We start from the raw sequence: 40,515 nt of genomic DNA, 5'->3' as shown, positions 1-40,515 counted from the left end.
CGTTCAGTTTTCAAAGAACTTGTCCGCCGCTTCAGAAGCGACTTCATCATATTAACATCTTCATTTTTCGATGTCAACTAAGTTTTAAAATTTCTTTTTTGTCGTTTTCTGCGTTTCCGCATCAGCGACGTTTATTAATATACCATCACACTTTTTAAATAACAAGTGTTTTTTTTTATAAAAATACAAAAAAATTATCTACCCTACTTTCTTCTATAGAAATAACTATTATCCTCTCTACTAAAAATAGTTATTCTGATTGTATACTACTACACTTCATTCAACAAAATTGAATTTCACAATACCTTCCCAAATTTTCATTCTCTTCTATATTAAGGTTTATAATAATTATCCTTCTATAAAATAACTATACAAATTAGCCGTAAGAAAAAATCCCATCTACATTAAACAGCCACTCGCGCGCATTATCCCCTTCCTTCTCATTCGAAAATTCCCCCCTACAAATTAACAACATTCCAATCCTAATATAAATTTAAGGGCATTGTTAGAATTTTTTTACATTTAATTAATGAAAAATATCCATTTTTTGTTATATAGTAAGAAAGGACGCACTCAACTATAAATAAACCAATGGAGGAATTATTTTATGGATAGGTTAACAAAGTTTTCATTAAAAAACCGAGCTGCCATTATCATCATGATTTTTCTCATTTCCATACTCGGTGTTTATTCCGGCTCTAAATTACCTATGGAATTTTTACCGAGTATCGACAATCCAGCAATTACCGTCACAACCTTATCTCAAGGACTCGACGCTGAAACGATGACAAAGGATGTAACTGATCCTCTCGAAAAACAATTTCGCAATTTAGAACACGTCGACACCATTACTTCTTCTACATACGAGGGATTATCACGTATCGACATTGCGTATACATCAAAAGCAAACATGAAAGATGCAGCACGCGAAGTCGAAAAAGCCGTCAATACAATTAAATTACCTAAAGATGTAACCAAGCCCGTAGTTAGTCAATTAAACACTTCTATGATTCCACTCGCTCAAATTACTATCCAGAAACAAAACGGTTTTTCAAAAGCAGATGAAAAACAAATTGAAAAAGAAATCGTACCACAACTTGAAAACATTGATGGTGTTGCCAACGTTATGTTTTTCGGAAAATCCACCTCTGAATTATCTATCGTACTTGATCCGAACCAATTAAAAAACAAAAACGTAACATCACAGCAGGTACTAACTGTTTTACAAGGAAAAGAAACTTCTACTCCAGCTGGGGCAATTACTGTTAATCAGGAAGAATACAACCTCCGCGTCATTGGGGACATAAAAAGTGTAAATGACATTAAAAACATCACTGTGGCACCCCAAGTGAAATTGCAAGACATTGCTCAAATTGAAATCAAACAACACTACGATACAATCTCACATATAAACGGAGAAGAAGGCACAGGATTAATCATCATGAAAGAACCGAGTAAAAATGCAGTTGCCATTGGAAAAGAGATTGATAAAAAAGTTAAAGAGATAGATAAGGAATATAAAGATCAATTTTCCATTAAACTTTTGGCTTCAACCCATGAACAAGTTGAAAATGCTGTTACTAGCATGGGAAAAGAAGTAATACTTGGAGCAATCGCTGCAACTCTAATTATCTTAATCTTTTTACGTAACTTCCGAACAACACTCATCGCTGTTGTCAGTATTCCATTATCCATTTTATTAACACTCTTTTTACTACATCAATCTAACATTACACTTAACATTTTAACCCTCGGTGGTTTAGCTGTTGCGGTTGGACGTCTCGTCGATGATAGCATCGTTGTCATCGAGAATATTTTCCGCCGTTTACAAAAAGATTCTTTCTCTAAAGATATCATTCTCGATGCAACGAAAGAAGTCGCAGTCGCAATTACTTCTTCTACTTTAACAACGGTCGCTGTTTTTTTACCTATCGGCCTCGTATCAGGAGCAATCGGAAAATTAATGTTACCTATGGTATTAGCAGTTGTATATTCTATATTATCATCCTTAATCGTTGCACTAACAGTTGTTCCACTTATGGCTTTTTTACTACTCAAAAAAACAAAGCATCGAAAGCCAAGTTCTTCATCACGATATGTCGCTACATTAAAGTGGGCTCTTTCTCATAAATTCATTATTCTACTTACTGCATTTTTATTATTTGTAGGATCAATTGCAGCTTATATATTACTACCGAAAGCAAACATAAAATCTGAAGACGACACAATGTTATCTATTAACATGACATTTCCAGCCGATTATAATGCTGAATCTCAAAAACAAAAAGCATTTGATTTTGAAAAGAAATTACTTTCTAATTCAGATATAACAGACGTTATTTTACGAATGGGATCTAGCGCAGAAGATGCACAATGGGGGCAAACAACTAAAAATAACCTCGCTAGTATATTCGTAGTCTTTAAAAAAGGTTCTGATATTGATCAATATATTAAAGAGTTAAAAAAGGAACATAAAACTTTTGAGCCTGCTGAACTTGATTATATAAAAACAAGTTATTCAAGCTCTGGCGGCGGCAATAACTTACAATTTAACGTAACAGCTACTAACGAAGCGGATTTAAAAGAGGCGGCTACTATCGTTGAAACAAAACTAAAAAGCATGGATGATCTTTCTAAAGTAAAAACAAATTTAGAAGACTCTAAGAAAGAATGGCAAATTCATATTGATCAAACAAAGGCTGAACAACTAGGTTTAACACCAGAAATAGCTGCGCAACAAGTAGCATTCCTTATGAAGAAATCACCTATTGGCGAAATTACAATTAATAATGAAAAAGCTACTATTATGATAGAACACAAAAAAGAAAACATTAATAAACGAGAAGATATTTTAAATACAAACATACTATCACCTATTAATGGACCAATACCTTTAAAAGACATCGCAACTATTTCAGAAAAACAAACACAAACAGAAATTTTCCATAAAGACGGAAAAGAAACAATCCAAATTACAGCCGAAGCTTCAAATGAAGATTTGAGTAAAGTAAACACAGCAGTAAATAAAGCGCTGACTGACTTAGATTTACCTGGTGGTGCAAAAGTAAATATCGCAGGAGCTACTGAATCTATGCAAGAGAATTTTACAGATTTATTCAAAATTATGGGGATTGCAATCGGGATTGTATATTTAATTATGGTTATCACCTTCGGGCAAGCACGTGCTCCTTTTGCAATCCTATTCTCCTTACCGTTAGCTGCTGTCGGTGGTATTTTAGGATTAATGATTTCACGAACACCTGTTGATGTAAATTCCTTGATCGGCGCATTAATGTTAATCGGGATTGTTGTTACAAACGCTATTGTATTAATAGAAAGAGTCCAACAAAATCGGGAACACGGAATGGAAACTAGAGAAGCCTTACTTGAAGCAGGTTCTACTAGACTACGCCCAATTATTATGACAGCTATTACAACAATCGTTGCTATGCTCCCACTCCTATTTGGCCAATCCCAAGCAGGAAGTATGGTATCAAAAAGTTTAGCCGTCGTTGTCATCGGCGGTTTGGCAGTCTCAACTGCTCTTACATTAGTAGTCGTTCCAGTTATGTATGAACTATTAGATAAAATCAGGAGAAAAAGACGCTCCCGTAGGAAAATAAGCACTTCTACAGAAACACCTGATATTTAAAAACAAAAGGCGTTATCTTCACAAATGAAGATAACGCCTCCTCTCTATTTAGTCATATAATCCATCATTTTTTCCACATATTGCTCTATAGGTTTACTAGAATCCACAATAAGGTATTCATTATTTGAAGGTCTTTTACTACCATTTAACCACTTTTTAAAACCTACTTCCGACTCCACTTTTTCAATTTGACTGATCATACGCTTACGTGTTTGGAGTCTCCTATTAATCTCTTCCATATCATTAAGATAACACTCAATATATTTATATTTCACACCATGTTTATTTGATAGTTCAATCCCTTTTTCAACCATCCCCTCATATAAACACGGACTATCCAATATAACACTATGCCCTTGTTCTAAATAAGAATCAATCAATACCCATTCGGCATCATACGCAAGCCCACCAACAATCGTTGATTCAATTCTTTTTACTTTTAATGATTTTAACAACGCGGATTTCAAAACATCATGATCTATAATTACAGCACCTGTTAATTTCGCTATATACTTAGAAACTGTCGATTTTCCTGACCCAGGAAAACCTGACATTTGCAGAAAAAACAAATTAAAACTCCTCTCTAAATTACATCTGTTCTTCTTTATAATTAATCAAAAATTCAACAATCATTACATCCATTCCTTCTATATTAAAATACAAAAGAACCCCCTACTTATAAATAGAGAGTTCTTCTTTATAATTTATGCCGCTTTTACCTTTTTCGTTGTTTTACTTTTTCTTTTCGTTCCTGTAAAGCGCTTGTGTAATATAGATGCTATCAAGCGTGAAATAACATTGAATAGTAATACCATAATAATTAATACAGCTGCAGATTTTGTCGCAATCAACTTCGCATCTGGAATAACTCCTTCAGAATTTAATTTCCAAATGTGAACCGCTAATGTTTCAGCTGGTCTAAACGGATTTAAAGGATGCGCAGGACTTGAGAAATCCGCTGCTGAATTTAAAATCGGGGATGTTAAACCCGCTGTGTAAATTAATGCTGCCGCTTCCCCAAATATACGACCCGCCGCTAAAATAATCCCTGTAATAATTTGTGGTAATGACGATGGGATAATAATACGAGCGATTGTTTGCCACTTCGTTGCACCTAATCCAAGACTTGCCTCTTTTACATTATGAGGAACTTCTGAAATCGCATTTTCACAAACACGCGTTAAACCTGGTAAATTTAAAATAGTTAAAGCAAGAGCACCACCCATTACTGTGTATCCCCAACCTGTCATTGTAACGAACACTAACAAACCAAATAAACCAACAACAATAGAAGGTAAAGACGCCATCGTCTCTATACATAGACGAACAAAATTTAAAAAACGTCCTTGTTTTGCGTACTCTGCTAAATATATTCCAGCACCTAATCCAAGAGGAATAGATATAATAAGCGTTATAACAAGCATGTAGAAGGAATTGAATAACTGCGGACCAATCCCACCACCAGCTCTTGTATTGCTTGGTTCTCCAAACAAGAAATTAGGATCCCAAAATCCCCATCCCTTTTGTAAAATCTCAAATACTAAGAACACTAGCAAAGCTACAACTAAAGCCGCAACCGCATAAAAGATACCTGTCCAAACTTTATTTACCGTTCTTGCATTCATTATTATCGCTCACCTCTTTGCCCAATCGCTCGAATTACTAAAATAAACAGGAATGAAATAACAAGTAAAATCATCGCTAAAGTCCATAGCGCATTGTTCCAAGCAGTTCCGTTCAATGTATTCGTCATGTCCATTGTTAAAATACCAGTTAACGTCGCTGTCGGACTATATATTCCTTCTGGTAATTTAATCGTATTCCCGATTACCATTTGAACCGCTAACGCTTCACCGAAAGCACGCGCTAAGCCTAAAACAACACCTGTTAAAATCCCTTTTTTCGCAGCAGGAACAATCACTCGGCTAATCGCTTGCCATTTCGTTGATCCTAGACCATAAGAAGCTTCTAAATAATCAAATGGAACAGAACGTATTGCATCAGAAGCGATACTAGCAATAGTAGGTAAAATCATAATACTTAATACAACAATACCTGCAATTAAACTAAAGCCTACTCCCCCAAACGAATCACGTAATAGCGGTACTAAAATCGTAACCCCTAATAATCCGTATACAACCGAAGGAATACCAACTAACAATTCTAGAACAGGCTTCAATACTTTATTTCCAAACTTTGGCGAAATTAAATTCATGAATATAGCAAGAGCTATAGCAATTGGTGCACTAATAATAACCGCACCTAACGAAACCACCGTTGAACCTACAATGAAAATTAAAGCCCCGAAGGATCCTTGCTCAGCATTTGGATTCCATTTTGTCGATGTTAACATCTCAGTAAATGAGATACCACTTTGTGTAAAAGATTGAATACCTTTCCCACAAATAAACGCAATAATAGCTAATGTAATTAAAACAATAAAAATACCACAAAACGTAACAAGTGATCTTCCTATATATTCACTTTTCACGTAATTAATTTGTTTTTTCCCCTTCATCACAGGACAGACCCCACTTCACAGATTGAAATGAACAGGACTGGCCTTGCAGCCAGCCCCATAAAATTTTATTACTTATTTAATTTAGACATTGGAATGTAGCCCATATCTTCTACTTGTTTTTCAAAATCTTTACCTTTTACATAATCGATGTAAGCTTTCGTCGCTTCCTTCGCTTCACCTTTTGTTACCATATATTCGTAAGACCAGAATGGATATTTACCAGACGCGATGTTTTCAACTTTCGGTTCAGCACCATCAATTTTCACTGTTTGTAGTGCGCCTTTTTTCTCGCCCACCATGTAAGACATTGCTAAATAGCTCACCGAACCAGGAGTAGAGTTAATCGCTTGCTCTACTGCACCGTTAGAATCTTGTGTTGTACCAGTTCCATCATTAATTTTCGCGTCTTTCATAATCGTTTTTTCAAATGTAGCACGTGTACCAGATGAAGCTGGACGATTAATTACATTGATTTTTTCATCTTTTCCGCCAACTTCTTTCCAATTTGTTACTTTTCCAGTGAAGATATCTTGTACTTGTTGCATTGTTAAGTTATCAACTTTTACATCTTTATTTACGACAAGAGCGAATGCAATACCCGCTACCTTGTTATCTACTAATTCTTTCGCCTTTTCAGCATCTTTTATTTTATCTCCGGATGGAACATCTGAATTACCAATTTGTACTGCACCAGATGCTACTTGGTTAATCCCAGTTCCACTACCGCCACCTTGAACTTGAATAGAAACTTTTGAATTTTTCTCCATGAATTTCTTTCCAGCTTCCTCCGCAAGAGGTAGAAGAGCTGTAGAACCAGCCGCTGCAATCGTACCTGATAATTCTTGTTTTGTATTATCGCTTCCTTTAGCAGTTTCTTTACTAGTTGTATCTTCTGCTTTCCCACAACCAACTAATGCTCCTGCTACCACTAAAGCTGCTAAAGAAAATTTAATACCTTTTTTCATAACCATGTCTTGTACCCCCATTTGGATTATCACTTTTCGAATTCATTTTCTTTCGAACACAAATTCATTGTAGGACAACAATATTATGTGAGTGTTAAGCAATTTTTAATTTTAAGTAAATGACGATAATAATCTTTAAAAGCTAGAAATCCCAACATTTATAGTTAAATAATCCAACAAAAACCACACTAACTACGCCGCAATGTAAATATATTCTTAACAATGTAAATTCAATGTAAATGTTTTTCTCTCTTTTTCCCTTTTCGTTAAAGTTACATTTACAATTCCGCTGTATTTTGTAATTTTTACACACCTAATTTATGCACATTAAAAATAATTTCAGTAATATTTTTTAGTACAACTAAATAAATTGGAACAATTCTAAAAATAAATGAATATTTTTAAAGTACTAATTGACAACATAATCCAATGTAGTCTACTATATTACTAACAAAAAGTTTACCTTAGGAAACTTTTTAAACTCAAACTAAAAATATAGAGATGAGGTAACTTTTATGGTATCGGCTAATATAAAACCACTTTCCGAATTTAAAATAGGAGAGTTTGTACAAATTGAGAAGATACAATTAGAAGGAACTATGAAACGACGCTTATTAGATTTGGGATTTATCCCGGGGGCGACGATTAAAGTATTGCAACGCAGTCCACTTGGAGATCCGGTCGCTTATCAAGTGAGCAACACAACTATTGCACTGCGTAAAGAAGAAAGCTCCCTTATTTTCGGGGTATTAATAGGAGATGATTTCAGATGAGCAAACATCGTATCGCTTTAGCTGGTAACCCGAATACAGGGAAAAGTACATTATTTAATACTTTAACAGGCTTAAAACAACATACTGGAAACTGGACGGGAAAAACTGTTTTAAAAGCTGAAGGAGAATATGAACATAACGGAAGTAATTATACATTAATAGATTTACCGGGAACTTACTCACTATACTCAAATTCCGCAGACGAAGAAGTAGCGAGGGATTATATTATATTTGAAAAACCAGAAGTAACTGTAGTTGTTATAGACGCAACTGCTATGGAAAGAAATTTAAATTTAGCACTCCAGGTGATGGAGATGACAAATAATGTAGTCATTTGCATTAACTTAATTGATGAAGCCCAGAAAAAAGGCATCCTTATTGATGAAAAGAAATTAGCAAAATCACTTGGTGTGCCTGTCGTTAAAATTTCAGCACGTAACCGAGTAGGTATTGGTCATTTGCTAAATGTTATTGCAAAAGTAGCAAATAAAAAACTAATTCCAGCACCAATTAAAATTACTTACAGCGAAAAAATCGAAAATATGATTCAGGAATTAGAACCACAAATTTATAAAGTGTTCGGTGATACGTATCCAGCACGTTGGATTGCGTTACGTATATTAGATGGAGATAAAAATTTCTTAACTACACTTCAAAAACACCATAATGAACCACTTGTAAGGGAGGTCGTAATTAATGGAATCTCACTCAGCCAGTAAAGCTCTTCCATTAGACTATATTATTCAACATGCACAAACACTTTCAAAAGAAGATATACGAGATGATATAGTCGGAGATATTTACCGAACATCTGCAAGCATATGTAAAGAATCCGTCCAATATACAAATACTGATAAATTATATCGTTCCGAAAAACTAGATAAAATTTTCACATCTCCAATCTGGGGATTCCCAATTATGCTCGGTATTTTATCTATTATTTTTTATCTTACAATTGCAGGCGCTAACGTACCATCTGATATGATTGCCGAATTCTTCGGATGGGCCGAAGGATATTTAACATCTTGGTTCCAAGCTGCGCATGCACCTGAATGGTTACATGGCATTTTAATACTTGGTTTGTTCCGTGGTATCGGTGCTGTTATTAGCGTTATGTTACCACCTATGGCAATCTTTTTCCCTATGTTCGCGCTATTAGAAAACTACGGATACTTACCACGTGTCGCGTTTAATATGGACCGCTTATTCAAACGATCTGGCGCACACGGGAAACAATCTTTAACAATGGCAATGGGATTTGGTTGTAATGCAGCAGCCATTATGTCAACACGTATCATTGAATCACCACGTGAACGTATGCTAGCAATTTTAACGAACAACTTCGTTCCTTGTAACGGTCGCTGGCCTATGTTAATTTTAATGGCTTCACTATTTATGGCTGCTGGTTATACAGGCAGTATGCAAACATTGGTTACTGCTGGCGTTGTAGTCGGAATGGTTGTAATTGGTGTTATTATGACATTAACTGTTTCTTGGGTACTATCAAAAACAGCCTTAAAAGGGGTTCCAACTCACTACACACTTGAGTTACCTCCGTACCGCAAGCCAAAAGTTTGGAATACAATTGTTCGCGCAACACTCGATAAATCAATCTATGTTTTAAAACGAGCTATAGTTGTTGCTGCCCCTGCGGCTGCATTAACTTGGTTACTTGCTAACATTTTTATTGGTGACACAAGCTTACTTATGTATTTTGTAAACTTCCTAGATCCATTTGCTAAAATGTTAGGACTTGACGGCTTTATTCTAGCTGCATTCATTCTTGGACTACCCGCTAATGAAATTGTAATCCCAATTTTATTAATGTCTTACTTATCAACTGGGGCCTTAACTGAAATAGATGATTTTAATCAAATTAAAAATCTATTCCTAGAAAATGGTTGGACTTGGTTAACAGCGTTAAACACAATGTTGTTCTCACTTCTTCATTTCCCGTGCGGAACAACACTGGTTAACATATACAAAGAAACAAAAAGTGCAAAATGGACATTCTTATCGTTTGCAATCCCTACCGTTATCGCCATTGTTGTTACATTCCTCTCTACACAATTGGTACATTGGTTAGGGCTTGTATAAAGCAAAGCATACATAGAAGGTATCCCCCTTCACATATGCTTTGCACGAAAGAAACCTGAAATTATTCAGGTTTCTTTTTTTGCACATCAGTATTCCACGGCTGTGCTCCATACGTTGTGAGTTTTTTATGAATAAAATATATAGTTCCTGGAAGAACTGCCATTAATATCGTGCAACTAATTCCTAATCCAGTAAACAACTTTCATCACCTTATTTCACTCTTTTCGGTAAAGCTGAACCTGAATGTTCAATTGTTGGATGAACGTGAACAGTAATTTCAGCATTACTAAAGTAATTTTCGCCTTGATCCCAATCCTTACTTATTTTTGTCCATTCTTTATAATTATGTCTCTTATACACTTCCCCTAACTCTAATACATCTACCTTATATTTTTTTTGAACAAGCTTAATTGATTTTTGAATACGCTCCTCCATTTCTTCCGATATATCCTTCTCTAAACGTTTTTCATTCAAAACCTTTTTATGATCACTAAAGTGCAACTCAGCTATTGTACCTTCCAGAAATAAATGAATATTAAATTTCGGTTTTGTAGCATTCGTTGTGGATACTTTAATTTTCCGACGTAACTTATGAATTTCATATGTAATAAGTTGATTCTTTTTACGGATGGTAAAAAAACCTCCAATTTTTTTACCTATTATATAATTCATCCCTACTGTTTCTTCCCCACTCAAATTGCCTACACACTTATTATCCTTTCCACGAAACAATGCTGCACCGTTCATTTGTACTCCTTGTTTTGTTAGTTCCAGAATAGGTAATACAAAACTTCGGTTAGAGATCATCTTTTCCTGCACCTCACCAATTCTTGCAGCCTCAATCATTTGGGCATTTTTCGGAGGGTGTTCAGCTAACATATCAATATACTGCGCCGGTAAATTTTCAGGCTTGGCACTTTGTTTTAAAATAGCTTCGGCATTTTTATTAGAAACGAACAAACGAATATTTCTTCTCATCTCATGATCGCGAATATATACATCTAACGTATTTTGTAAAATGTATGGATGTGAAAGTAATTCTTCAGAGAAAATAATCACCTGTATATGAGGGAAAAATAATGTACGACTAATTTTTTTGGCAATTATTCTTATTTGTTCAAATACACTATCTGCTTTTGCACTAACATTAATATAATTTTCGCTATCCCCACCCCCTTGTCCACCCTGTTGAGACAATTTACTGGGGAGTACCATCTGATAGGTCCCTTTCATAATTGGATTCGCTTTCTTCTCCTTCACAATATCGTAAGCCGCCCCTACTACAAATCCTCTTTCTTCTATCTCTTCTAACTCAGAACACCCACTCATAAATCCAGTTAAAGCCATAACCATTATAATTTTAAGAAGGTGTTTCATTTCCACCATTCCTTCTTTTTATTTTATATACAATTAAAACGAGCAAAGGCGCTAACACAACAAACCCCATATCTATCCAAGCTAAATAAGTCCCATAACTTGATAAAGCATTCAAACTACTAGGTATCATATTCACCATAAAAATAATAGGGGCACTTACGAAAATAAAAATATGTTTCTTCACTTTCGGAAACATAGCACAAAACAATAAAGATGCGACATCATAATACATTGCTGTAGTGTTATAAATAGTAATAATCCAAGTCGTAAAAAAAATCGCATCAAACCTTTCTAAAAATCCTCCACCAATTTCAATTTCTTTCCCTAATTCAATTGTTGGATATGTCAATCCACGTGTTGTCATATAAGTAAAAACACTAATACAAGTTACATAAATTAAAATGTATGACAGCACGTTTACCATCACCGCTTTCGCGACTGCCATTGGCGCTTTTTTCGCTGCCTTATCATTCAGCAAAACCGCATAAAATAACGCTACTTCAAATCCAATAAACGTAAAAATAGAATTTTTAACTCCAACAGCATATTGACTTACTTTCGTTTGAAAAGCTGGTAGTAAATTATTTATTTCCATTAAATTTATATTCAATAAAGAAAGAAGTACTATCGCAATTAAAACAATAGGTAAGAATAAAACATTTAACCTTAATAAGGCTGCTCTTGATCCTGCTATTCCATAAATAACAACTAATAAGAAGAAGAAAGACAGTAGTTGTATTGGTGTATCACTAAATAAATACGTTTGAGAAATAACTGAAATCATTCGCGATTCATATGCTGTCAAAGCAGCAAACGTTAATACTAAAATACTACTAATTGTGTATGCAACAGGCTTCGTCAAATGCGCACTCGTATATTGAACAAAATTTTGTTTCGGAAATAAAATAGCCACTCTCGTCACAAACCAACCTAAAACTGCGCAGATCAATCCACCCAAAAGCAAGATAATCCAACCGTCCGAAAATAAAGTTTGGTTAGCGATATCTCTTGGCATAGACAATGCCCCTATACCAATAATGGTCGATGATACCGCAAACCCAATTTCCCGAGATCCAATCTCTTCATCGCCATACTCAAATGGTTTCACTTATTTTCGCTCCTTTGGACGTATTGTAGAATCTTTTGTTTGTAAGTACTCTGGTCTATCTTTCAACATCGATTTTGGCATGCGAATAAATTCTTCTTTCCAATCTTTATAAAATGCAGGAGCAATTGGAGTTGTATACGGTATACCAACACTTGTTAAATTTGTAATATGAATAGCAAGTGCGATCAGAGCTAGAATGATCCCATACAACCCAAAAGCCGTTGCAGCTAATACAAAGACGAAAAGTAAAATTCGGAATGTAATCGTAATACTATATACAGGAAGCGAAAACGTAGCAATCGCAGTAACTGCAATAATAATAACTAAAAACGGATTTACAATCCCTGCATTTACCGCAGCTTCTCCAATTACAAGACCTCCTACAATCCCTATCGTTTGTCCCATCGGTTTCGGCAATCGGATTCCAGCTTCTCGTATTAATTCCATAGTCAAGGCCATCATTAACGTTTCAATATATGCAGGAAACGGAACACCTTCCCTCGCACCTGCAATTGAATAAGCCAGTTTAGAAGGAATAAGTCCTTGATGATAAGATACAAGTGCTACATACATAGCTGGTAACAAAACCGCAATTATGCCTGAACCCATACGTAAAAATCTTAATAACGTTCCAATCACCCAGCGCTCGTAATGATCTTCTACAGATTGAAAAATATCAACAAACACAAGTGGTGCAATAAGAGCAAACGGGGATCCGTCTACTAAAATGGCCGCCTTCCCTTTCGCTAATGAGGCTATAATATTATCAGGCCTCTCTGTATTCAAAAACTGTGGAAATGGGGATAAATTATTATCCTGAATTAATTGTTCAATCGTACCTGTTTCCAAAACGACATCTGTCACTATTGATTGAAGACGGCGATCTAACTCTTTTACAATGTGAGGATTAATAATATCTTCTATATATACTAGGGTTACTTCTTTCTGCGATCGCTTCCCCATAATATAAGATTGGAACCTCAACTTTGGATCGCGTAAACTGCGTCGGATTAACATTTTATTCACATTAATATCTTCATTTAATCCAACTCTCGGTCCGCGTATTAAATCTTCTGTCACTGGTGGTTCTAAACTTCGCTTCTCCCAAGCCCTACTATTAATAACGATAGCGGTTTGAATATTATCAATTAATATAACTGTATCTCCCGCTAATATCGCATTCATAATATCTGGAAACTTCGTCTTTACACCCACTTCTGCGATAGAAATAAAACGATCCAATAACGTTTGAACAACAGCTTCCTCATTTATAATTTCTTCGTATTGCAGTGTGCGAATGACATATTTATAAACATTATCCTTATCTGTCAATCCACATAAAAACACAACCGCACAACGTGTAAAACTCCCAGCAAGAGCAACTTCTCTAATTGTTAAATCATTAGGTGAACCTAACTCATCCCTAATTTCTTTCATAACTTCAAATAAGTTACCTTCAAGCTCTAACAATTTCCCCACCTAGCTTCCTTTTCAACAAGTTTTTAGTTAGATTCCGCTAATAGAAGGAAATATATACAAAAAAAGAGCTATCTCTTTTCAAAGATAGCTCTAATAAAGTAAAACTTTAATCAATCCTCACCAATCGGGCTTTTACGGACAGTTTAATCCCCACCTAACTTCTTTGCTTGCGCTGAATTTTGAGGTGGGGGTCTTACTGCCCGTTAATGCAGGATAAACGAATTACTTTTCTACTATTATAGTGTTTTTCTTTATAAATACACCTTTTGTAAATCCACTAACTACAAACATCACAATTATATTAATTAACAATGCGACTATACCTACATTCAAATCTTTTATATACTGCAGGAAACTCGGAAACATCGTGGCTATAGTTGAACCAGATAAGGTAATATATGCGACCACTAATAGCCCAACTCCCATTCCTGCAATCGCCCCTTGCTTCGTAATAATTTGACGTGGAAACAAGCTACATACAAGTGCAGGGAAAAGTTGTGTAACGATACTGTATCCCATTAATAGAAGTGCTCCTATTGTTTCTCCTCCTTTAAATGTAAATAAAACTGCCACGAGCGTTACTACAGGCACAAATAATTTTGCCATCTTAGCAACTTGTCTATCTGAAGCAGACGGGACTATCGTTCGGTAAATATTTTTTGCTAACAGTGTAGAAGCCGCCATAACAAGCATAGACCCTGGAACCAATGCCGTTAATACTCCCGCACTACCAATAATTCCAATAAACCAAGGATCAAAAGTTTGTAAAGCAAGACGGAATAACGAAAGATCTACATCCGCTCCCTTTAACCCAGGAACTTGCAATATAGCAGCAAATCCTGCAAAAAATACGAAAAGTAAAACTAAAGAATACAATGGCATAATTGCTGCATTTTTACGAAATACTTTTTCATTTTTTGCAGAAAAAGCAGAAGCAAATGTATGAGGCCACATATAAAAACCGAGGGCCGTTAATATAATAGTAGAAACAAACCAAGAAATACTCATTCCTTCTTCAGGTAAAGATAAAAATCCCGGTTTCGCTGCCTCTACAGCCTCAAACATCGGCTGAAATCCTCCATAATAATGATACGGCAAATATATACCTAAAAACATAACGATAAACAGTATCATAATATCCTTCAAAGCAGCCGTCCAAGCCGAACCATGTATACCTGAAACCATTACATATATAGTTATAACAATAGCACCGATCCATACTGCAACAACAGGTGACACCCTTCCGTAAGAAGCTTCTGAAACGATAATTCCCAGTCCTTTTAACTGTAAAACAAGATATGGGATGATGGAAACAACACCAACAATCGAAACAATAAGTCCAAGCGCTTTACTTCTATATTTCTTCGCAAAAAAATCCGACTGTGAAACAAGGTTATGCTCTTTCGCATACTTCCAAATGGGTGGCAATAAAAAATACGATAAAAGATAAGCTAAAGCACCATATCCCAAAATATAAAAGGTAGGTGCTCCTTTACTATACGCCCAGCCGCTTCCCCCTAAAAATGTAAACGTCGTATAAATTTCACCTGCCATAAGGAGAAAAACAAAAATAGTGCCAAATCCTCTTCCTCCAACTGACCATTGTTCTAAATTCATATCTTTTCCATGTTGTGCCCGAATCCCTAAAAATAGTGCGAGAAACAAAAATAAAATAATGATAAGTAATGCAGTCATTTTACATCCTCCTTATTAGCAGGATCAAACACGTACACAAGCCCCATACAAAAAGATGTAATAAACACTGATAATAATACCCAAAATAATAAAAATGGCATCCCTAATACGTAAGGAGTAACTGAATTCGCAAATATTGGCCCAACTACTAAACAAAGAACTGGGATAAGCGCTAGAATGTGTATTTTCTTCATCTCATTCTCCTTTACTTATAAAGTTCATAATGGCTGATACAAAGACTTCCACTCCAATCGGTAATGCATCTTCGTCAATCGTAAAACGAGGGTGATGGTGAGGATATATAATACCTTTCTCTTTATTTCCCGCTCCGATAAAAAAGAATGTCCCCGGTGCCTTTTGTAAAAACGCTGAAAAATCTTCTCCAGCCATCGTCGGCTGTAAACGAACAACTCTATCCCTTCCATAAAGTTGTAATGCCGTTTGTTCAATAAGCTCTGTAGCTTCATAATCATTTACAACTGGTCGATATCCATATTCATATGAAAATGTATATTTCGCTCCGTAAGATTCCGTAATATGCTTCACAATCCGCTCAATCTTCTTCTCTGTTTCAACTCGTAATTCATGTCTTAAACTTCTTACTGTCCCTTCAATCTCGGCTTGCTCTGGTATTACATTATGAGTTGTCCCCGCATGAAATTGCGTAACAGATATTACGAGAGAATCTAATGGATTCGTGAGGCGAGATACAATTTGCTGAAGTTGCGAAACGACTTGTGTTCCGATTGCAATACTATCCACCGTTTCATGAGGGATTCCAGCATGTCCACCTTTTCCCTCTATCTTAATTTTAAAAACATCCGGTGCAGCCATTGCAGGACCATAAATAACACCTATTTTCCCAACCTCTAACGACGCCCAAAGGTGAGCACCAATAATATAATCCACACCTTCCATTACACCTGCAGCAACCATCTCCTCTGCACCACCAGGAAAATTCTCTTCAGCATGTTGGAATAGAAAACGAATCTCCCCTTTAATCTTCTCTCTTTCTTCTACCAACTTATGTACAACCCCAAGTAATATCGCTATATGTCCATCATGACCACATGCATGCATTACACCTTTATATGTAGAAATAAAATCAAACTCATTTTCTTCATGAATAGGAAGAGCATCCATATCGGCTCGAATCGCAACTGTTTTGCCCGGATGTTTACCTACTAACTTTGCCATCACACTATATTTAGTCGGCCGTGACACTTCTAAATATGGGAATTTCCGAAGTATATCGAACACAAACTGCGATGTTTTCTCTTCTTGAAAAGATAACTCTGGATACTTATGAAAATGCCTTCTCCACTCAACTAACTGATTTTTTGACAAAACAAGTTCCTTTGCAACATCCATTTCTCTTCTCCCCTTCTTCACCAAGTTAAATGTTATTATAACGTGAATCGTTAACTTTTAAAAGAATCTTCTGAATTTTCAGTGTTAATAAACCAAAAAGAAAAAGCCATCCCAAAGATGACTTTTTCATTATTATAAAATAGTAATTGCTTGTTTTCCCATTTGCTCCCAAGCTTTCTCAAATTCTGCTCGCGGAACAGCCAAACGTGGATTATTTTTAAGAGGATCATTTACATATACAAAGTTTTGATCATATCCAATTACTACTGCACTATGCTCATAATATGTAATTTTCACTTCGCCTGAACTCGTATTCCATGTTTCAAAACTACTTTCAGCTAGCGGCTTAAACGTCGTATTAATAATGACCCATACCGGAGAGCCAGAACTAATTACTTTATATATATCTTGCATGTCTCTACCTGTTAAATTAATTACTTTTTCAGGAACATATTTTTCTGCTAAATCAAAGATTGGTTTATTGTATACACCATACCCAGGCTCTGCCTTTGTATAAATATTTCCCACAAATCCCTCGTAAGGATTTCCACGCAAACCATTTTGTTCAAATGGAACACGATGAATTTCGCTAGCAAGTTGCATCTTATCTACTTGTACACCTTTATATTGCAGCAACATAGCTAAACTTGTCACTTCACACCCTCTAGGTAATTCTGGTAATTGTTTAATAAACGGAACATCTTCAATCATAGCTGCTTCTTTCATTTCAGATAGAAACTCTAAGCGTAGAACTTGCGCCTTTTGCATGATTTTATCTTTTCCTATAAAAAATGCAGCAGCAAGTATAATCCCAAAAACAAAAAGATATTTTAACTTTTTCATTATAAACAAAACTCCATTAATTATTATTTTACAGATACACCTCTTATCATTGTACCCTTCTTCTTACTAGTTTGCTAGAAAGATCATGTGAATTATCGATCATAGAATTAATTATAAAAATTCTAATTATTCTTAATAAAAAGAAAAATAAATATACATTTACAGAATATTTTGCTAAAATCAAAATTGTTAACATAGTGAAGATATCACCATGTTAACAAACATTCTTAGAGTATTTAGTCATAGTTCGTTTTTTTACATACTCCATTCATTTCATAGCAAATAAACCGAGTGTGTGTTGCATCCCCCACTAATGATTAAAAACTCAGAATAAAACGAAGTTCACACATTCAAGAAAATACGGGGTGAGGGGCATATGAATCAACAAATTGAACAAACAGATTTAAAACGAACAATGAAAAGTAGACACCTATTTATGATTGCACTCGGCGGTGTTATCGGAACCGGGTTATTTATGGGATCTGGTCAAATTGTCCATAATGCCGGACCTGGTGGTGCTATTCTTGCATTTTTAGTCGGTGGATTTGTTATGTATTTAACGATGTTATGTCTTGGTGAATTATCCGTCGCTATGCCAGAAGCAGGTTCATTCCAAAGTTATGCAAGCAAATTCATTTCACCTGGTTTTGGATTTGTTGTCGGTTGGATGTATTGGTTAAATTGGGCTGTTACAGTTGGCGTAGAGTTAACAACTGTAAGTATTTTAATGAAACGCTGGTTTCCAGACGTTTCTTCCTGGATTTGGTGCGTTACATTTGCAGCAGCACTCTTCCTCGTAAACGCTTTATCAGCAAAAGCATATGCAGAAGCAGAGTTTTGGTTCGCAAGTGTAAAAGTCGCAACAATTGTTATTTTCATCGTACTTGGCGGCGCTGTTATGTTCGGTCTACTAGACTTTAATGGAAAGCCAGCTCCAATGCTTCATAATTTCACTGAAAATGGCGGGCTATTTCCAAATGGTGCATTAGCTGTTCTTCTTACGATGATTACAGTAAATTACTCCTTCCAAGGAACAGAATTAATCGGAATCGCTTCAGGCGAAAGTGAAAATCCTGAAAAAACAATTCCAAAAGCAATTAAAAACACAATTTGGCGAACTCTCTTCTTCTTCGTCTTAGCGATATCAGTTGTTGTAGGTTTACTCCCATGGCAAGAGGCTAATCTAGTCGAAAGTCCCTTTGTACTTGTATTTGATGTAGCCGGCGTCCCATATGCAGCAGACATTATGAACTTTGTTATTATTACAGCTGTATTATCCGTTGCTAACTCTGGTCTATACGCAAATTCTCGTATGCTGTGGGCGATGGCAAAACAAGGAATGGCAAGTCCAGCATTTACGAAATTAACTAAAAAAGGTGTACCGCTAAACGCATTAATTTTCAGCCTAATTTTCGCTAGCCTGTCCTTACTAACAAGTGTATTTGCGGCAGATACTGTCTTTCTAGTTTTAACATCTATTGCAGCAATGGCTGCCGTTGTCGTTTGGATGTCAATCGCCGCTTCACAGTTTTTCTTCCGTAGAAATTTCGTGAAAAACGGTGGCAACATAAATGATTTAAAATATCGTACACCGCTCTATCCACTAGTTCCAATCGTAGCGTTTTCGCTCAATTTCATTACATTTGTTAGTTTGGCTTTCATTCCAGATCAAAGAATTGCTCTTTATTGCGGCATTCCATTTATGATTATTTGTTACATTTTATACCAAGTTAAATATAAAAAATTTGTCACACTTGAACAGCCACGAACTGTCACACAAGAAATAAACTAAATATACAAAATATTCAGCTATCTTCCTTATAATAAGATAGCTTTTTTCTATTTCTTGGATATCCTGGTATAACTTTATTTATCTTAAAATTTTCACAATCACGTTTTTCTCTGGAAAATAGTTTACAATGTAATCAAGTTACAAATGATATTCACCTTAAAAAGTGTGCATTTGTGTCTATTTTTTAACAATATATCAAAAACTATTGCCTTCTATAAATTAATAGGTTTATATTGTTTTATTGGCATAGTTTCAATCCAAGGAGAAAGGAGATTTTCAATCGTGCAACTAAAGAAAGCGTTTTGGAAGTTGGCTTCACTTCTTCCGTTATCATTACTTCTGTTCCTCGGTGGCTGTGATAAAAAACTCGCAGTATTAAATCCGCAAGGACCTGTTGCAAAAGCACAGTATGATTTAATTGTTTGGTCATTCTTGCTTATGTCATTAATTATCGCAATTGTATTCATTCTGTTTACAGTCATCTTGATTCGTTATCGTGAAAAACCAGAGAATATGGACTATGAGCCACCTGAACAACACGGTAACACATTACTAGAAATTATTTGGACGCTTGTTCCTGTTATTATCGTTATCGCATTATCGATTCCAACAGTAAAAGCAACTTATGCTTCGGAAGAGGTTCCGAAAGAGTCCAAACATATTAAACCAGTTGAAATTTATGTTACATCTGCAAACTGGAAATGGTTATTCAGTTACCCAGAGGAAAAAATTGAAACCGTTAACTATTTAAACATCCCAGCTGGTGTACCAATTCAATTCAAACTGACTTCTGTCGGCCCAATGAATGCTTTCTGGGTACCAGAACTTGGTGGTATGAAGTACACAATGGATGGCATGATTATGGATCTTTATTTACAAGCTGATAAGCCAGGTTCTTACCTAGGTCGTAGTGCGAACTTCTCTGGTGAAGGATTCACTCACATGGAGTTCGAAGTTGAAGCGAAAACTAAAGAGAAATATGACAAGTGGGTTAAAGAAGTACAAGAAACTGCTCCTAAACTAACAGAAGCTAAGTACAACGAAATTGTTAAACCTGGTGTAGTTGGTCGTATGACATTCTCTAGTCACCACTTAAGTTATGTAGATCCAAAATCACTTGAATATTGTGATTACAACTACTACAAAAACAAAAAATAATAGCTATTATTCCAACAGATTGGAGTGAACACAGTGAAGCTTGATGAATTCTTTGTCACAGGTGATCCGATTATTTACGGTGCAGACGCTTCTATCGTTCTTGTGACATTAGCAATCATTTTCGTACTAACAAAGTATAAAAAATGGAAATGGCTTTGGGACGAATGGTTAACAACTGTTGACCATAAAAAAATCGGAGCTATGTATATTATTTCTGCGGTTATCATGTTATTCCGTGGTGGTATGGATGGTTTAATGATCCGTGCACAGTTAACATTCCCAGAAACAACTTATTTAAACGCTGAACACTATAACGGAATCTTTACAACGCATGGTACAGTAATGATTCTTTTCATGGCAATGCCATTCGTTATGGGATTAATGAACCTTGTAGTACCATTACAAATTGGTGCTCGTGACGTTGCATATCCGTTCTTAAATGCTTTAAGTTTCTGGTTATTCTTTGTCGGAGCAATGTTATTCAACATCGCTTTCGTAATCGGTGGTTCTCCAGACGCTGGGTGGACTTCTTACTTCCCAATGGCAGGTACAGAGTTTACTTCAGGCGTAGGAAATAACTACTACGCAATTGCATTACAGATTTCAGGTCTCGGTACGCTAATGACCGGTATTAACTTCCTTGTTACTATCTTAAAAATGCGTACACCTGGTATGACTTTAATGAGAATGCCAATGTTTACTTGGTCAATCTTAATTACAACAATTATCATTATTTTTGCTTTCCCAGTATTAACAGTTGCTCTTGCATTAATGACATTTGACCGTCTATTCGATGCTCACTTCTTTACGATGGCGAGCGGCGGTATGCCGATGTTATGGGCCAACCTGTTCTGGGTATGGGGTCACCCTGAAGTATATATCGTTATTTTACCGGCATTCGGTATTTTCTCTGAAATCATTAGTACATTCTCACGTAAACGTTTATTCGGTTACAGTGCGATGGTATACTCAATGGTTGCAATTTCTTTACTAAGTTTCGTCGTATGGCTTCACCACTTCTTCACGATGGGTGCAGGTCCAGCGGTTAACTCATTCTTCTCGATTTCGACAATGGCGATTTCGATTCCAACCGGGGTTAAGATCTTTAACTGGTTGTTTACACTGTATAAAGGACGTATTCGTTTTACGGTTCCAATGCTTTGGTCATTGGCATTTATTCCAAACTTCGTAGTCGGTGGGGTTACAGGGGTTATGCTTGGAATGGCAGCAGCTGATTATCAATACCATAACAGCTACTTCCTAATCGCTCACTTCCACTACGTATTAATCGCAGGTACAGTATTCGCTATGCTTGCTGGATTCACATTCTGGTATCCAAAAATGACTGGTCATATGTTAAATGAGCGCCTAGGTAAATGGACATTCTGGATCTTTATGAGCGGATTCAACATCTGTTTCTTCCCAATGTACTTCTTAGGTTTAGACGGTATGACTCGTCGTATGTACACTTACTCTGAAAGTCTTGGATGGGGATGGCTAAACCAAATCGCATCTGTTGGTGCGGTAATGATGGGTATCGGCTTCCTACTTCTTTGCTACAACGTAATTTGGAGTGCACGTCATGGTGAACGTGACACAACTGGAGATCCATGGGATGGTCGTACACTTGAATGGGCAACTCACTCTCCTGTACAACATTACAACTTCGCGAAGCTTCCTGAAATTAAAGAAGCTGATGCTTTCTGGTACATGAAAAAACGCGGAGAAACAGTTACACCAGCAGCAGAAGATATCAAACCAATTCACATGCCAAGTAACTCTGGTGTGCCTATTATTGCGTCTGGATTCTTCGGTCTTGCAGGTTTCGCATTAGTATTTAGCTGGTTCTGGCTTGCAGCAATCGGTGGTATTGGTATTTTAGCTTGCTTAATCTATCGTTCATTCGATTATGATGAAGGTTACTATATCAGTGTTGATGAAATTAAAAAAACAGAACATATAGCATGAGAGGTGAAATGATATGGCGGCTTTAGATAAAAGCTTACCTTTGGAATATCAATCCGAACAAAGCAGATTGAATATCCTAGGATTCTGGATTTTTCTTGGGGCTGAAATTATGCTGTTCGCAACACTTTTCGCCTCTTATCTAGTCCTTGCTGGTCGTACGGCAGATGGCCCAACACCAGCGCAACTGTTTGAACTTAAAACGCTTTTAATTCAAACATTACTACTTTTAACAAGTAGTTTCACATGTGGTATCGTAATTCACGAAATGCGTAAGCACAACCAAAAAGCGATGCTTGGATGGTTCGTCCTTACATTACTTTTAGGTGCAGGTTTCCTATTCTTCGAGATTGAAGAGTTCATTATGTATATTGGTGAAGGCGCAACAATTCAAACAAGTGCTTTCTTATCTGGATTCTTCGTTCTTCTTGGAACGCATGGAGCCCACGTAACAGGCGGTATCATTTGGGCAATTTGTGTTATTATCCAAATTTTAAAACGAGGTTTAACACCAGTTACAGCTCGTAAAGTATTCATTATCAGCTTATACTGGCATTTCCTTGATCTTGTTTGGGTCTTTATTTACACACTAGTTTACTTGAACGGGATGGTGGCGTAAATGGCTCAAAACAACAATCAAGCAAACGGACATGCGCATAGCGGATTCCCTTGGTCACACGTTTTCGGATTTATTTTATCGCTTGCATTAACGTTTCTAGCGTTATACGTGGCACTTTACACAACATTGCCACTTTCAACAGTCTTAACAACTATTATCATAATGGCTGTTGCGCAAGCATTGTTACAATTAATTATGTTCATGCATTTAAAAGAAGGAGAAGGAAGAGTTCAAATTCTTACTATGATCTACAGTTTCTTCGTTGCAACTGCAACAGTTGGTTTAACTGTATGGATCTTCTTCTCAATGTAATGTACATGAAAAAGACTGCTGAGATTCCTCAGCAGTCTTTTTTTATGCTCTCCCCTATTACATCCACATTACGGAATTAACAACAGAATCATGAAAAATATACTTATTATGACAAATGTTAAGAAAACTCTTTCTTTATGAAATCGAATCCATATGCGTTGCTTTTCTACCTATTATATGGCTAAATAGGTACTATATTTATTTGAAGGGAGAGAACGCAATGGAACATCACACTTCTGTTCTATCACTTATGGTTGTCGTTGCAATCGCGTTTTTCGTTCCCCTTTTGTTACAACGCTTTAAATTAAAAGCACTTCCTGTCGTTGTTGCAGAAATCATCGCAGGAATCTTTGTAGGTAAAAGTGGGTTTAATATTATTGAGCCAGATATATGGCTTCAAGTTTTATCAACATTAGGATTTATCTTCCTCATGTTCTTAAGCGGTTTAGAAATTGATTTTTCTATCTTTAAACAAAAAGGGAAAAAGAATACGACAAACGAACCAAACACATTCCAAGCAGCAAGCATTATCTTCTTATTTATTTTCATCTTATCTTATGCCCTATCATTACTATTCGTATGGCTAGGATTCGTAGATAATGCAATGTTCATGACTTTAATTATTTCAACTATTTCTTTAGGTGTTGTTGTACCAACATTAAAAGAGAATAACTTAGGAAAAACAGCAATTGGGCAAATCATTTTATTAGTCGCTGTTATTGCGGATTTAGTTACAATGATTTTACTCGCTGTATTCGTCGGATTAAATTCCGAAAGCGGCCAAAGCATGTGGCTTCTTCTTCTTCTATTCGGCGCTGGTATTGTTATTTACTTCGTTGCAAAACGTTTTAAAAACATTCCATACTTAGATAGTTTAAAAGCTGGTAGTGTACAAATTGATACACGAGCTGTTTTTGCACTCATTTTAATCTTAGTTGGGTTATCGGAATCTGTTGGAGCAGAAAATATTTTAGGCGCCTTCTTAGCAGGTGTACTTGTATCGTTATTATCACCAAATGAAGATATGGTGGAAAAACTTGATTCTATCGGCTATGGTTTCTTCATCCCTATTTTCTTCGTAATGGTTGGTGTAAATCTAGAGGTGTGGTCTATTTTCAAAGAACCTTCTAGCATGCTAATGATCCCAATCTTAATTGTAGGACTCTTTATTTCAAAACTCTTACCATCACTCGTCTTAAGAAAATGGTATCCACGTAATATCGTACTTGGAAGTGCAATTTTATTAACATCGACACTTTCTTTAGTTATTGCGGCTGCACAAATTGGTGAAAAACTGGAGATCATCAGTCCAAGTTTATCTGCCTCTCTTATTTTAAGCGCAGTTATTACTTGTATTTTTGCACCTATATTGTTTAAAAAAATGTTCCCAAAAGTAGAAACACCAAAACCAAAAGTAGCTATTATTGGCGCGAGCAGAATTACCCTTCCGTTATCACTAGATTTAAAACGAGAAGATTATGACGTAACGCTATATATGATGCGTCAAAACAAAATAAATGATGAAGAAGCGAAATCGCACGACTTCCCTATCGTGAAATTGGATGACATCACAATCGCATCATTAACTGAACAAACAGCATTTGATGCAGATCGCGTCGTTGTTGCAACAAGTGATGATGAACAAAACTTATTATTGGCAGAACATGCAAAAGAGCTAGGTGTTGAACATGTTATTGCAAGTGTAGAAGATCCACTTCTACAAGAAAAAGCAACGCAAGAACATATCGCTGTATTCTCAACAATTAACTCTACACGTATTTTATTACGTGCGCTTATTGATAAACCTAGTCTCGTTCGCTTAATTACAACAGCAAACGAAACAGTCCGTGAAGTTGAACTACGGAGCAATAAATATAACGGCGTTGCACTTCGTCGCCTTCCGTTTTTAGGTGATGTACTAGTCATTCAAATTTATCGTGGAAATAAAGCATTAATCCCACATGGGGATACAAGACTACAACACGGTGATACATTACTTGTAACAGGCTCAAAAGAACATATCGATACACTAAAAAACATATTAGAATAAAAAAATGCCCCTCACATAATTGAGGGGCATTTTTTTCCATTTCATATGGTAAAATGTTACTATCACATATTATGGGGATGGATTACATTATGTCTATTATAACTTTAGCTCTCTTATTATTAGCCGAAATACTCGTTGCCATTATTCTCATCGGTGTTAGTATTGAGATTTGTAGTTACGGATGGAAAAAATCGAATGGAATAAAATATTCTTGTCTTCTACTTTCACTCCTTCTCGGAACTGCTAGCATACTCGGACTTCTCGCCGCACCTGCCTATTTCTTTATACAATTAACAGAAAAAGCGTTATAAGAAAGGATGTTAATATGATTACCGTGAAAAATATTGAGGGATCTGAAACTTACGTATTACGTCAAAAAATTTTACGCCCCAATCAAACATTAGCAGATTGTAAATACCCTTCCGATTATGAAACAGACACCTTCCACTTAGGCGCATTTATAAACGATGAACTAATTAGTATCGCTTCCTTCTCAAAAGAAATATATCCCGACTTACCAACGGGTATTCATTATCGTCTACGAGGAATGGCAACATTACCTGCATTTCGAAACAACCGTGCTGGAAGCTCCTTAATTCAGAAGGCGGAACAAATCTTGCAAGAACGCCAAGCAAATATATTATGGTGTAATGGCCGAATTACTGTAGCTGACTATTACAAGCACTTAGGCTTCCAGGAATATGGTGAAATCTTTGAAATTGAACCGATTGGCCTTCATAAAGTACTATATAAAAGAATATGAGAAAAGCTTTCCTCAATATGGGAAAGCCTTTCTTATATTTCAATCTTCTCTTTTTATTTTTTTCATATATATGTATATAAACAAACTTGGAACTAAAAAACAAGCAAACATAATAAGTCCTGTCATACTAATTTCCTTTATCGAAATATCTGGTGTTACAACGATACAAATAGCTAAAATCCCAATAATAATACCTACCGGAATGAATAATAGCTTCATAAAATAACGACGCGACACTCCGCCCGTATGCTCATACACTTCCACTGAATTTTTCAGATTTAAAAAGTTAATAATTATTATCCCGCCCATAAATACCATTAATAAATCCGAAACACTTTCATATCCTGCCCCTTGCAAGACATAGCGGTAAAAGACGATAGCTAGTATGACGATATTTTGTAAGATGAAAGCTAATCTAATATGTTTTAACCCTTCAATTATTAAACGTTCATCTTTCACGATTTTCATCCTACCACTCCTTTTCCTCCCAAAACAAATCATTCAACGTTTTATCTACTGCATAACAAATTTTTAAACATAAATCTAAAGATGGATTGTATTTCCCCTTCTCAATTAAACTAATCGTTTGCCTTGTAACGCCTACTTTTTCTGCTAATTGTTGCTGTGTTAAATCTAATTGAACACGCGCGACTTTTATTTTACTTACAGCCATTCATGTTCCTGCTACTAAAAATATAGACAAATGTATATTCTTAGAGTATTCCTGCTTCTACGTGCCCTGCCTCGCTAATCACTTGCTACTACAGTTTGCTGTGACACTTCACAGGCGTAAATTCCGATGTAGCCCACCGTACATATATACAATCTATTTACGTTAGTATTGTATATTTTTTTGCTTGTAAAAGGTTGATTGACGCATTTAAATCTCTATCTATTACATTGCCACATTCACATGTATATACTCGGTCAGACAGCTTTAAATCCGACTTTTTTTGACCGCAATATGAACACATTTTAGAAGATGGATAGAATCTGTCCACTTGCCGTAGTTCAATTCCATATTCCCTACATTTCGTTAATAACCATGTTTTAAAAGCATAAAAACATTGTTGCGCTACAGCTTTAGATAGATGTTTGTTCTTCATCATACCTTTCACATTCAAATCTTCTACTACAATAAACGTTGGCTTGGTTTTCACCACATCATTTACAATAGACTTTACATACGCTAATCGAATATTTGCTAGCCTAGCATGTAGTTGTTGCACCCTAAGAATATTTTTGTTTATATTCGCTCTTTTATTAGTAACAGGTTGTTCACCTCTCTTTCTTATATTTTCAAATTTGCGTGATAAAGAGCGTTGTTCACGTTTTAACCATTTTTCTATCTTTTTTACTTGTACTGTTTTATTTATATTTTTGTGAGTTTTTCCATCGCTACGTACAGCGAAGTCTTTAATTCCCAAATCAATTCCTAGACCTACTGTATTGAGAGTTGCATTTGGTTTTACCTCTTTCACTTCACAGAGTATAGACACATAGTATCTTCCTGCTCTTTGATATACTGTACCACTTTTTACAGTTGTATTTTTTGAAATATATCCATACTCTTTTAACCTTATCCAACCAATTGTAGGGACTTTTACTCTATGTCTTTCTACTGTCCAATCTGTTTTGTTGTTTTTCGGAAAGTAGCACTTCACATCTTGCTTCTTCTTTTTTTTATATCGTGGAAACTTAGATAAACCTTTAAAAAACCGCTTAAAAGCTTTATCTCCATTCATAATCGCTTGTTTTACCGCTTTGCTCGACACTTCTTTAATCCACTGGTCACACTCTTTTGTATGAATGTTGTTTAACCATTTGGAAAAGTCATAACCACTAAGAAATTTCCCCTCCGACTCATATACCTCTTTATTTTTAGAGATATACAGGTTATATACATATCGACACACCCCAATAGTTTGACGGATTTTACTAATTTGTTCAGTTGTCGGTTTGATTTCTATTAAATATGCTCTTTTCATAAGTCTTCATCCTCCGACATTTTCTTTTTGTATTTTCTCAACCCATATATTCTACAGCTAAATACATGAATGATAGATATTAAATCCTGAACAAGTTCTTCTTGAATACCCATATATTTCTTATACTGTTCTTCTGTATAATATCTTCTTCCTTTTGGGTTTCGGTAAGCAGGTAAAACACCTTGATTGTCCCACCTTTGCAATGTCTTAACAGAGACATTAAGCATTTCTGAAAATTCTTTCGGTTTATATTGTTTCCTAATTACTTTTCACTATATATGCCTACTTTTGTCTATGTTTTTGTTTACTGTTTCTTTCTCCTCCACCCTTATTATAATATATATTCCAATAAGTAATTTATATTTTACATTACTAATTTAAGTTTCACTTTATTATACACAAAAAAGGAGCCCCTCATAAGAAGCCCCCTCTCCTATATTATAAGAATAAATGACATCCAAATAAAATTGTAAATAAGTATAGTAACGGATGCACTTCCATCCCTTTCCCTTTCACAATTTTCAAGACTGGATACACTAAAAATCCAATTGCAATTCCATTCGCAATACTAGATGTTAACGGAATACCTATAAAAATTAAAAATGCTGGTAACGCATCTTCAAATTCATTCCAATTAATATCTCGAATGCTTTGTGCCATTAAACTACCTACTATAATTAATGAAGGAGCTGTAATAGCGGCTACACTTGATAAAGAAGCAATAACAGGACTAAAAAATGCCGTTATAATTGTTAGACCAACAACTACAATCCCTGTTAATCCAGTTTTACCACCTGCAGCAATACCTGCTGAGGATTCAATCGTCGCTGCTGTTGGGCTTGTTCCAAAGATAGAACCTGTAGTCCCGCCAATTGCATCTGCAATAAACGCTTTACCAAAACGCTTCTCTGTATTGTCTGTAATTAAACCTGCTTGTTTAATTAAACCAAGTAATGCACCTGTTGTATCGAATAAAAGTACAAGTAAAAATGAAAATACAACGCCGTATAATCCGTATTCAATTACATCTGAAAAGGCATTGATTGGGTTTGAAACGATGATACCCTCTGGTAAATGAGGCATCGCCACAATTTTATCAGCAAACTTCAATTGCCCTGTAAAGAAGGCAATAATTCCTGTCACAATCATACTAATAAATAATGCACCACTCACACGCAATGTCATTAATACCGCCGCTAATATTAAACCAATTAAAGTTAAAATAACAGCTGGGGAATGAAAATCACCAATCGTAACTAAATTAGACGGATGATCCACGATAATTCCAGAAAGGCGCAATCCAATAAAAGCAATAAATAGTCCAATTCCACCTGCAATTGCATGCTTTAAACTATCAGGAATTGCTAAAATTAACTTTTGCCTAAACGAAGTAAAAGATAATAAAAGAAAAATAATCCCCGTTACAAATACAGCTGAAAAGGCAACTACATATGTAATCCCTTCTGCCTTCTGTACAACAGAATAAGCAAAATATGCATTCATTCCCATAGCTGGAGCAATAACAATCGGGTAATTCGCGAAAATCGCCATACCTACTGTTCCAACAACGGTTGCAATAATTGTTGCTGTAAACGCTTGGTCAAATGGTACACCTGCATCAGATAATATTTTTGGATTGATGACAAGAATATACGCAAATGTAAAAAAAGTTGTGATGCCAGCTAAAAACTCTTGCTTCACAGAAGTGTTATATTTTTGTAATTGAAACATGCTTATGTACCCTTCCTACACCTGAATTATTATCACACATTCTTTTTCTTACTAGTATGTGAGAAAATATAATACTTAATCTTAACAATCAATAAAAAGAAGAGTCAATATATTCCCTAATAGTTCGAATTTTAAGTTTAAGTCTGACAAGTACAGATGTAGTACAGTTCATTATGATTATTTTTGTAGCATAACAGATAGAAATGTTTTATAATTTGAAATAGTTAAATATTTAGCAAACGCATTCAAATATCGTTCACTCTACAAGGGGGATTCTTCTTATGCAGCACACAAACAAATCTGGAACTTTAAATCGTGGTTTAAAAGAACGACATATTACTTTAATGTCACTGGGCTCAGCTATTGGCGTTGGACTATTTTTAGGATCCGCTTCCGCCATTAAACTAGCAGGTCCTTCTATTTTGCTAGGCTATATGATTGCCGGTCTCGTTATTTTTTTCATTATGCGAGCGCTTGGGGAAATGGCAATTGAACAACCTGTTGCTGGTTCTTTTAGTAAATATGCATATGATTATATTGGACCACTTGCTGGTTATATTACTGGTTGGAATTACTGGTTCTTATGGGTTGTTACTTGTATGGCTGAGATTACAGCAGCTGGTATTTACATGCAGTACTGGTTCCCAGATATCCCGCGCTGGACTTGGGCATTACTTGCTCTATTATTAATGAGCGCTTTTAACTTCTTATCGGTAAAAGTATTTGGAGAACTTGAGTTTTGGTTTGCTCTCATTAAAATTGTCACAATTATCTGTATGATAGTGGTCGGAGCTGGTATTATTTTATTCGGATTCGGAAACGGCGGTATCGCTACTGGTATTTCAAATCTTTGGTCACATGGTGGCTGGTTCCCAAATGGATTTTCTGGGTTACTACTCTCCATGCAGATGGTACTATTCGCTTATTTAGGCGTTGAATTAATCGGTGTTACAGCTGGTGAGGCTCAAAATCCGAAGAAAACACTCGCAAAGGCAATCGATAACGTATTTTGGAGAATTCTACTCTTTTACGTTGGGGCATTATTCGTTATGATGGCAATTTATCCATGGAACGAACTTGGTGAGAAAGGCAGTCCATTCGTATTAACATTCCAACAAATTGGTATCGCAAAAGCAGCAGGTATTATTAACTTTGTCGTATTAACAGCAGCTCTTTCTTCTTGTAACGGTGGTTTATTTAGTACAGGCCGTATGCTATATACATTAGCTCAGCAGAAAAAAGCTCCTGAAAGATTTGGTCTTTTAAATAAAAATGGCATTCCAAGCCAAGGAATTGTAGCAACTGCTATCGTTTTACTAATTGGTGTTATATTAAACTATCTCGTACCTGCAAAGGTATTTACATGGCTTACTAGCATTTCAACTTTCGGTGCAATTTGGACTTGGGGAATTATATTAGTCGCTCAAATTAAATTCCGTAAAAGCTTGCCTACTCAAAATAAACAAAAGTTATCGTATAAAATGCCTTTATACCCATTAAGCTCATATTTCTCACTCGTTTTCCTTGTATTAGTATTAGGTATAATGGCGTATTCAGAAGATACACGAATTGCATTGATTGTCGGCCCAATTTGGCTTATCGGCTTAGCAATCGTATATTACATGAAAGGGTTTCATAAGATTGATGAAACACCTAACTCAAAAATTAGTTAAGCAAAACATCCCTTCCTTATTACTTGGAAGGGATGTTTTTATATCTATATAAATATTTCTCAACAAAATTCACGGTATTTTTACAATTTTTTAATATTTTTTATGTTTTCCGTCTTTATTTTTACAGAAAAATAAATTACATTATTAAAGCACATATATTTATTATTAGGGGGATTCTTCTATGAAGAATAAAAAATGGATTACATTTTCTTTAGCAACAGCAATTACACTAAGTATAGGGACCTCGTTCATACCGTCTACTTATGCCGAAAGCTCTGTAGACCCAGCTCCTGAAATTGCTGCAAAAGTTGTAAATCAAAACAATGGGAAGAAAGTATTATTCGATAATACACACGGTCAAACTGCTGGGACAGCTGACTGGGTTATTGACGGCGGCTTTTCTGACTTCGGAAACGGCATTGCAAAAAACGGATATCACGTAAAGGAACTTCGTAAATCAACACCTATTACGTACGAAGACTTAAAAGATTACAATGTATTTATCATTCCAGAAGCTAATATTCCTTACAAAAAATCTGAGCAGGACGCTATGTTACAATATGTAAAAAATGGTGGTAGTATCTTCTTTATTGCTGATCATTACAATGCAGATCGTAATAAAAATCGCTGGGACTCTTCTGAAGTATTTAATGGATATAGACGCGGTGCTTGGGATAATCCAGCAAAAGGAATGTCTAATGAAGAAGCAAATTCACAAGCTATGCAAGGAGTAGAAAGCTCTGATTGGCTCTCTGACAACTTCGGTATTCGCTTCCGCTACAATGCACTTGGTGATGTTTCAGCGAAAACAATTGTATCGCCTGAACAATCTTTCGGAATTACAAAAGGTGTTTCGTCTGTAGCAATGCATGCTGGTTCTACTCTAGCAATTACAAACCCAAAACTAGCAAAAGGACTTGTTTACCTTCCAGAAAATCCATCAAAATGGAATAACGCTGTTGATAGTGGCGTTTATAATGGCGGTGGTATTGCAGAAGGCCCATATGCTGCTATCGCAAAAGTAGGACTTGGAAAAGCTGCCTTTATTGGTGACTCTTCTCCTGTTGAAGATGCTACGCCAAAATACGTTCGTGAAGATTCTGGTCAAACAAAGAAAACTTACGATGGTTATAAAGAAGAAAACGATGCGATTTTATTAGAAAACATCGTAAATTGGTTATCAAATAAAGAGACATTTACAAGTTTAGATCAAGTAAATGGTTTACAACTTGATTCACCTACAGCTCTACAAACATTTGAACAGCCAAACTTATCAACAGAACCACAACCTGAACCTTGGAGTGCACCAAATGCAGGTTATCAATGGTTTAATACAAATACTTTTAAACCAGGTTCATACGGTTATAACGGTGCGGTAACAACAAGCGACTACGTCGTTACACACCCTAGCATTCTACCAAACAATGAAATTTTCCAAATGAAGATTCAAGTAAATAACTTACTACCTAATACAACGTATAACAACTATTCTTTAGGTATCTTCACTACTGGTGGAACACAAGTGGCTAAAGTACAAAATGCAAACGGCACTTGGCCATCTACTTTCGGATATAGTAGTGCATTTTCTTTCACAACAAACAGCTTAGGCTCTGCTGAGAAAGTTGTAAATGTACAGATTGATTCAAATACAACTGGACAAGCAACGCTTCGTCTACGCCAAAATACAACAACGAAATATAATGAAACTGTAACGATTAATAAGAAATAATAAAAAAGGCAATCCATACATGGATTGCCTTCTTCTCACTTCTCTTCCTTCGAGAAAAACATTCTTGAAATAACGATACCTATACTACCGACGATTAGGAATAACACTGCCCTAATCATCATCGATACCTCTGGTAAGTCAAGTAAGAATAACTTCCCTACCGTTACGACTAAAACGACTAAACCAGCATATAATATTTCATTCATATTTCTATTTCTTCCAAACCAAACCGCAAATAATGCATATACCATCCATAATAACGATACTGATACACTAATTACGCTTCCATCTGTAGATAAAACTTCACCGATTCTCGTAATTGTAATAAATACAATTATCATAAACCAATAGAGCACTATAGAATACATATATTTGCCGAAGCTCGCTAATACTTCTTTCGCTTCTCTCATGCAATAATAGAACGTTCCTATTAAAATAAGATGAGCAACAAAGCCTGCCGAAATAAATTGATCAAACGGGCTAAAAATAGTCTGTATCATTCCAATTGCGTAAACCGTCGCACTAACATACAATTTTATCTGTTGTTTTACTTTAATAGAAGTGACCATGCCGAGGAAACCTTGTAACAATAGTACAATCGCTGCATTCACTAAACTATACTCATATAAAATTGCTAAACTAAATGCTCCCATTGCGAAACCAAATAAGAGATTTGTAAATGTAGAATGTCTATTTTTCCTATATTCACATACGAACATAGCGGCATGTACGAATGCACTAATAATCAATCCCCATGTTGTAAAATCAGGTATTTTTGAAATAGCTAGTATAAAGAACACTGCATTCGCACTAAATATCGCCAAACGTGGCTCTGGTATAAAACTTCTCTCCGTAAACATATGCCAAAATAATAGTAAATGAATCAAACCATATACAATCGTTAACTGTATTTGCAAGTTCTCTACTAACATTGACATAACAGCAAAGAAAACGAAAAGGACAATGGCAGCAACAGCGTAAGAAATCATATATAAGTATTTATAACGATTTTTCAACGCATACCATAATAAACTAAGTGTTAATACTGTCTCATATCCAAAGAAAATATAAGGATTAGGAGTCGTACTATTTAACAAGAATGGTACGAAGAACGCACCGACCGCTACGAAAATAGTGAGATATTCCGATTGATATCTTTTCGCTAAATAAATACCTAAAATAACCCATGCAATATTACAGAGAAACGCGACACTTGCCGGAATAAATGCATACAAATAATGTGCTGCAAACGTCGTTAGAACAATCCCGGTAATACTTCCTCCAGCTAATACTAATCCTAACGCTTGCCGCTCTCTTTTAATTTGAATATCTCCTATATAATACAACCCGATAGATAATGCGATACCAAACACAATTCGTATCGCTGGTGTTAATAAACCAGCATCTACCCCTGCTTTAAATAACCAGATCACTCCAAGCAACATAATACCGACAAATACACGCGGTAACCACGTCTGACAAAACTTAATAATATTAAATGGCTCTGGTTTAAAAGCCGATATATCTACTTGTTTTACCTCACGTTCTTGCACAGGCTCTTTTATCGTAACTATTTCTTCTTTTGGCTTTTCCTCCATTACCGTTTCAATATATTCCTTCTTTTCCTTACTAACATGTTGCTGAGCGTTTTCTACTTCGATTTCCCTTTGCTTCACCTTTAATTCAGCAAGTGCTTCTTGAATCGTTTCAATTGCCGTTTCGAGTGCTTCTATTTTCTTATCCAAATCCTTCTTCATATGCTACCCCCTTATTCGTAACTCTCATTAAACCTATATATTACCAATTATCTTTATCATACTCTTAGTCTATTCATTTTCAATAGTATTTTTCCAAAAAAAGAAAGGTGTCTTCCCAAAATAGGAAAACACCTTTTTACTCATTTATTCTTATTTAAAGCAATACTAACGATAAAACCAAGACACATGCCTATAATAGCTGGAACAATCCACCCAACACCTTCTGTATAAAACGGAATGTATTTTAATACTGACGTCCACTGATTCATCATTACATTTTTATTTAAAATATCAATTGCACTAAATATTGCTACAATCCAAACAGTTACTGCATATACGTATGCATACTTCCCAATATACTGATGGAATAACCCTAGAATAATAAGCGTTAACGCAATTGGATAAATAAATCCAAGAATTGGTACTGATACTTTTAAAATTTGCGTTAACCCTAAATTAGCTAAAATCATACTAACAACGCTTACTATAAATGCCCACAATTTATAAGATACTTTCGGAAATGCACTCGCAAAAAATTGACTACAAGACGTAACAAGTCCAATTGAAACACATAAACACGCGATAGTAAAAATAAGACCTAATAAAACGACTCCGCCCTGTCCAAATAATGTAATCATAACTTGTGCTAACACTTTCGCACCGTTATCAAATGTTCCTAATGAGCCACTAATTGCCCCCACATATCCAAGGATGACATAAATAATCGATAATAATAGTCCTGCCCCAATTCCAGCAATACTCATATATTTCGCTAAACCTTTATCATCTTCAATACCCTTTGCACGTAATGCATTTGCAATAACAATTCCAAAGATTAAAGCAGCTAACGCATCCATTGTTAAATATCCATCTAAAAACCCTTGAAACATAGGAGCTTGGCCATAGTTCCCTATTGGTTCTTTCATATCTCCTACTGTTGTAAACATACTCTTTATAAAAATGAGTGCAATCATACATAATAATAATGGCGTCAAGACTTTTCCAAACAACCCCATTAGTTTAGATGGTGATAAACTTAACCAGTAAACAATACTAAAGAAAATAACTGTGTAAAACAATAATAATCCGTTTCCTGCTTCAGGGAATAACTGACCTGGCCCCATTTCAAAGGCTAAACTTCCCGCACGTGGTATACCAAGCCCAGGTCCAATAAATACATACACGATACATGGAAAAATAATTGCAAATGAAGAATGAACCCTACCCGCTAACGTTTGAAAACTTCCTGCTTTTGCAATAGAGATAACACCTAATATAGGAAGACCTGTTGCTGATATAATAAACCCTACTAATGAAATCCAAACATGTTCTCCTGCTTCATACCCAAGGAAAGGTGGAAATATAAGATTCCCTGCTCCAAAGAACATAGAGAATAACATAAGGCTAATAAGTAAAATTTCTTTTTTCTGTAACAATTTCATTTCTTTCTCCTTCTTTAATTTCATCTTTTATGAAATCAATTTCACATATAAAAAAGTACAATAACCCGCTTCCTTGCAAAGAAAACATAGTCCATAGTCTATCACAAAAGAAACACCCATTCTATAGCTATTCCTCTTTTCCAATTTCTTCTGAAAAATCAACCTTTATTGACTTATAATAGTTAATAAGGTAAAATATTAAATGTACAAAATTATTAACTTTGTTTTTGTTTGTGTCAGGAGGAAAATAACATGGAATCAGCGATACAACTAGAAAGAGAACAACAAAGAAAAAAGAAACATCCTCCAGGTTTATACTTACTCTTCTTTACAGAAATGTGGGAAAGATTTAGTTACTATGGATTACGAGGATTATTAACATTATATTTAACGACAGCTTTAGTAAGCGGTGGTCTTGGGTTTAGTCCCGCATGGGCACTCTCTATTTACGGATTTTACACTGGAGCCTGTTATTTCACACCAATGATTGGTGGATACTTAACAGATCGTTTTCTAGGTAGACGAAAAGCGATTACAATTGGTGGTATAACAATGGCAATCGGTAACCTTACACTATTTGCCTTGCAAAACCAATTAGGCCTATACCTCGGATTAGCGCTTATTATTATCGGTAACGGATTCTTCAAACCGAACATCTCTACACTGGTTGGGGAATTATACGAAGAGAACGATCCAAAACGTGATAGTGCATTTACCATTTTCTATATGGGTATTAACGTCGGGTCATTTTTAGCTCCACTCGTTTGCGGATTTTTATCAGAAAATTTATTCAAAACAACAGTTGATGGCGTTGTACATTACGGATTCCGTTACGGTTTCTTAGCCGCTTCAATCGGAATGATCATTGGACAAATTTTATTTACAACACTATCAAATCGCTTCCTTGGTAATATCGGTAAAAAACCAACTCGCGATTTACAAACAGCTGCTGGACAACCATCAGTAGGAGATACACCGTTAACAAAAAAAGAAAAACAACGTACCGCAGTTATCGTCATTTTAACATGCTTCGTTGTCTTCTTCTGGGCTGGCTTTGAACAAGCTGGTAGCTCATTAACATTATATACAAACAAATTTGTAGACCGCTCTGTGTTCGGATGGGAAGTTCCAACATCTTGGTTCCAATCGGTCAATCCATTATTTATTATTTTGCTTGCTCCAGTCATTTCTGCATTATGGGCAAAACTTGCAACTCGCAAGCAGGGTGATTTAAAAATCCCAACTAAAATGGGACTTGGTATGATCTTGCTCGGTATCGGTTATATCATTCTCGTTATCGCTACATTAAAAACAGGTAGTGATGAACATAACATTACAGAAAAAGCAAACTTACTGTTTATCGTCTTTACGTATCTTTTCCATACGTTAGGTGAGCTATTCTTATCACCTGTCGGACTATCAATGGTTAGTGCGCTTGCTCCGGTAAAATTAGCATCTTTACTAATGGGTGTATGGCTAGCAAGTTCAGGTATCGCCAACATTTTAGGCGGACAACTTGCAAGCTTCACAACTTCACTTGGATACGCTGAAGTATTCACGGTTATTGGCGCTGTGGCAATTGTACTAGGTTGTGTTTTATTATTAATTTCTAAGAAATTAGTGAAATGGATGGATTAAAAAAGATGAGGAATTTCTCCTCATCTTTTTTTATGCTGTTTTACCTTTTTCAATTGCTTGTTCGTACAGCTCTTTATGTTCTTTATATTCACTTGGTACGAAACTCTTATAGAAGAATGAGAACCAGCTGTCTCCCTTTTTATACCCTTCTTCTCGAATTTCCGCTGCTTTTTTATTCGATTTAAATCCTTCAGTAAACCATTTCTTTAACAATTCATTTCTTTCATACTTAGCAGGAACTTTTAAATCATAGTTTTCAAATGCATACTTATAGCCAGCCTTTTCTACTGCCTTTTTTGTAGACTTATAGCCTTTTTCATACGCTGTTTCATATGCCTTCACGTATACTTCTTTCTCTCTATTCCCAGGATTCTTTTCAGCTAGTTCTTTCCCTGTCTTTTCCCCTAACTCAGCTTGCTCTTTTTCAATTTTTTCTGTTCTTTCTTTATTCCCTACTTTGAATCCGTCTGCAAAGTTTACCTTAAACTCTGGAGCAACTTGACTATCGTCCATCGTCTCTTGTGCTAAACCTTGTTCTTTTCCTTTTTCAAAATGCGTTTTCTTCTGCTCTTCTAAAGACCATACGGCTGCATAAGTCGCTTTAAACGCTTGTTTATATGCATCAGATTTTCCAGCTACATGCACTTCTGCATCATTTTTTCCTGCTTTAAAATCAGTTTCTCCATTCTTTTGACCTTCAAGTTGACCTTTTTCCATATCAGCTTGGCGCTGCGCTTCCTCTTGCTTACGTGCCTCTTCAGCTTTTCTTTGTTCCTCGGCTACACGTTGTCTCTCTTCTTCAGCTTTACGCTGTGCTTCTGCATTACGTTGTTTTTCCGCCTCAGCGTTGCGTTGCGCTTCTGCAGCACGTTGTTTTTCCGCCTCAGTATTGCGCTGTGCTTCTGCTTGTCTCTCAGCTTCTACAGCACTATTATTATTCTGGCTAGGAGCTGGGCTCGTTGCGCCACTACTAGAAGCTGGTTTATTGTGATAATGATATTCCCCGTACTGTAATCCCCATTTCTCACAATTTGTACGACACGTATGTCCGCCATTAGCATCTGTACGCCCTGGATGTGCATAAGCTGAAATTGGAGCTACCAATAACGCTATACTCGTTGTTAAAAGAAGTTTCTTCACCTGTTGTCTCACTCTTGTTCCTCCTAAAATATAGAATCCTAACTTTATTATACATAAATATAATAATATTTGAATAAAAACCAAAATATTCTATTATTTCTCAACATTAGTAAAAAAAGAAGGTGAACTCTTTAAAGAGTTCACCTTCTTTTTTACTTCTTCGCCTTCGTTCCTACTAAATCACCAGCAACAACATAACGCTTAGAATTATCCTTTACAGATACACATGTAATAAGCGTTATCTCATCTTTCCCATGATCCTCTACAACTTCCCACTTATCAGGAGTTACTTCAGATACACCAGTAACCGTATACTCATATTCATTTTCATTGTCATACAAATAGATTTTATCGCCTTTTTTCAAAGAAGCTATATCACTAAATAAAACACCTTTTTTAGACATATTATGTCCTGCTAATGCGTAATTTCCTTTTCCCATAACTTGATTCTCTTTTACTGTCGCTGCACCTGATAATAAGTTTTTTTCAGTAGAAGCTTTTAAAACAGGCAGTTCTACTGAAACACTTGGAATCGAAATACGACCAATTACTTGTTTCTTATCTAATGATGCATTCGCTACTTCCGCCAAGTCTGGTTGATTAATTTTGGAAGCATCTACAAATTCCGTCTCATGCTTTTCATAATCCATCTTTTGAACAGCCTGCACATTTTCAGTCTGTTTCTTTTCAGCCTGATATCCATCATAAAATGGCTTTCCAATTAATACGCCACCTACAACAAATAGCAGAATTGCTACTATACTATAAATTCTTTGCTTATTCATACACAGTTCCTTTCCCTTACAAAATCTTACTCTATATAAAATGATAAAATAATATCGCTATATGTACAAGTATTAGCTTAAAAAGAAACCTT

The 40,515-nt window shown here is 35.7% G+C and carries 36 protein-coding genes; 15 read left to right on the top strand and 21 right to left on the bottom strand.

What is annotated here, in order from left to right; translation table 11 throughout:
- Positions 1-607 precede the first annotated feature (607 nt).
- The gene (locus DN404_RS23670; RefSeq protein ID WP_149215525.1) at positions 608-3,652 is read left to right on the top strand and encodes an efflux RND transporter permease subunit; all 3,045 of its coding nucleotides are present in this window, start codon (positions 608-610) and stop codon (positions 3,650-3,652) included.
- A 44-nt stretch (positions 3,653-3,696) separates the two neighbouring features.
- Here the strand turns inward: DN404_RS23670 and DN404_RS23665 are convergent, their stop codons facing one another.
- The 4 genes from DN404_RS23665 to DN404_RS23650 form a co-directional block, all read right to left on the bottom strand.
- A complete protein-coding gene (locus DN404_RS23665; protein WP_149215524.1) occupies positions 3,697-4,221 on the bottom strand; it encodes a P-loop nucleotide/nucleoside kinase family protein in 525 nt (174 codons plus the stop codon).
- 135 nt (positions 4,222-4,356) lie between these two features.
- A complete protein-coding gene (gene pstA / locus DN404_RS23660; RefSeq protein WP_098919687.1) occupies positions 4,357-5,277 on the bottom strand; it encodes a phosphate ABC transporter permease PstA in 921 nt (306 codons plus the stop codon).
- 2 nt (positions 5,278-5,279) lie between these two features.
- Positions 5,280-6,170 carry a phosphate ABC transporter permease subunit PstC gene (pstC, locus tag DN404_RS23655; protein WP_000676677.1) on the bottom strand — a complete coding sequence of 297 codons (891 nt, stop codon included), beginning with the start codon at positions 6,168-6,170 and terminating at the stop codon, positions 5,280-5,282.
- A gap of 71 nt (positions 6,171-6,241) precedes the next feature.
- Positions 6,242-7,144, bottom strand: a complete 903-nt coding sequence (locus DN404_RS23650) for a phosphate ABC transporter substrate-binding protein PstS family protein (RefSeq protein WP_000245109.1) — start codon at positions 7,142-7,144, stop codon at positions 6,242-6,244.
- A gap of 509 nt (positions 7,145-7,653) precedes the next feature.
- Between DN404_RS23650 and DN404_RS23645 the strand changes: the two genes are divergently transcribed.
- Genes DN404_RS23645 through DN404_RS23635 form a run of 3 tightly spaced genes read left to right on the top strand, consistent with a single transcriptional unit; the run spans position 7,654 to position 10,008 of the window.
- The gene (locus tag DN404_RS23645) at positions 7,654-7,911 is read left to right on the top strand and encodes a FeoA family protein (RefSeq protein ID WP_000252982.1); all 258 of its coding nucleotides are present in this window, start codon (positions 7,654-7,656) and stop codon (positions 7,909-7,911) included.
- On the top strand, positions 7,908-8,630 hold the full coding sequence (locus DN404_RS23640) for a FeoB small GTPase domain-containing protein (protein WP_000033871.1): 723 nt from the start codon (positions 7,908-7,910) through the stop codon (positions 8,628-8,630). The genes DN404_RS23645 and DN404_RS23640 overlap by 4 nt, the downstream gene beginning before the upstream one ends.
- Complete coding sequence (locus DN404_RS23635; RefSeq protein ID WP_000443602.1) at positions 8,608-10,008, top strand: nucleoside recognition domain-containing protein; 1,401 nt, start codon at positions 8,608-8,610, stop codon at positions 10,006-10,008. The genes DN404_RS23640 and DN404_RS23635 overlap by 23 nt, the downstream gene beginning before the upstream one ends.
- A gap of 61 nt (positions 10,009-10,069) precedes the next feature.
- Here DN404_RS23635 and DN404_RS30640 read toward each other — a convergent pair whose 3' ends face one another.
- The 8 genes from DN404_RS30640 to DN404_RS23600 all read right to left on the bottom strand — a co-directional run bounded on the left by DN404_RS30640 (position 10,070) and on the right by DN404_RS23600 (position 17,881).
- Positions 10,070-10,207 carry a hypothetical protein gene (locus DN404_RS30640; protein WP_000493997.1) on the bottom strand — a complete coding sequence of 46 codons (138 nt, stop codon included), beginning with the start codon at positions 10,205-10,207 and terminating at the stop codon, positions 10,070-10,072.
- A gap of 11 nt (positions 10,208-10,218) precedes the next feature.
- On the bottom strand, positions 10,219-11,385 hold the full coding sequence (gene gerLC, locus DN404_RS23630; RefSeq protein ID WP_113304462.1) for a spore germination protein GerLC: 1,167 nt from the start codon (positions 11,383-11,385) through the stop codon (positions 10,219-10,221).
- The gene (gene gerLB, locus DN404_RS23625; protein WP_124749418.1) at positions 11,369-12,493 is read right to left on the bottom strand and encodes a spore germination protein GerLB; all 1,125 of its coding nucleotides are present in this window, start codon (positions 12,491-12,493) and stop codon (positions 11,369-11,371) included. Before gerLB ends, gerLC begins: the two co-directional genes overlap by 17 nt.
- The gene (gerLA, locus tag DN404_RS23620) at positions 12,494-13,972 is read right to left on the bottom strand and encodes a spore germination protein GerLA (protein WP_002023287.1); all 1,479 of its coding nucleotides are present in this window, start codon (positions 13,970-13,972) and stop codon (positions 12,494-12,496) included.
- Between the two features lie 222 nt (positions 13,973-14,194).
- Entirely contained in the window at positions 14,195-15,667 is a 1,473-nt protein-coding gene (locus DN404_RS23615) for a sodium:solute symporter family protein (RefSeq protein WP_149215523.1), read from the bottom strand.
- Positions 15,664-15,861, bottom strand: coding sequence for a DUF3311 domain-containing protein (locus tag DN404_RS23610; protein ID WP_000719833.1), 198 nt, complete (start codon positions 15,859-15,861; stop codon positions 15,664-15,666). Before DN404_RS23610 ends, DN404_RS23615 begins: the two co-directional genes overlap by 4 nt.
- 1 nt (position 15,862) lies before the next feature.
- Entirely contained in the window at positions 15,863-17,038 is a 1,176-nt protein-coding gene (locus DN404_RS23605; RefSeq protein WP_016121912.1) for an amidohydrolase, read from the bottom strand.
- A 132-nt stretch (positions 17,039-17,170) separates the two neighbouring features.
- On the bottom strand, positions 17,171-17,881 hold the full coding sequence (locus DN404_RS23600; protein ID WP_000734488.1) for a C39 family peptidase: 711 nt from the start codon (positions 17,879-17,881) through the stop codon (positions 17,171-17,173).
- Positions 17,882-18,257: 376 nt separating this feature from the next.
- Here DN404_RS23600 and DN404_RS23595 point away from each other — a divergent pair, with 376 nt between their 5' ends.
- The 8 genes from DN404_RS23595 to DN404_RS23560 all read left to right on the top strand — a co-directional run bounded on the left by DN404_RS23595 (position 18,258) and on the right by DN404_RS23560 (position 26,540).
- A complete protein-coding gene (locus tag DN404_RS23595) occupies positions 18,258-19,673 on the top strand; it encodes an amino acid permease (RefSeq protein WP_001075756.1) in 1,416 nt (471 codons plus the stop codon).
- Positions 19,674-19,955: 282 nt separating this feature from the next.
- Complete coding sequence (locus DN404_RS23590; RefSeq protein WP_001176165.1) at positions 19,956-20,831, top strand: cytochrome aa3 quinol oxidase subunit II; 876 nt, start codon at positions 19,956-19,958, stop codon at positions 20,829-20,831.
- A gap of 33 nt (positions 20,832-20,864) precedes the next feature.
- Positions 20,865-22,799, top strand: a complete 1,935-nt coding sequence (gene qoxB / locus DN404_RS23585) for a cytochrome aa3 quinol oxidase subunit I (protein ID WP_000762366.1) — start codon at positions 20,865-20,867, stop codon at positions 22,797-22,799.
- Positions 22,800-22,812: 13 nt separating this feature from the next.
- Positions 22,813-23,415 carry a cytochrome aa3 quinol oxidase subunit III gene (qoxC, locus tag DN404_RS23580; RefSeq protein ID WP_000729317.1) on the top strand — a complete coding sequence of 201 codons (603 nt, stop codon included), beginning with the start codon at positions 22,813-22,815 and terminating at the stop codon, positions 23,413-23,415.
- The gene (qoxD, locus tag DN404_RS23575; RefSeq protein WP_000068425.1) at positions 23,416-23,727 is read left to right on the top strand and encodes a cytochrome aa3 quinol oxidase subunit IV; all 312 of its coding nucleotides are present in this window, start codon (positions 23,416-23,418) and stop codon (positions 23,725-23,727) included.
- A gap of 220 nt (positions 23,728-23,947) precedes the next feature.
- Positions 23,948-25,777, top strand: coding sequence for a monovalent cation:proton antiporter family protein (locus tag DN404_RS23570; protein ID WP_000399965.1), 1,830 nt, complete (start codon positions 23,948-23,950; stop codon positions 25,775-25,777).
- Between the two features lie 53 nt (positions 25,778-25,830).
- Entirely contained in the window at positions 25,831-26,088 is a 258-nt protein-coding gene (locus tag DN404_RS23565) for a DUF4022 family protein (protein ID WP_000926991.1), read from the top strand.
- A gap of 14 nt (positions 26,089-26,102) precedes the next feature.
- Positions 26,103-26,540 carry a GNAT family N-acetyltransferase gene (locus tag DN404_RS23560; protein ID WP_000633767.1) on the top strand — a complete coding sequence of 146 codons (438 nt, stop codon included), beginning with the start codon at positions 26,103-26,105 and terminating at the stop codon, positions 26,538-26,540.
- Between the two features lie 39 nt (positions 26,541-26,579).
- Here DN404_RS23560 and DN404_RS23555 read toward each other — a convergent pair whose 3' ends face one another.
- The 5 genes from DN404_RS23555 to DN404_RS23535 form a co-directional block, all read right to left on the bottom strand.
- Positions 26,580-27,008: a hypothetical protein gene (locus tag DN404_RS23555; protein WP_149215522.1), complete on the bottom strand. Its 429-nt coding sequence runs from the start codon at positions 27,006-27,008 to the stop codon at positions 26,580-26,582.
- Between the two features lies 1 nt (position 27,009).
- The gene (locus DN404_RS23550; protein WP_000301183.1) at positions 27,010-27,213 is read right to left on the bottom strand and encodes a helix-turn-helix transcriptional regulator; all 204 of its coding nucleotides are present in this window, start codon (positions 27,211-27,213) and stop codon (positions 27,010-27,012) included.
- A gap of 157 nt (positions 27,214-27,370) precedes the next feature.
- A complete protein-coding gene (locus DN404_RS23545) occupies positions 27,371-28,528 on the bottom strand; it encodes an RNA-guided endonuclease InsQ/TnpB family protein (protein ID WP_149215521.1) in 1,158 nt (385 codons plus the stop codon).
- Positions 28,525-28,791 carry a MerR family transcriptional regulator gene (locus tag DN404_RS23540; RefSeq protein ID WP_149215526.1) on the bottom strand — a complete coding sequence of 89 codons (267 nt, stop codon included), beginning with the start codon at positions 28,789-28,791 and terminating at the stop codon, positions 28,525-28,527. The genes DN404_RS23545 and DN404_RS23540 overlap by 4 nt, the downstream gene beginning before the upstream one ends.
- A gap of 175 nt (positions 28,792-28,966) precedes the next feature.
- The gene (locus DN404_RS23535; RefSeq protein WP_000487192.1) at positions 28,967-30,259 is read right to left on the bottom strand and encodes an NCS2 family permease; all 1,293 of its coding nucleotides are present in this window, start codon (positions 30,257-30,259) and stop codon (positions 28,967-28,969) included.
- A gap of 281 nt (positions 30,260-30,540) precedes the next feature.
- Between DN404_RS23535 and DN404_RS23530 the strand changes: the two genes are divergently transcribed.
- Positions 30,541-31,932, top strand: coding sequence for an amino acid permease (locus tag DN404_RS23530; RefSeq protein ID WP_149215520.1), 1,392 nt, complete (start codon positions 30,541-30,543; stop codon positions 31,930-31,932).
- Positions 31,933-32,113: 181 nt separating this feature from the next.
- The gene (locus DN404_RS23525) at positions 32,114-33,661 is read left to right on the top strand and encodes a DNA-binding protein (RefSeq protein ID WP_149215519.1); all 1,548 of its coding nucleotides are present in this window, start codon (positions 32,114-32,116) and stop codon (positions 33,659-33,661) included.
- A gap of 35 nt (positions 33,662-33,696) precedes the next feature.
- Here DN404_RS23525 and DN404_RS23520 read toward each other — a convergent pair whose 3' ends face one another.
- Positions 33,697-35,418, bottom strand: a complete 1,722-nt coding sequence (locus DN404_RS23520; RefSeq protein ID WP_044307206.1) for a DUF2339 domain-containing protein — start codon at positions 35,416-35,418, stop codon at positions 33,697-33,699.
- A gap of 140 nt (positions 35,419-35,558) precedes the next feature.
- Positions 35,559-36,860, bottom strand: a complete 1,302-nt coding sequence (gene brnQ1, locus DN404_RS23515) for a branched-chain amino acid transport system II carrier protein BrnQ1 (protein ID WP_149215518.1) — start codon at positions 36,858-36,860, stop codon at positions 35,559-35,561.
- A 252-nt stretch (positions 36,861-37,112) separates the two neighbouring features.
- On the opposite strand from brnQ1, the gene DN404_RS23510 reads away from it, so the two are divergent.
- On the top strand, positions 37,113-38,498 hold the full coding sequence (locus DN404_RS23510; RefSeq protein WP_000443143.1) for a peptide MFS transporter: 1,386 nt from the start codon (positions 37,113-37,115) through the stop codon (positions 38,496-38,498).
- 30 nt (positions 38,499-38,528) lie between these two features.
- Here DN404_RS23510 and DN404_RS23505 read toward each other — a convergent pair whose 3' ends face one another.
- Together DN404_RS23505 and DN404_RS23500 are read right to left on the bottom strand one after the other, a co-directional pair.
- Positions 38,529-39,650, bottom strand: a complete 1,122-nt coding sequence (locus DN404_RS23505) for a YHYH domain-containing protein (RefSeq protein ID WP_048558574.1) — start codon at positions 39,648-39,650, stop codon at positions 38,529-38,531.
- Positions 39,651-39,790: 140 nt separating this feature from the next.
- Entirely contained in the window at positions 39,791-40,423 is a 633-nt protein-coding gene (locus tag DN404_RS23500; RefSeq protein WP_001041727.1) for a class A sortase, read from the bottom strand.
- Positions 40,424-40,515: the final 92 nt, after the last annotated feature.

This window comes from Bacillus sp. TE8-1, from assembly GCF_008368855.1.
In the GTDB taxonomy this organism is placed as follows: domain Bacteria; phylum Bacillota; class Bacilli; order Bacillales; family Bacillaceae_G; genus Bacillus_A; species Bacillus_A cereus.
The sequence above is the reverse complement of the archived record's forward strand: the minus strand, read 5'-3'. Positions and strand labels throughout refer to the sequence as shown.

What these genes read in the sequence shown, in the direction of transcription:
- DN404_RS23645 (WP_000252982.1), top strand. Translation starts at nt 7,654, where the DNA reads ATGGTATCGGCTAATATAAAACCACTTTCCGAATTTAAAATAGGAGAG.
- DN404_RS23520 (WP_044307206.1), bottom strand. Translation starts at nt 35,418, where the DNA reads ATGAAGAAGGATTTGGATAAGAAAATAGAAGCACTCGAAACGGCAATT.
- brnQ1 (WP_149215518.1), bottom strand. Translation starts at nt 36,860, where the DNA reads ATGAAATTGTTACAGAAAAAAGAAATTTTACTTATTAGCCTTATGTTA.
- DN404_RS23545 (WP_149215521.1), bottom strand. Translation starts at nt 28,528, where the DNA reads ATGAAAAGAGCATATTTAATAGAAATCAAACCGACAACTGAACAAATT.
- qoxC (WP_000729317.1), top strand. Translation starts at nt 22,813, where the DNA reads ATGGCGGCTTTAGATAAAAGCTTACCTTTGGAATATCAATCCGAACAA.
- DN404_RS23670 (WP_149215525.1), top strand. Translation starts at nt 608, where the DNA reads ATGGATAGGTTAACAAAGTTTTCATTAAAAAACCGAGCTGCCATTATC.
- DN404_RS23500 (WP_001041727.1), bottom strand. Translation starts at nt 40,423, where the DNA reads ATGAATAAGCAAAGAATTTATAGTATAGTAGCAATTCTGCTATTTGTT.
- DN404_RS23640 (WP_000033871.1), top strand. Translation starts at nt 7,908, where the DNA reads ATGAGCAAACATCGTATCGCTTTAGCTGGTAACCCGAATACAGGGAAA.
- gerLC (WP_113304462.1), bottom strand. Translation starts at nt 11,385, where the DNA reads ATGAAACACCTTCTTAAAATTATAATGGTTATGGCTTTAACTGGATTT.
- DN404_RS23570 (WP_000399965.1), top strand. Translation starts at nt 23,948, where the DNA reads ATGGAACATCACACTTCTGTTCTATCACTTATGGTTGTCGTTGCAATC.
- pstA (WP_098919687.1), bottom strand. Translation starts at nt 5,277, where the DNA reads ATGAATGCAAGAACGGTAAATAAAGTTTGGACAGGTATCTTTTATGCG.
- DN404_RS23535 (WP_000487192.1), bottom strand. Translation starts at nt 30,259, where the DNA reads ATGTTTCAATTACAAAAATATAACACTTCTGTGAAGCAAGAGTTTTTA.
- DN404_RS23610 (WP_000719833.1), bottom strand. Translation starts at nt 15,861, where the DNA reads ATGAAGAAAATACACATTCTAGCGCTTATCCCAGTTCTTTGTTTAGTA.
- DN404_RS23635 (WP_000443602.1), top strand. Translation starts at nt 8,608, where the DNA reads ATGGAATCTCACTCAGCCAGTAAAGCTCTTCCATTAGACTATATTATT.
- DN404_RS23605 (WP_016121912.1), bottom strand. Translation starts at nt 17,038, where the DNA reads ATGGATGTTGCAAAGGAACTTGTTTTGTCAAAAAATCAGTTAGTTGAG.
- DN404_RS23565 (WP_000926991.1), top strand. Translation starts at nt 25,831, where the DNA reads ATGTTACTATCACATATTATGGGGATGGATTACATTATGTCTATTATA.
- DN404_RS23560 (WP_000633767.1), top strand. Translation starts at nt 26,103, where the DNA reads ATGATTACCGTGAAAAATATTGAGGGATCTGAAACTTACGTATTACGT.
- DN404_RS23525 (WP_149215519.1), top strand. Translation starts at nt 32,114, where the DNA reads ATGAAGAATAAAAAATGGATTACATTTTCTTTAGCAACAGCAATTACA.
- DN404_RS23510 (WP_000443143.1), top strand. Translation starts at nt 37,113, where the DNA reads ATGGAATCAGCGATACAACTAGAAAGAGAACAACAAAGAAAAAAGAAA.
- DN404_RS23595 (WP_001075756.1), top strand. Translation starts at nt 18,258, where the DNA reads ATGAATCAACAAATTGAACAAACAGATTTAAAACGAACAATGAAAAGT.
- pstC (WP_000676677.1), bottom strand. Translation starts at nt 6,170, where the DNA reads ATGAAGGGGAAAAAACAAATTAATTACGTGAAAAGTGAATATATAGGA.
- DN404_RS23615 (WP_149215523.1), bottom strand. Translation starts at nt 15,667, where the DNA reads ATGACTGCATTACTTATCATTATTTTATTTTTGTTTCTCGCACTATTT.
- DN404_RS23555 (WP_149215522.1), bottom strand. Translation starts at nt 27,008, where the DNA reads ATGAAAATCGTGAAAGATGAACGTTTAATAATTGAAGGGTTAAAACAT.
- DN404_RS23650 (WP_000245109.1), bottom strand. Translation starts at nt 7,144, where the DNA reads ATGGTTATGAAAAAAGGTATTAAATTTTCTTTAGCAGCTTTAGTGGTA.
- DN404_RS23600 (WP_000734488.1), bottom strand. Translation starts at nt 17,881, where the DNA reads ATGAAAAAGTTAAAATATCTTTTTGTTTTTGGGATTATACTTGCTGCT.
- qoxD (WP_000068425.1), top strand. Translation starts at nt 23,416, where the DNA reads ATGGCTCAAAACAACAATCAAGCAAACGGACATGCGCATAGCGGATTC.
- DN404_RS23530 (WP_149215520.1), top strand. Translation starts at nt 30,541, where the DNA reads ATGCAGCACACAAACAAATCTGGAACTTTAAATCGTGGTTTAAAAGAA.
- DN404_RS23550 (WP_000301183.1), bottom strand. Translation starts at nt 27,213, where the DNA reads ATGGCTGTAAGTAAAATAAAAGTCGCGCGTGTTCAATTAGATTTAACA.